General features: G+C 66.0%; 52 protein-coding genes and 1 pseudogene (2 of these 53 cut by a window edge). 40 read left to right on the top strand and 13 right to left on the bottom strand.

From position 1 onward, the window contains the following. The 16 genes and pseudogenes from flhB to D578_RS0108515 all read left to right on the top strand — a co-directional run. Nucleotides 1–922 carry the 3' portion of a flagellar biosynthesis protein FlhB gene (gene flhB / locus D578_RS0108590; protein ID WP_018949559.1) on the top strand. It extends 230 nt beyond the left edge of the window, so only the last 922 of its 1152 coding nucleotides appear in the window; the start codon falls outside the window, past its left edge; the stop codon is at nucleotides 920–922. Next, nucleotides 922–3024: a flagellar biosynthesis protein FlhA gene (gene flhA / locus D578_RS0108585; RefSeq protein WP_018949558.1), complete on the top strand. Its 2103-nt coding sequence runs from the start codon at nucleotides 922–924 to the stop codon at nucleotides 3022–3024. Before flhB ends, flhA begins: the two co-directional genes overlap by 1 nt. A 43-nt stretch (nucleotides 3025–3067) precedes the next feature. Further along, nucleotides 3068–4160 (top strand): annotated as a pseudogene (flhF, locus tag D578_RS0108580) (flagellar biosynthesis protein FlhF); the annotation flags it as partial. 168 nt (nucleotides 4161–4328) lie between these two features. Further along, entirely contained in the window at nucleotides 4329–5153 is an 825-nt protein-coding gene (locus D578_RS0108575; RefSeq protein ID WP_018949556.1) for a MinD/ParA family protein, read from the top strand. Further along, entirely contained in the window at nucleotides 5150–5917 is a 768-nt protein-coding gene (locus D578_RS0108570) for an RNA polymerase sigma factor FliA (protein ID WP_018949555.1), read from the top strand. Before D578_RS0108575 ends, D578_RS0108570 begins: the two co-directional genes overlap by 4 nt. A 41-nt stretch (nucleotides 5918–5958) precedes the next feature. Further along, nucleotides 5959–6339 carry a chemotaxis response regulator CheY gene (gene cheY, locus D578_RS0108565; RefSeq protein WP_018145741.1) on the top strand — a complete coding sequence of 127 codons (381 nt, stop codon included), beginning with the start codon at nucleotides 5959–5961 and terminating at the stop codon, nucleotides 6337–6339. Between the two features lie 95 nt (nucleotides 6340–6434). Further along, nucleotides 6435–7211 (top strand): protein phosphatase CheZ, encoded by a 777-nt coding sequence (locus D578_RS0108560; protein ID WP_018949554.1) that lies wholly within the window; start codon nucleotides 6435–6437, stop codon nucleotides 7209–7211. A 44-nt stretch (nucleotides 7212–7255) separates the two neighbouring features. Beyond that, nucleotides 7256–9295, top strand: coding sequence for a chemotaxis protein CheA (locus D578_RS0108555; protein ID WP_018949553.1), 2040 nt, complete (start codon nucleotides 7256–7258; stop codon nucleotides 9293–9295). Between the two features lie 2 nt (nucleotides 9296–9297). Beyond that, nucleotides 9298–10413, top strand: coding sequence for a chemotaxis response regulator protein-glutamate methylesterase (locus tag D578_RS0108550; protein WP_018949552.1), 1116 nt, complete (start codon nucleotides 9298–9300; stop codon nucleotides 10411–10413). A gap of 1 nt (nucleotide 10414) precedes the next feature. Next, a complete protein-coding gene (locus tag D578_RS0108545; RefSeq protein WP_018949551.1) occupies nucleotides 10415–11158 on the top strand; it encodes a flagellar motor protein in 744 nt (247 codons plus the stop codon). Nucleotides 11159–11165: 7 nt separating this feature from the next. Continuing rightward, nucleotides 11166–12068 carry a flagellar motor protein MotD gene (gene motD, locus D578_RS0108540; RefSeq protein WP_018949550.1) on the top strand — a complete coding sequence of 301 codons (903 nt, stop codon included), beginning with the start codon at nucleotides 11166–11168 and terminating at the stop codon, nucleotides 12066–12068. After that, nucleotides 12065–12865 carry a ParA family protein gene (locus tag D578_RS0108535; RefSeq protein ID WP_018145735.1) on the top strand — a complete coding sequence of 267 codons (801 nt, stop codon included), beginning with the start codon at nucleotides 12065–12067 and terminating at the stop codon, nucleotides 12863–12865. Before motD ends, D578_RS0108535 begins: the two co-directional genes overlap by 4 nt. Beyond that, entirely contained in the window at nucleotides 12862–13572 is a 711-nt protein-coding gene (locus D578_RS0108530; RefSeq protein ID WP_018949549.1) for a chemotaxis protein CheW, read from the top strand. The genes D578_RS0108535 and D578_RS0108530 overlap by 4 nt, the downstream gene beginning before the upstream one ends. Nucleotides 13573–13699: 127 nt before the next feature. Beyond that, nucleotides 13700–14158 (top strand): chemotaxis protein CheW, encoded by a 459-nt coding sequence (locus D578_RS0108525; protein ID WP_155996781.1) that lies wholly within the window; start codon nucleotides 13700–13702, stop codon nucleotides 14156–14158. A 63-nt stretch (nucleotides 14159–14221) separates the two neighbouring features. Continuing rightward, nucleotides 14222–14407: a hypothetical protein gene (locus tag D578_RS0108520; RefSeq protein ID WP_018145732.1), complete on the top strand. Its 186-nt coding sequence runs from the start codon at nucleotides 14222–14224 to the stop codon at nucleotides 14405–14407. Between the two features lie 142 nt (nucleotides 14408–14549). After that, nucleotides 14550–14975: a DUF2802 domain-containing protein gene (locus tag D578_RS0108515; RefSeq protein WP_018949547.1), complete on the top strand. Its 426-nt coding sequence runs from the start codon at nucleotides 14550–14552 to the stop codon at nucleotides 14973–14975. A gap of 51 nt (nucleotides 14976–15026) precedes the next feature. Here the strand turns inward: D578_RS0108515 and D578_RS0108510 are convergent, their stop codons facing one another. Together D578_RS0108510 and D578_RS0108505 are read right to left on the bottom strand one after the other, a co-directional pair. Further along, the gene (locus tag D578_RS0108510; RefSeq protein WP_018949546.1) at nucleotides 15027–15332 is read right to left on the bottom strand and encodes an EscU/YscU/HrcU family type III secretion system export apparatus switch protein; all 306 of its coding nucleotides are present in this window, start codon (nucleotides 15330–15332) and stop codon (nucleotides 15027–15029) included. A 4-nt stretch (nucleotides 15333–15336) separates the two neighbouring features. Beyond that, nucleotides 15337–16605, bottom strand: coding sequence for a flagellar hook-length control protein FliK (locus D578_RS0108505; protein WP_018949545.1), 1269 nt, complete (start codon nucleotides 16603–16605; stop codon nucleotides 15337–15339). A gap of 120 nt (nucleotides 16606–16725) precedes the next feature. Here D578_RS0108505 and D578_RS0108500 point away from each other — a divergent pair, with 120 nt between their 5' ends. Continuing rightward, complete coding sequence (locus tag D578_RS0108500; protein WP_026289261.1) at nucleotides 16726–17217, top strand: low molecular weight protein-tyrosine-phosphatase; 492 nt, start codon at nucleotides 16726–16728, stop codon at nucleotides 17215–17217. Nucleotides 17218–17424: 207 nt separating this feature from the next. On the opposite strand, the gene D578_RS0108495 is transcribed toward D578_RS0108500, so the two are convergent. Next, complete coding sequence (locus tag D578_RS0108495) at nucleotides 17425–20475, bottom strand: Rne/Rng family ribonuclease (RefSeq protein WP_018949543.1); 3051 nt, start codon at nucleotides 20473–20475, stop codon at nucleotides 17425–17427. Between the two features lie 435 nt (nucleotides 20476–20910). On the opposite strand from D578_RS0108495, the gene D578_RS0108490 reads away from it, so the two are divergent. The 3 genes from D578_RS0108490 to D578_RS0108480 are packed head-to-tail and all read left to right on the top strand — an operon-like array spanning nucleotide 20911 to nucleotide 23562. Then, nucleotides 20911–21891, top strand: coding sequence for an RluA family pseudouridine synthase (locus D578_RS0108490; RefSeq protein WP_018949542.1), 981 nt, complete (start codon nucleotides 20911–20913; stop codon nucleotides 21889–21891). Beyond that, entirely contained in the window at nucleotides 21888–22583 is a 696-nt protein-coding gene (locus D578_RS0108485; RefSeq protein WP_018949541.1) for an HAD family hydrolase, read from the top strand. The genes D578_RS0108490 and D578_RS0108485 overlap by 4 nt, the downstream gene beginning before the upstream one ends. 13 nt (nucleotides 22584–22596) lie before the next feature. Beyond that, nucleotides 22597–23562 (top strand): S49 family peptidase, encoded by a 966-nt coding sequence (locus D578_RS0108480; protein WP_018949540.1) that lies wholly within the window; start codon nucleotides 22597–22599, stop codon nucleotides 23560–23562. Between the two features lie 41 nt (nucleotides 23563–23603). Here the strand turns inward: D578_RS0108480 and D578_RS0108475 are convergent, their stop codons facing one another. From D578_RS0108475 to D578_RS0108455, 5 genes are all read right to left on the bottom strand, one after another. Beyond that, nucleotides 23604–24281 (bottom strand): CsiV family protein, encoded by a 678-nt coding sequence (locus D578_RS0108475; RefSeq protein ID WP_018949539.1) that lies wholly within the window; start codon nucleotides 24279–24281, stop codon nucleotides 23604–23606. Beyond that, on the bottom strand, nucleotides 24282–27752 hold the full coding sequence (gene mfd, locus D578_RS0108470; RefSeq protein ID WP_026289260.1) for a transcription-repair coupling factor: 3471 nt from the start codon (nucleotides 27750–27752) through the stop codon (nucleotides 24282–24284). Between the two features lie 295 nt (nucleotides 27753–28047). Then, nucleotides 28048–28944: a carbon-nitrogen hydrolase gene (locus D578_RS0108465; protein ID WP_018949537.1), complete on the bottom strand. Its 897-nt coding sequence runs from the start codon at nucleotides 28942–28944 to the stop codon at nucleotides 28048–28050. Between the two features lie 22 nt (nucleotides 28945–28966). Beyond that, nucleotides 28967–30040, bottom strand: a complete 1074-nt coding sequence (locus D578_RS0108460) for an agmatine/peptidylarginine deiminase (protein ID WP_018949536.1) — start codon at nucleotides 30038–30040, stop codon at nucleotides 28967–28969. Continuing rightward, the gene (locus D578_RS0108455; protein ID WP_018949535.1) at nucleotides 30037–30339 is read right to left on the bottom strand and encodes a hypothetical protein; all 303 of its coding nucleotides are present in this window, start codon (nucleotides 30337–30339) and stop codon (nucleotides 30037–30039) included. Before D578_RS0108455 ends, D578_RS0108460 begins: the two co-directional genes overlap by 4 nt. A gap of 175 nt (nucleotides 30340–30514) precedes the next feature. Here D578_RS0108455 and D578_RS0108450 point away from each other — a divergent pair, with 175 nt between their 5' ends. Together D578_RS0108450 and D578_RS0108445 are read left to right on the top strand one after the other, a co-directional pair. Then, a complete protein-coding gene (locus tag D578_RS0108450) occupies nucleotides 30515–31765 on the top strand; it encodes a lipoprotein-releasing ABC transporter permease subunit (RefSeq protein ID WP_018949534.1) in 1251 nt (416 codons plus the stop codon). Continuing rightward, nucleotides 31758–32459, top strand: a complete 702-nt coding sequence (locus D578_RS0108445; protein WP_018949533.1) for an ABC transporter ATP-binding protein — start codon at nucleotides 31758–31760, stop codon at nucleotides 32457–32459. The genes D578_RS0108450 and D578_RS0108445 overlap by 8 nt, the downstream gene beginning before the upstream one ends. 52 nt (nucleotides 32460–32511) lie before the next feature. Here the strand turns inward: D578_RS0108445 and D578_RS0108440 are convergent, their stop codons facing one another. Further along, nucleotides 32512–33111, bottom strand: a complete 600-nt coding sequence (locus D578_RS0108440) for a DUF2062 domain-containing protein (protein ID WP_018949532.1) — start codon at nucleotides 33109–33111, stop codon at nucleotides 32512–32514. A gap of 215 nt (nucleotides 33112–33326) precedes the next feature. Between D578_RS0108440 and D578_RS0108435 the strand changes: the two genes are divergently transcribed. From D578_RS0108435 to galU, 17 genes are all read left to right on the top strand, one after another. Next, a complete protein-coding gene (locus D578_RS0108435; RefSeq protein ID WP_018949531.1) occupies nucleotides 33327–35639 on the top strand; it encodes a DNA internalization-related competence protein ComEC/Rec2 in 2313 nt (770 codons plus the stop codon). A gap of 9 nt (nucleotides 35640–35648) precedes the next feature. Then, on the top strand, nucleotides 35649–36725 hold the full coding sequence (gene mtnA, locus D578_RS0108430; RefSeq protein ID WP_018949530.1) for an S-methyl-5-thioribose-1-phosphate isomerase: 1077 nt from the start codon (nucleotides 35649–35651) through the stop codon (nucleotides 36723–36725). Nucleotides 36726–36867: 142 nt separating this feature from the next. Next, nucleotides 36868–39501, top strand: a complete 2634-nt coding sequence (gene gyrA / locus D578_RS0108425) for a DNA gyrase subunit A (protein WP_018949529.1) — start codon at nucleotides 36868–36870, stop codon at nucleotides 39499–39501. Next, nucleotides 39498–40577: a 3-phosphoserine/phosphohydroxythreonine transaminase gene (serC, locus tag D578_RS0108420; RefSeq protein ID WP_018949528.1), complete on the top strand. Its 1080-nt coding sequence runs from the start codon at nucleotides 39498–39500 to the stop codon at nucleotides 40575–40577. Before gyrA ends, serC begins: the two co-directional genes overlap by 4 nt. Before the next feature lie 50 nt (nucleotides 40578–40627). Beyond that, entirely contained in the window at nucleotides 40628–41791 is a 1164-nt protein-coding gene (locus D578_RS0108415; protein WP_018949527.1) for a phosphoglycerate dehydrogenase, read from the top strand. A 3-nt stretch (nucleotides 41792–41794) separates the two neighbouring features. Further along, on the top strand, nucleotides 41795–42910 hold the full coding sequence (gene pheA / locus D578_RS0108410; protein ID WP_018949526.1) for a prephenate dehydratase: 1116 nt from the start codon (nucleotides 41795–41797) through the stop codon (nucleotides 42908–42910). 17 nt (nucleotides 42911–42927) lie between these two features. Further along, nucleotides 42928–44085 carry a histidinol-phosphate transaminase gene (hisC, locus tag D578_RS0108405; protein ID WP_018949525.1) on the top strand — a complete coding sequence of 386 codons (1158 nt, stop codon included), beginning with the start codon at nucleotides 42928–42930 and terminating at the stop codon, nucleotides 44083–44085. Beyond that, nucleotides 44082–44963 carry a prephenate dehydrogenase/arogenate dehydrogenase family protein gene (locus D578_RS0108400; protein WP_018949524.1) on the top strand — a complete coding sequence of 294 codons (882 nt, stop codon included), beginning with the start codon at nucleotides 44082–44084 and terminating at the stop codon, nucleotides 44961–44963. The genes hisC and D578_RS0108400 overlap by 4 nt, the downstream gene beginning before the upstream one ends. A 6-nt stretch (nucleotides 44964–44969) precedes the next feature. Continuing rightward, complete coding sequence (gene aroA, locus D578_RS0108395; protein ID WP_018949523.1) at nucleotides 44970–46274, top strand: 3-phosphoshikimate 1-carboxyvinyltransferase; 1305 nt, start codon at nucleotides 44970–44972, stop codon at nucleotides 46272–46274. Continuing rightward, nucleotides 46271–46978: a (d)CMP kinase gene (cmk, locus tag D578_RS0108390; protein WP_018949522.1), complete on the top strand. Its 708-nt coding sequence runs from the start codon at nucleotides 46271–46273 to the stop codon at nucleotides 46976–46978. The genes aroA and cmk overlap by 4 nt, the downstream gene beginning before the upstream one ends. Nucleotides 46979–47063: 85 nt before the next feature. Continuing rightward, nucleotides 47064–48734 (top strand): 30S ribosomal protein S1, encoded by a 1671-nt coding sequence (gene rpsA / locus D578_RS0108385; RefSeq protein ID WP_026289258.1) that lies wholly within the window; start codon nucleotides 47064–47066, stop codon nucleotides 48732–48734. A 93-nt stretch (nucleotides 48735–48827) separates the two neighbouring features. Continuing rightward, nucleotides 48828–49124, top strand: coding sequence for an integration host factor subunit beta (locus D578_RS0108380; RefSeq protein WP_018145704.1), 297 nt, complete (start codon nucleotides 48828–48830; stop codon nucleotides 49122–49124). A 9-nt stretch (nucleotides 49125–49133) separates the two neighbouring features. Then, nucleotides 49134–49451 carry a lipopolysaccharide assembly protein LapA domain-containing protein gene (locus D578_RS0108375; RefSeq protein ID WP_018949520.1) on the top strand — a complete coding sequence of 106 codons (318 nt, stop codon included), beginning with the start codon at nucleotides 49134–49136 and terminating at the stop codon, nucleotides 49449–49451. 69 nt (nucleotides 49452–49520) lie between these two features. Then, nucleotides 49521–50753: a tetratricopeptide repeat protein gene (locus D578_RS0108370; protein WP_018949519.1), complete on the top strand. Its 1233-nt coding sequence runs from the start codon at nucleotides 49521–49523 to the stop codon at nucleotides 50751–50753. Next, nucleotides 50750–51469: an orotidine-5'-phosphate decarboxylase gene (pyrF, locus tag D578_RS0108365; protein WP_018949518.1), complete on the top strand. Its 720-nt coding sequence runs from the start codon at nucleotides 50750–50752 to the stop codon at nucleotides 51467–51469. Before D578_RS0108370 ends, pyrF begins: the two co-directional genes overlap by 4 nt. Before the next feature lie 99 nt (nucleotides 51470–51568). Next, nucleotides 51569–51850, top strand: a complete 282-nt coding sequence (locus D578_RS0108360) for a ComEA family DNA-binding protein (protein WP_018949517.1) — start codon at nucleotides 51569–51571, stop codon at nucleotides 51848–51850. Nucleotides 51851–51963: 113 nt separating this feature from the next. Beyond that, on the top strand, nucleotides 51964–52851 hold the full coding sequence (galU, locus tag D578_RS0108355) for a UTP--glucose-1-phosphate uridylyltransferase GalU (protein ID WP_018949516.1): 888 nt from the start codon (nucleotides 51964–51966) through the stop codon (nucleotides 52849–52851). 16 nt (nucleotides 52852–52867) lie between these two features. On the opposite strand, the gene D578_RS0108350 is transcribed toward galU, so the two are convergent. Genes D578_RS0108350 through hspQ form a run of 3 tightly spaced genes read right to left on the bottom strand, consistent with a single transcriptional unit; the run spans nucleotide 52868 to nucleotide 55604 of the window. Continuing rightward, entirely contained in the window at nucleotides 52868–53554 is a 687-nt protein-coding gene (locus tag D578_RS0108350; RefSeq protein ID WP_018949515.1) for a rhomboid family intramembrane serine protease, read from the bottom strand. Between the two features lie 22 nt (nucleotides 53555–53576). Next, complete coding sequence (gene ilvD, locus D578_RS0108345) at nucleotides 53577–55262, bottom strand: dihydroxy-acid dehydratase (protein ID WP_018949514.1); 1686 nt, start codon at nucleotides 55260–55262, stop codon at nucleotides 53577–53579. 21 nt (nucleotides 55263–55283) lie between these two features. Next, nucleotides 55284–55604: a heat shock protein HspQ gene (gene hspQ, locus D578_RS0108340; protein WP_018949513.1), complete on the bottom strand. Its 321-nt coding sequence runs from the start codon at nucleotides 55602–55604 to the stop codon at nucleotides 55284–55286. 142 nt (nucleotides 55605–55746) lie between these two features. On the opposite strand from hspQ, the gene D578_RS0108335 reads away from it, so the two are divergent. Continuing rightward, a complete protein-coding gene (locus D578_RS0108335; RefSeq protein ID WP_018949512.1) occupies nucleotides 55747–56301 on the top strand; it encodes an NUDIX domain-containing protein in 555 nt (184 codons plus the stop codon). A gap of 22 nt (nucleotides 56302–56323) precedes the next feature. Here the strand turns inward: D578_RS0108335 and D578_RS0108330 are convergent, their stop codons facing one another. After that, nucleotides 56324–56401 carry the end of an L-fuculose-phosphate aldolase gene (locus D578_RS0108330; RefSeq protein ID WP_018949511.1) on the bottom strand. It continues 594 nt past the right edge of the window, so the window shows 78 of its 672 coding nt (coding positions 595–672); its start codon lies off the right edge, out of view — the gene reads right to left on this strand; it ends in the stop codon at nucleotides 56324–56326.

The following is a 56401-nucleotide window of genomic DNA, read 5'->3' as shown; positions in this document are numbered from 1 at the left end:
GCTGTTATTGCCTTATCTGGCCGATGAGATCTTCCGTACCCTGCGGACCCTGTTCCCGTTGTTCGGCGTACTGATCGTAGCCGCGGTACTCGCGCCGATCGTGATCGGCGGCGCCAATTTTTCCTGGAAGGCCGCCGCGCCCAAGGCCTCCAAGCTGAATCCCGGGAAGGGCCTCAAGCGAATCTTCTCCTGGCAGGGGCTGATGGAGTTCGGCAAGACCTTCGCCAAGTTCGTACTGATCAGCAGTGTCGCGGTCGCCGTGCTGGCCACCTTCTCCGACCGGCTGCTGATGCTCGGCTACGAGCCCATCCATCAGGGCATTAGCCATGCCGCCCAGCTGGTGCTGGGAACCTTCATCGCGGTGTCCGCGGCGCTGATCGTCGTGGCGGCCATCGATGCGCCGTTCCAGATGTGGAATCACCAGAAACAGCTGCGCATGACTCGGCAGGAAGTGAAGGATGAGTACAAGGAGACCGACGGGAAGCCGGAGGTCAAACAAAAGATCCGCCAGTTGCAGCAGGAGATGGCGCAGCGGCGAATGATGGAGGAGGTCCCCAAGGCCGACGTGATCATCACCAACCCGACCCACTATGCCGTGGCTATCGTCTACGAGGCCTCGCGCATGGCGGCACCGAAGGTGGTGGCCAAGGGCGTCGACGAGGTGGCCGCCTCGATCCGTGCAGTCGGGGACGAACACGCGATCATCCGCGTCGAGGCCCCGCGCGTGGCCCGCGCCATCTACTTCACCACCGATCTGAATCAGGAAGTTCCCAACGGTCTGTTCGTGGCCGTGGCCCGCATCCTGGCGTACGTCTACCAGCTCAAGCGGGCCGATGCCGAGGCGCAGATGCCGGATGACCTGCCGGTGCCCGAGGACTATCTGGATCCTGACAAGCAGCGCGGCAAGCGGAGGGATCACTAATGGCCTTCTTTGACCGTTTGGGTAACGTCGGCAAGTGGGGTCTGGGGGCGCCGATCCTGCTGATCGCGATGCTCTCGATGATGGTGCTGCCGCTGCCGCCGGTGGCGCTGGACGTGCTGTTCACCTTCAATATCGCGCTGTCGCTGGTCGTGATCATGGTTGCGGTGTACACCCCGCGGCCGCTGGAATTCGCAGTCTTCCCGACCGTGTTGCTGGTCGCCACGCTGCTGCGCCTGGCGCTGAACGTCGCCTCCACCCGCGTGATCCTGTTGGAAGGCCACACCGGCACCGATGCCGCCGGCAAGGTCATCCAGGCCTTCGGCGACTTCGTGGTCGGTGGCAACTACACCGTGGGGCTGGTGGTGTTCGCGATCCTGATCATCATCAACTTCGTGGTGGTGACCAAGGGGGCCGGGCGCGTGTCCGAGGTCAGCGCACGCTTCACCCTGGATTCCATGCCGGGCAAGCAGATGGCGATCGACGCCGACCTGAATGCCGGGATCCTCAGCCAGGAAGAGGCGCGTAAGCGCCGCGAGGAGATCGCCAGCGAGGCGGACTTCTACGGCTCCATGGACGGTGCCTCCAAGTTCGTTCGCGGTGATGCGATCGCGGGGATCCTGATCCTGTTCGTGAACATCATCGGCGGGCTGACTATCGGTGCGGTGCAGCACGGCATGTCGATCGGCGATGCCGCCACCAACTACGTGCTGCTGACCATTGGCGACGGCATCGTTGCCCAGATCCCTTCGCTGGTGCTGTCCTCCGCCACCGCGATCATCGTGACCCGCGTGACCAGCAGCCAGGACATGGGCCAGCAGGTCTACGGCCAGATGTTCTCCAACCCGCGGGTCCTGTACGTCGCCGGTGGCGTGATCGGCGCGCTGGGCCTCGTGCCGGGCATGCCGAATGCCGTGTTCCTGGGACTGGCGGCGCTGATCTTTGGCTGGGCCTACCTGCTCAAACGCCAGGGCCGCGAGGTCGAGGCGGAGGTGGAACGCATCCCTCAGGGAGACGAAGGCGGGACTCGTTCGGAGGATCGCGACCTGACCTGGGAAGATGTCCCGCCGGTGGACCTGGTCTCCCTCGAGGTCGGCTACCGCCTGATCCCCTTGGTGGACCGCACCCAGGACGGCCAGCTGATGGGCCGGATCAAGGGCGTGCGCCGCAAGCTGTCGCAGGAGCTCGGCTTCCTGCTGCAGCCGGTGCACATCCGCGACAACCTGGAGCTGAGCCCGAACGCCTACCGGATCAGCCTGCTGGGCGTCACTGTGGCCGAGGCCGAGGTGTTTCCCGATCGCGAACTGGCCATCAATCCGGGCGAGGTCTTCGGCACCGTCCCGGGTACCCCGACCAAGGACCCGACCTTCAACCTGGATGCCCTGTGGATCGATCCTTCGGATCGCGACCAGGCCCAGGGTGCCGGTTATACCGTGGTCGACTGTTCGACGGTGATTGCGACGCATCTGTCGCAGGTGTTCCGCGAGAACGCCCACCGCCTGATCGGACACGAGGAGGCGCAGCATCTGCTGGATCAGTTGGCGCGCCATTCGCCGAAGCTGGTGGAGAACCTCGTGCCCAAGACGCTGTCGTTGTCGATCGTGCTGAAGGTGTTGCAGAACCTGCTGGCGGAGCAGGTCTCGATCCGCGACCTGCGGACGATCGCCGAAACCCTGGCAGATGACGGGGTGAAGAGTCAGGATCCCGGCACTTTGACAGCTGCCGTGCGCGTCGCGTTGGCGCGTTCCATCGTCCAGGACCTTGTAGGACCGGAGGATGAGCTGCCACTGATCGCCCTGGACCCGTCGCTGGAACAGCTCTTGCATAAGTCCCTGCAGGGCAGCTCGGGCGGCACGGTTGGACTGGAGCCCGGGCTGGCGGAACGGCTGCAGCGTTCGGTTGCCGACGCGGCGCGCCGCCAGGAGACAGCCGGTCAACCGGCGATCCTGGTGGTGGCACCGGAGATCCGTTCCTGGATAGCCGGCTGGTTGCGCGGCGCGGTTCGCAGCCTGACCGTCCTGGCGTTTACCGAGATCCCCGACAACCGGCGGATTCGGGTAGTGGCCACGGTCGGTCAGGAAGAAACGCAGAAGCAGTCCGCATGAGACATAGGGGTTCCGCCGCGTGAGCGGCGCAGGAGATCAAAGCATGAATGTCAGACGATATCGGGCCCGGGACATGCGCGACGCTATGCGTCAGGTGCGCGAACAACAGGGAGAGGATGCCGTGATCCTCTCCAGTCGCCGGGTGGATGGCTGGCTGGAGGTGGTCGCCGCCCTGGAGGATGGCGAGTCCTCGGAGCCGGTTCGCGAGCAGGAGGTTGCAAACCCGGCCCGCGAGGCACGTACCGCCGACCGCGCCCCGAATTCGGCGGCGCCTTCCTGGCCGGCCGACCCCGAGCTCACGGCGATGCGCCAGGAGTTGCGCGACCTGCGCAGCCTGATGACGCGTCAGTATGCGGAGAGCGACGAGGCCCGCTGGGCGGCCCGCCATCCGCTGGCTGCGGAATGCAAGGCACGCCTGATCGATCGCGGCTTCAGTGAATCGCTGGCCCGCAGTCTGGCTGGTAGCATCCTCGATGACAGCTCCCCCGAGCAGGCTTGGGAACGTCTCCGCGCGCGCCTTTCGGGCGCGATTGCCACGCATCGCCCGTCGATCCTGGACGAGGGTGGGCTGCTGGCGATGGTGGGGCCGACCGGGGTCGGAAAGACCACCACGCTGGCACGGATCGCGCTGCGCCAGATCCGTCGGATGGGACCGGATTCGGTTACGCTGGTGACCCTGGATAGCCAGCGCATCGGTGCAACACGGCAGTTGCAAGCCTTCGCTCAGATGGCGGGGATCTCGGTGCGCGTGCTGCAGAATGCGCGCGAACTGCGCGAGTTGGCGCGGCGCGTGGACGATGGCCACCTGATCCTGGTGGATACCGCCGGGCAGGCGCCGCGTGCGGTGGAAGAAGAGTCGCTGTTCGCACACCTGCCGCCGGATATCCGCGGCGAGAGCTGGTTGGTCGTGTCGGCCACGACTCAGGGCAGTACGTTGCGGCGGGTACTGGAGGCATTTCGCAAGGCGGATCCTTCGGCGTTGGTGCTGACCAAGCTGGACGAGGCGGAACAGCTGGGCGAGGTCCTGTCGGTACTGCTGGATCAGCACCTGGGACTTGGGTTCGTGAGCGATGGCCAGCGCATCGCCGAGGATTTTCACCGGGTCGATACGGGGTATCTGACCCGCATGGCGCTGGACGACGACGCGGAGGGCGCGCGCGCGGCTGGCAATGCACGCGAGACCTGGGCCGCCGAGCGGCTTGCGGAAATGGAACCGCCGCGACGCTCGCGCTCGCCTCTGCGCCCGGCGCAAGGGGCCGAGCCGGCAACACTGGAACTGATTCAGCCGGTTGGAAAGGGGCGCTATGCCACGCACTAACAAGCCGTTAAAGGTCATTGCGGTCGCCTCGGGCAAGGGCGGGGTGGGCAAGACCAACGTCTCGGTCAATCTGGCGGTTGGCCTGGCCCGGTTGGGCCGCGAGGTGATGCTGTTCGATGCGGATCTGGGCCTGGCCAACGTGGACCTGTTGCTCGGGATGCGCCCGGAGCGCACCCTGCATGACCTGGTGACCGGCACGGTGGACAGCCTGGACGATGTCCTGGTCCAGGGGCCGGACGGGGTGAAGGTGGTCCCGTCGGCCTCGGGTATCGCGGCGATGGCGAACCTCACGCCGGCCGAGCACGCGGGCCTGATCCATGCCTTCAGTGCCTACCGCAAACCGCTGGATGTCCTGATCGTGGATACCGCTGCGGGCCTGCAGGAGTCGGTGACTTCGTTCTGCCGGGCGGTACAGGAGACCCTGGTCGTGGTCTGCGACGAGCCGGCTTCGATTACCGATGCCTATGCCCTGATCAAGGTGCTGCACCGCGATCATGGGCTGCGGCGTTTCCGCATGGTCACCAACATGGTCAGTGGCCGCGAGGGTGCGGAGCGGCTGATGCAGAAACTCAATACCGTCTGCGGCAATTACCTGCCGGAGGTGGTTCTGGACCTGGCCGGCTATATCCCCATGGACGAGCATCTGCGCAAGTCCGTGCAGAAAAGGGCGCCGGTGGTTCAGCAGTATCCCGGCAGTCCGGCCGGCAAGGCGTTTGCCGAACTGGCGCGGACGGTGGACCGCTGGCCAGTAGGTGGGGGTGACCACGGGGGCGTCGGGTTCTTCGTGGAACGAATGCTGCAGAGCGCATGATGACGACGCGTAATCGACTTTCCGGCTATCAGGCGACGTCCACCGCGACCGGTGGACACGAGAAGTTGATTGCCGATCACGTCGAACTGGTGCACCGCATTGCGCACCACCTGATGGCCCGCCTGCCGGCCTCGGTCCAGGTCGATGACCTGATCCAGGCCGGCATGATCGGTCTGCTGGAGGCGGCGCGGCAGTTCGAGGGTGGGCAGGGGGCGACCTTTGCCACCTACGCCGGAATCCGCATCCGCGGTGCGATGATCGACGAGCTGCGTCGCAGCGACTGGACGCCGCGCTCGGTGCATCGCAACAGCCGGCGCATTGCCGCCGCGATCCAGAGCGTCGAGGCCCGCGAGGGGCGTGCGGCGCGTGGGAGCGAGGTGGCGGCCGAGCTGGATGTGCCCATTGATGATTATTACGACATGCTCAAGGACCACGCCGGGGCCCATCTGTTTGCACTGGACGATCTCGGCGGCGGGGATGACGGGGCCGATCGCGTGATCGAGGGGCAGGAAGTCTCTCCGTCGCGTAGCCTTGAGGCTGGCGAGTTTCGCGAGGAGTTGGCCGAGGCCCTGGGGGACCTGCCTGAACGCGAACGCCTGGTGCTGTCGCTGTATTACACCGAAGAACTGAATCTGCGCGAGATCGGAGCTGTTCTGGGCGTGACCGAGTCACGCGTGAGCCAGATTCGCAGCCAGGCGGTCATTCGGCTGCGTGCGCGCATGGGGTCGTGGCTCGAAGACGGCTCGGCTTTGCAGTTATTCTAAAACTCACCTTACGAATCCCGGAGTGACGTGTGGACAAGGGAATGAAAATTCTCATCGTGGACGACTTTTCCACGATGCGGCGCATTATCAAGAACCTCTTGCGCGATCTTGGCTTCAATAATACGCAGGAAGCCGACGACGGCAGCACCGCGCTGCCGATGCTGCAGAATGGTGATTTCGACTTCCTGATTACCGACTGGAACATGCCCAACATGCCGGGCATCGACCTGCTGAAGGCCGTCCGGGCGGACGCCAACCTGAAGTCGATGCCGGTGCTGATGGTGACGGCCGAGGCCAAGCGCGACCAGATCGTGGAGGCTGCGGAGGCGGGTGTGAACGGTTATGTGGTCAAGCCGTTTACCGCCGAAACGCTGAAGGAAAAGATCGACAAGATCTTCGAACGTATTGAAGCCCAGGGCTAAGGATCGCCCGGTGGTGAATACGGACGACGTCCGTCTCGCTTGCGCGGGTGGACGGACTCCGGCTCCTTCAGCGCCGTACCAGCAAGAGGCTCCTCATGACTGAACAGGAACACCCCCCACGCGACGGCCAGCTCGAGCTGGCCCGGCAACTGGTGCAGACGCTCGAGGCGGGCGACGACGCGGCGGCGCGTGCGCTGGTGCAGGATCTTGCGCGCCCATACGACCGCGAGCTCTTCGATGAACTGGGCAAGCTGACGCGCGATCTGCACGAGGCCTTGCAAAGCTTCCGCGGGGACTCGCGTCTGGTGGAGCTGACGCAGGCGGAGATCCCGGATGCGAAGGAACGCCTGAACTACGTGGTCACCATGACCGAGCAGGCCGCGCACGCCACGATGGGCGCCATTGAGTCGAGCCTGCCGATCGCCGAGTCGTTCAGCCAGCAGGCGGCCGACTTGACCGCCAAATGGACGCGCTTTCGCAACCGGCAGCTCTCGGTGGACGAATTCCGCGATTTCGCGCGTGAGCTGGATAGCTTCTTCGGGCAGGCGGGGGAGGACGCCGAGGAGTTGCGGCGTCTGCTCTCCGAGGTGCTGATGGCACAAAGTTATCAGGACATTACCGGCCAGGTGATTCGCCGGGTGATCCAGTTGGTGACCGATCTCGAAGAGAACCTCGTCACCCTGATCCGGCTCTCTAGCGGGCGCATGGAGCAGGTGGAAGCGGCCGAGGCGTCCCTGGATCGTGGCGAAGAAGATCGCGAGGCGGACCGCAAGGGGCGCGGTCCCAGTGTGCCCAAGACTCAAGATTCCAGCGCGGATGTCGTTCAAGGACAGGACGAGGTGGACGATCTGCTATCAAGCCTGGGCTTCTAGCAGTGCACCTCATACGACTGGCGCCACGGGACCGGAGAGACTGAATGGCCATCGACCCCAATGACGAAATCCTTCAGGACTTCCTGATCGAGGCCGGGGAACTGCTGGAGGGGCTCAACGAGCAACTCATCGACCTGGAGCAGAACCCGGACGACCGGGATCTGTTGAATGCGGTATTTCGAAGCTTCCATACCATCAAGGGTGGCGCCGGGTTTTTGAGCCTGGATGCGCTGGTGACGGTGTGTCACCACGCCGAGGATGTTTTCAATTTGCTGCGCAACGGCGAACGCCGTGCCGACAGCCATCTGATGGACACCATGCTCCGCGTGCTGGACTCCCTGAACGTCATGTTCGGGGATCTACGCTCCGGAGTGGATCCGACCCCGGCCGAGGCCGACGTGGTCGAGGACCTGCGGCGCATGGCGAAGAACGAAGACGTCGCCGGGGATACCGCCGCGGCGCCGCCAGCGCCTGAACCGGCTCCCGAGCCGGTGGCCCCGGCCTCGGCCGCCGGTGACGCCATGGTGGGCGGTGGGGAGGAGATCACGGACGACGAGTTCGAGGCCCTGCTGGATACGCTGCATGGCGACGGTGCCCCGGCGCCTGTGGATGCGGCCGCGCCGGGCGGCTCCGGTGCCGGCGAAGGCCCGGGTGGCGGCCAGGATCCCGCGAGCGGCGACCTGATCAGCGACGACGAGTTCGAGAATTTGCTGGACGAGTTGCAGGCCAAGGGCGGAGGTCCGGCGACGCCCGAGCCTGCTGCGGGCGACCCTGCGGAACCGATGCCGGTCGAACCCGCCGCAACGGCGGCAGAGCCGGAAAAAGCGGTAACGCCGGAACCGGCGGCTGCCGGTGGGCGCTCGGCGCCGCAGGGCGAGACCTCCGTGCGCGTGGATACCGAGCGCCTGGACGAGATCATGAACCTGGTGGGCGAGCTGGTACTGGTGCGCAATCGCTTGAGCATGCTGCGTTCGCAGCATGTCGACGACGAACTGGGCAAGGCGATCAGCTCCCTGGCGCTGGTGACCTCCGACCTGCAGACCTCGGTGATGAAGACCCGGATGCAACCGGTGAAGAAGGTCTTCAACCGCTTCCCGCGCGTGATCCGGGATCTGTCGCGGAACCTCGGCAAGGAGATCGAACTGGAGATCTTCGGTGAGGAAACCGACCTCGACAAGAATCTGGTCGAGGCCCTGTCCGATCCGCTGGTGCATCTGGTGCGTAATGCTGTGGACCATGGCATCGAGACGCCCGATGTGCGCGAGGCGGCGGGTAAGCCGCGCAAGGGTACGGTAGTGCTCGGGGCGGCCCAGGAGGGCGATCACATTGCGCTGCTGATCAAGGACGACGGCGGTGGCATGGATCCACAGGCCCTGCGGCGCAAGGTGGTGGAGAAGGGGCTGATGGAGTCCGCGATGGCCGAACGCATGACCGATCGCGAGGCCTTCAACGTGATCTTCATGGCCGGATTCTCCACCAAGACCGAGATCTCGGACGTCTCCGGCCGCGGGGTCGGCATGGACGTGGTCAAGACCAAGATCTCGCAGCTCAACGGCACCATCGAGATCGATTCCGAGATCGGCGTGGGGACCACGCTGCGGGTGAAGCTGCCCCTGACCCTGGCGATCCTGCCCGCCCTGATGGTGATTCTGGATGGCCGCCGTTTTGCGATCCCGCTGGCCTCGGTCTCCGAGATCCTGGACCTGGATCTGACCAAGACGAATTACGTGGATGATCAGGAAGTCATCATGGTGCGCAAGCACGCCCTGCCCATCCATTACCTCAAGCGCTGGCTGAAGCCGGGGCACGAGCCCGAGCCGCGCAAGGATGCCCACGTGGTCGTGGTCCATACGGCCGACCGCAAGGTCGGGCTGGTGGTGGATGATCTCGTGGGGCAGGAAGAGGTGGTCATCAAGCCGCTGGGCCAGAATCTGCAAGGCGTAAAGGGCCTGGCGGGAGCGACGATCACCGGAGATGGCGGCATCGCCCTGATCCTCGACGTCTCCGACCTGGTGACCATCCTGATGCGGCAACTGCAAATGTCCGGTCGACCGCGCCGCGCGTCGCGCTCGAGCGAGGGCTGAGGATGCCGATCAAGGTTCTGGTTGTCGACGACTCGGGCTTCTTTCGTCGGCGTATCACCGAGATCCTGGACTCCGATTCCGGCATCGAGGTCGTGGGTTCGGCCGAAAATGGCGAGCAGGCGATCGCCAAGGTCCGGGAGCTCGATCCCGATGTCGTGACCATGGATATCGAGATGCCGGTGATGGACGGCATCACCGCGGTGCGCAAGATCATGGCCGAGCGCCCGCTTCCGATCCTGATGTTCTCCAGTCTCACGACCGAGGGAGCCCAGGCGACCCTGGATGCGCTGGAGGCGGGGGCGGTGGACTTTCTTCCCAAGCGCTTCAGCGACATGGCGGGGGACGAAGACAGCGCGCGCATGCTGCTTCGGCGTCGCGTGCGTTCACTGTCACGCAGCCGGGCGCGCTCCGTCAGTGCGCCGGGCACGACTACGCCCGCCCGGGAGGCGCGGCCGTCCGCGCGGCGCGAAGAGACGGACCGTCAGGCTGCGGCCGACGCGCGCAAGCCGGCTCCGCCGCTGGCCAGTACCCGGCCGCCGACGCCGCTGCGGCAGTTGCGCGCGGTTCTTATTGGCACCTCCACCGGCGGTCCAGTGGCACTGCAGGAGGTGCTGAAGCCACTGCCGGCGAATTTCCCGCTGCCGATCCTGCTGGTGCAGCACATGCCCGCCAGTTTTACCCCGGCCTTCGCCGAGCGCCTGAATGCCATGTGCAATATCGAGGTGCGTCAGGCGAAGGACGGTGACGTGTTGAAACCGGGCGTGGCGCTGCTGGCCCCGGGCGGGATGCAGACGACGCTGGAACGCGGCAGCCAGACGCATGTGCGGATCGCGGAGAGCCCTCTGGGGACCATCTACAAACCGAGCGTGGATGCGGCTTTCGGTTCCGCCGTGGATGCGCTGCGCGGACAGGTGCTCGCGGTGATCCTGACCGGTATGGGTGCCGATGGTCGCGAAGGCACGCGGGCGCTGAAAGGCGCGGGCGCCCAGGTGTGGTCGCAGGATGCGGCGACCTGCGTGGTGTACGGGATGCCGGCGGCAGTGGCCGAGGCCGGACTGACCGATCATGTGTACCCGCTGCCCGAAGTTGGGCCCGCACTGGTGAAGGGGTTCTGCTGACATGGATATCCTGAGCCTCATCGGGATAACCCTGGGGCTAGTGGCGGTGCTCGGCGGCAGTATTGCCAAGGGCAGTGGCCTGGGTGCGCTGTGGAATGCGGCGGCCTTCCTGATTGTGGTCCTGGGGACCCTGGGGGCCACCCTGGTGCAGGCACGGATGGCGGTCTTCATGCACGGTATGCGCATCCTGCCGTGGGCCTTCAAACCGCCGAAGGTCGACAATCGCGCGACGGTCGAGCAGATCGTCGAGTGGTCCCACGTGGCGCGCAAGGAAGGCCTGCTAGGCCTGGAGACGCTGGCCGACGAGGAGACCGACGGCTTCGCCCGCAAAGGGCTGCAATTGCTGGTGGACGGCAGCGAACCGCAGACCATCCGCCAGATCATGGAGGCCGACCTCGACAACCGGGAGCACTTCGACCTGCAGGGCGCGAAGATCTTCGAGAGCATGGGGATCTATGCCCCGACCCTGGGGATTGTCGGCGCAGTGATGGGACTGATGGCGGTGATGCAGAACCTCGCGGATCCGAGCAAGCTCGGGGCAGGCATCGCGGCGGCGTTTGTCGCCACGATCTACGGCATTGCCTCGGCCAACCTGCTGTTCCTGCCGGTGGCCAACAAGTTGAAGTCGATTATTCAGAACCGCTCGCAACACCAGCAAATGCTGATGGAAGGCCTGATCGCCATTGCAGAAGGGGAAAACCCGCGGAACATCGAAAGCAAGCTGAGTGGCTTCATCCACGAGTGAGGTCACCATGGCGCGACGCAAACGGGCGGAAGAACACCAGAATCACGAGGCGTGGGCCATCCCTTATGGAGATCTGGTCACGCTGCTGCTGGCGTTCTTCGTGGTGATGTACGCCATCTCCTCGGTGGACGACGGCAAGTACCGGGTACTGTCCGAGTCGCTCGTGGACGCCTTTCGCGCACCGATGCAGGCCGATCCGATTCAGGTCGGGGATCCCACCGTGGCCCAGGAACGCACACCGCAGGATCTGCGTGCCCTGGTGCCTATCGAGGTCCAGCCGGGTCTGGTGGAGGATGGTCCGCAGCCCATCGACATGGCCTTGAGTGGGATGCTTGACGACGGCCCGGATGACGCTGGGATGCAGGCGTTCCTGGACGAACTGGCGGATACCGCCCGCGAGATCGAACAGGCGATGGCGCAATGGATCGAGGATGGCGATCTGCGCGTGACGCGCGAGGCCTATTGGCTGGAGATCGAGATCACCAGCCGTCTGCTGTTTGCGTCCGGAGCGGCGACCCTGAACCCACAGGCGGAAGCTCTTCTGCAAGAGGTTGGCGGGATTCTTGCGCCACGTGTCTCCCGCGTTCACGTGGAGGGGCACACGGACAATGTGCCGATTCAGACCGCGGTCTATCCATCGAACTGGGAACTGTCGTCCGGACGGGCGGCCGCGGTGGTCAGCGTGTTCGAGGAGGTCGGGGTCGATCCGGAGAACCTGGTCGCCCTTGGCTATGGCGAGCACCGGCCGGCGGCCAGCAACGACACCGCGGAGGGGCGGGCCGAGAACCGGCGCGTGTCCATCGTGGTACTGCCCGGGGCGCGTCCGCGCGCCGAGGGCGCGCAGGAACCGGAGCGCCTGCGCGAGGATCTTCCGCCCGCACCGCTCCCGACGGATGGAGACACACCATGAAGGTCTGGGCGGTTGCAAACCAAAAGGGGGGCGTAGGCAAGACCACCACCACGGTGACGCTGGGCGGGCTCCTGTCGGGCCCGGAGCAGCGCGTGCTGCTGGTGGATGTGGACCCGCACGGATCGCTGACGGCGTATTTCGGTCATGATCCGGAGACCGCCACGCGCGGGGTGTACGAGCTTTTCAGCCAGTGCGCCGAAGGCGCGGACCCGGACCCGAACGGCCTGATCCGCGAGACCCGATTCCCGGGTCTGGATCTACTGACCGCCAGTACTGCGTTGGCGACGCTGGATCGCCAGTTGGGCACGCGCAGTGGCATGGGGCTGGTGCTGCGTCACGCTCTGGAGAAGATCTCGGAGCAGTACGACTACGTGCTGCTGGATTGCCCACCGATGCTTGGCGTGTTGATGGTCAATGCGCTGGCCGCCTGTGACGAATTGCTGGTGCCGGTGCAGACTGAATTCCTCGCCCTGAAGGGGCTTGAACGGATGATCAATACACTGAAAATGGTACAGAAGTCGCGCAAGTCGGAGCTGGCGTACCGAATTATTCCGACCCTGTTCGACCGTCGTACGCGCGCGGCGCACGAGGCCCTGTCGGAACTGCGCCGCTTGTACGGCGACGACGTCTGGCCAGGCGTAATCCCGGTGGACACGAAATTCCGCGATGCCTCCAGTGCCGGGCAGCCGCTGTGTTTCATGATCCCGGACGCCCGGGGTGTGCTCGCCTACTCGGATCTGCTGGAGGCCATCGGTGGCCGCCTGTCCGAACCCCATGAACGGAGGCGACGCGGATGAACCGTTCCATAGTCGACAACCTGGCCCTGAAGGCCGAGCCGGAGGCGCTGGACGACTACTTCGGCAGCCTGCTAGACGAGCCGGAGCCCGTTCGCCCGCTTCTGCGACCGGACATCCTGGAGCCACGGCCGCCGGTAGCAGAAGCCGCGCCCGCGGTGGAGTTGGAAGCCCCGGTCCGTGAACCGGATCCGGTGGAGGTTCCGGTGCCGGTAGCCGCCTCGACCCCGCCAGCCCCGCCGGCCGATCCGGCGGACCGCGAGTATGCGCGGCCGGAGCAGCCGTTTTCCGCCCTCGTGATCGAGGCCGGCAACCTGACCCTGCTGGCGCCGCTCCATGCGTTGGGAGGGGTTGCGCCGCTGGACAGTCTGGAGGTGCGGCCCACCCCGAATCACTCGGTCTGGTACCTTGGATTGGCGGATACCAAGCAGGGGCGGGTTCAGCTGATTGACCTGGCCGCAGTGGTGACGCCGGAAGATCGCGACTACGAGCCGGATACGGCCCGGCAGGTGGTGTTTCTCGCGGGTTCGCGGTTCGCGCTGGCCTGTCGGGCGATTCACGGTACCCGGGTGATCCAGCCGGAGTCGCTGCGCTGGCGCAACCACCGCAGGCGCCTGCCCTGGCTGGCCGGCGTGGAACGCGAGAAGATGGCGACGTTGCTGGACCTGGAGGCTCTGGATCGTACCCTCGACGAGGGTGGCTGGGACTGATCCTTGCCGGCGCCATTCAAGCATGGCGGTAATCGGCCGATAACCCGGTCAAGACGACACCACAGGGCGGCCCCCGCCGGCACGGAACATCGAGGATGAGATGAGCAGCGCACAAGACGTAGAAGCCATGACCAAGGCCGACACCGCTCCGTATGTGACTTTCAGTCTGGCGGAGGAAACCTATGCGATCGACGTTCTGCAGGTTCAGGAGGTGCTCAAGGTTACCGAGATCGCCCCGGTACCCGGCGTGCCGGACTACATCCTCGGGATCATCAACCTGCGTGGGAATGTCGTCACGGTGATCGACGCCCGGCGCCGTATGGGGCTGGATGATCGCGAGTCGGATGAGGCATCGCGCATCGTGATCATCGATGTGGACAACCAGAACGTGGGGATTTTGGTGGATTCCGTCTCGGAGGTCGTGCGGATCTCCCCGGATTCGGTCGAACCGGCGCCAGAGGTGGGTAACGACGACAGCAGCCGCTTTATCCAGGGCGTGACCAGCACCGAGGAGGGCCTGACCATCCTGGTGGATTTGAACAGGCTGCTGTCGGACGAGGAGTGGGCGCAGTTGCGCGAACTGTAGCCGCGCACCTCGGGTCTACAGTCAACAGACCAGGACCATGAGGCGCAAGCCGGGAGGTGAGCCATGGTCGACGAACTCCAGCCGGACCGGACCGTTCGTCCGGTCCATACCACCGTTCCCGGGCGCAATTTGAGCGACGACCATGACCGCGATCCGGTTTTTCGTCCTGCAGTGCGTCCCACCCAGCAGCGTCCGCCGCGCAAGGAAGAGCGTCGCCAGCGGCGAGGCCTGATCGACGACTACGCCTGAAGATCCCACCGGGGACTGGCGCGAACTCGGTGCGGGCGCCGTTCCGTGTCCGATTTTTCTCCATGGCTGGTCACGCCCTCACGAATCACGCGACAATCGGCAGGCCCCGGGTTTCAGGAGAGTGCAGGCAATGGGAGAGGGAATGCTGATCTGGCTCGCCGCGTTGATTGCGTTGCTGGCGACCATCGTCGCCGGATTTGCCGTGGGGCTCGTGATTCTGTTGCGTCGTCAGTTGGTGGCCTTGCGCCAGGATTATCAGCGCCAGGCCACCTCGGTGATGGCCCTGCAAGGGGCAATGAAGGCCCTGTCCGAGGGAGTCGCGACCCATGGGCAGGCGCAGGCCTCGGTACAGCGTGCCCTGGAACGCCTGCATGACCAGCACAGCGAGTTGCGCGCCCGCGAGGGCGACAGCGGCGCCTACGAGCAGGCGATTCTTCTGATCCAGCAGGGCCTGGGTCGTGAAGAGGTACGTCGGCGTTGCGGCCTCACTTCCACCGAACTCGATTTGTTGTTCAGCCTGCACGGCTCCGGGAATGCCGGCGGTACCGGGTTCGCCGGGCGATCATGAGCCCCGGTCCGGACCCTCGCGGTCCGGATTGGAGCGGCGCGAGGGATCCTGCTACCCGCTGGTCCGGTCGTCGGGTGTGATCCCTGCCAGCAGGAACACAAAGGCCAGGATCTCCGCGACCGCGACGTAGAGCTCTTCCGGGATCTCGCTGCCGACAGGGACCTGCGCAAGCGCCTCGCTCAGGGCCGGGTCCTGATGCAGCGGGATCCCGTGTTCTTCGGCAATGCGCAGGATGGCCTCGGCCGTCAGGCCCGAGCCGCTGGCGGTGATCCGCGGGGCCTGCCGCCGATCCCATTCCAGTGCGACCGCCTTTGCAGGTGACTGGCCCCGGTCGTCCCCATGATCCTTGCGTGCCATCGGTTCAGGCCTGTTCGTCCAGCATGCGATGCAAATTCGCGGGGCGCGGGTCAGTATCAACCTCGCCCTGACGCACCGACAGCCCCGTCACATTCAGGTCGCGCTCGCCCAGCCGATCGCGGAGATAGGCCATTTCGCTGCGCAGCCGCGTGACGGTCCCGGCTTCGAGGGCGGTGAAATGCACGCTGACACCCCCATTGCGCGATGCCAGGGCGATCCGCGTCGGGCCGAGGTCACCGATATCCAGTGTTAGCACGATGGACCAGGGCGGTTCGGCTTCGTCATCGCTTCCGCCTTCGCGGTGGATCTCGCCGTAGACGCCGTGGATGCCCTGCTCGCTGCGCAGCGGCAATTCGAAAAACCAACGACTGTTGCCGGGTTCGTCACTTGCGAAGGATTGCAGCGACTGCAGCTGCAGGGACGTGACACGTTTCAGGAGCCCCTCCAGCAGCCCGGACAGTGCGGCCATGGTAGGGGGAGCCGAGGCGGTGGCGGGGGGTGCGTGCGCCGCAGGGCGTGCGTCAGCCCCTTGGCGAACTTGGTCGGCGGCACGCAGCAGCTGGGCCTTGAGATCAGCCGCGAATGGATGTATCGGGCCCTGACTGCGTCCCGCTTGTCCCAGCATGGCCTCCATCCAGAGTCCCGATTGCTGGATGTGCTGGCGCAGGGTCTCGGGCTGTGCCAGTTGGCCCGGCGTGGGCAGGAGTTCCAGGATCCGTTGCAGTGCGGGCGGCGCCTGGGCCCCGGGGATGGCGTTGGTGGCTGGCGCCCCGGTGGCCGGTGTCAGCAGGCCGTGCAGAGCCGGCCCCAGCGGGCGTGCCCCGGGGAGCTGCTGGCGCAGTTCTTGTCCCAGCCATTGCTGGGCCGAGTTGGCCGATGAGCCGCCACTGGCGGGGCGGGGTGCGGCACGATCCATGGTCAGGGGTAGCAGGCGGACCTCCAGACGTGGCTCGGTGCGAGTGATCTCGGCCAGCATGGCCGTGCCGGAAGCGCCCGGACCGGGCCGGTTCAACAAGGCCGTGGGCAATGCGCCGGTCAGCTGGGCGGTTACCACCGGTGCGGGGGCGGAGGGGCGTGCTGCGGTCGGTGCGCCGCCGCGACCCGTGGAGGGTTCGAGACGCAACCGCACCCCGCGATCGGCCAGAACTTCCAGAACACGAACCTCGATGCGTGTTCCGGTCTGGAGGGATTGCCGCGCTCCGCTGCCCACCCCACTGGTCACATTGCCGGGGGACGTCCAGCCGGGGATGCGTGGACCGCCAAGGTCGACCATCAATGGATCTCGTGATGCAAAGCCTCAGCATGGCATACCGCAGGGCGAGGGACGAAACGGCACCGGTCGGGATGTCCGGTTTGTTATCCTGATGCCTTTCGCGATTCGGACTGTGGAGCCATGTCGAAGATACGTGTACTGATGGTTTGCCTGGGCAACATTTGTCGCTCGCCGATGGCCCATGGGGTATTCGAGGCGCGGGTGCGCGACCATGGACTGGACGAGGCCATCGAGGTCGATTCGGCCGGAACCGCCGGGTATCACGTGGGGGCGAAGGCGGATGGCCGGGCTCGCCAGGAGGCGCGCTCACGCGGCTACGACCTGGAGCATCTGCGGGCGCGCCGCCTGGAGCCGGAGGATTTCCTGGAGTTCGATTACATCCTGACCATGGACGACGCGAATTACCGCAATGCAGAGCGCATCCGGCCGGCGGATGCGCGGGCGGAGTTGCTGCGGTTTCTGGATTTTGCGCCACAGTTCGACGAACACGAAGTCCCGGATCCGTACTACGGCGGGGACGAGGGGTTCGTACACGTCATGGACCTGGTCGAGGCTGCTGCCGACGGGCTTCTGGAGCATATCCGCGCGCGCCACACGCTGAAGGCTTCCTGATGCCGCTGCCGATTGGTGGGCCGGACGGGGGTTGGAGGGGTTTCCGAAGTCGGTCGTCGTAGCGTCCGGTTCAAGCTGCGCCAAAGGCATTCGGATGACCTGGATCAGCGTTTCGCAAAGCGCTTCCTTCCGGAATCCCGAGGCCGCAACGACAAAGGGCCCGCCAATAGGCGGGCCCTTTGCGATTTGACGAGGGACCTTGTCCCGTCAGTCGTCGCCCTTGCGGTTCGGACTTTCGGGGGCCGGTTCCGCTGGCTCGGCAGTGGGCTTGGGCGCAGCAGGTTTGTCCTCTTTCGCCTCAGCGGGCTTGGGTTCCGCAGGCTTCTCCGCTTTCACCTCGTCGGGCTTTGAAGCAGCAGCCCCTTCATCAGTCGGGGCGGGCTCCGCCTTGGTCGCCTTCGGCCGCCGGGTTCTCGGCTTGGGCGCGGTGTCCGGCTGATCCGTCGGCGTCGCATCGGTCTTGTTCGCGGCGTCCCCGGAATCGGTTGCGGCCTTCTTGGCCCGCGCCGGGCGCTTGGCCGGGGCCTTGTCGCTTTGGCCTTCCGTGGGTGGGGCCTCCGCCGTGTCCGGCTTCGCAGCCGGCTCGGACTTCGGGGCCGGATCCTTGGAATCCGAAACAGCCGGCTTGCTTTCCGCCGGGGCGGTCGGCTCGCTGGTGGCCGGGGTCACTTCGCCGGGCGAGGTGTCAGCGGAGGCAGGGGCCGGCTTGCGTCCGCGTCCACCGCGGCTACGCCCCTTGGCGGGTGCGGCGTCCTTGGGGGCGCCATCGTCGGTGCTGGCCTTTTCCGGTGGCTGGGTGCTCTCGCCACCGTCCCTGGCTGGGGCCGAGGGCTTGGATTTTTGACCTTCGTTGGGACTCTCGGCGCGCGCCTTTCCGGTGTCGGGAGAGGGGGTTGAGTCCGGGGCTGGCGTATCGCTGCCGGATTCCGGTGCGGAACCATCGTTTGCAGCGTTCTGGGCGCTGTCGGTGCCGGTTTCGTCGGCGTTCTCGCCAGAACGTCCACGACCGCCACGACGCCGGCCACCGCGACGGGACCGGCGGGATCGCGTGCTGCGACCCTTGCTGCCGTCATCCTCGTCCGACTTCTCGGGTCCGTTACCCGCGGGAGTGTCACCCGCCTCGCTGGCGGCGGCATCGTCCTTGTCCCGTGCCGGCTTCTCGGCCGGTTTCGCGTCTGCGGACTTCTCGGGTCCCCGGGTGTCAGGTGTCCGGCTTTCGGCTGCTTGTTTCGGCGATTCGTTGCTCGTGCCCTTCGCGGTATCGCCATCCTTCTTGCCGCCACGACGGGAACGGGCCTTGGCGTTATCGGGCTTGGCGCCATCGGGCTTGGTGTTATTGCCCTTGGCGCTTTCCGTCTTGTCGGGCGCGGCCTTCTTTCCGTTGTCGGCGTCGTCACGCTTGTCGCTGGTATTGCGGCCGCCGTTGTCGGCCTTTTTCTGGTTGCCACCGCGGCCGCGACCGCCACCCTTGCCGCCGCGGTTGCCTTCGCCGCCGCGCGCGCGACCACCGCCCTTGCGGCTGTCTTCCTGTTCCTCGTCCGGTCCGGCAGCCGGACGCGCGTTGGGGAACAGCGAGGACCAGATACGGGTGAAGAATCCGGGCTGGGCCACCCGCTGTGACGTCTCGGGAGCGGAAGGGGCGCTGTCGCTGACCGGGGCCGGGCCAGTCATCTTCACACCCTGGACCAGCGGCTTCTCGACCTTGCTGCGGCGTTCCTGATGCGGATCGCTTTCGTCCTCGGTGGTCTCCACCAGTTCGTGCGAGCCGCGGTCGCTGATCGCCTCTTCGCGTTCGTCGCCGCGCACCCGGCGGACCTCGAAGCGCGGGGTAAGGTACTGCGGGTTGGGGATAATGCTGATGTCGACCTTGTGGCGATCCTCGATATCGTTGATCGATTCGCGCTTCTCGTTCAGCAGGAAGGTGCCCACGTCGACCGGGACCTGACCCATCACCAGGCCGGTGCGGTCCTTCATCGCCTCTTCCTCGATCAGGCGCAGGATCGACAGGGCGAGGGATTCCACGCTACGGATCTGGCCGTGGCCCTGGCAGCGCGGGCAGGTGTTCTGGCTGGATTCACCCAGCGACGAACGCAGGCGCTGGCGCGACATTTCCAGTAGGCCAAAGCGGCTGATGCGCCCGACCTGGACCCGGGCGCGATCCATCTCCAGCGCCTCGCGCAGGCGGTTTTCGACGTCGCGCTGATGCTTGTTGGCGTTCATGTCGATGAAATCGATCACGATCAGGCCGCCCAGGTCGCGAATGCGCAGCTGGCGCGCGACTTCTTCCGCCGCCTCCAGGTTGGTGTGGAAGGCGGTCTCCTCGATGTCGCCACCCTTGGTCGAGCGGGCGGAGTTGACGTCGATGGAGATCAGGGCCTCGGTGTGGTCGATGACCAGCGCGCCGCCAGAGGGCAGGGTGACGTCGCGGTCGAATGCGCTCTCGATCTGGCTCTCGATCTGGTAGCGATTGAACAGCGGGACCGGGTCGTCGTAGCGCTTGAGCTTGCGCAGGCTATTGGGCATGACCAGACGAACGAATTCTTCGGCCTGCTGGTAGACATCGTTGTCATCGATGATGACCTCGCCGACGTCGTTGCGCATGTGGTCGCGCAGGGCGCGGATGATGACGTTGCTTTCCTGGTGGATCAGCGCCGGGGTCTTGGCCTTGTCCGCAGCCTCGGTGACCGCCGCCCACAGGGCCGTCATGTAATCCAGATCCCACTGGAGCTCTTCGGTGCTGCGCCCGACGCCCGCGGTACGGGCGATTACGCCCATGCCGTCGGGCATCGTCAGTCCGGAGAGCGCGTCACGCAGGGAGGCGCGGTCTTCGCCCTCGATGCGGCGCGAGACCCCACCGGCCTTCGGATTGTTGGGCATCAGGACCAGATAACGGCCGGCCAGGCTGATATAGGTGGTCAGCGCGGCGCCCTTGTTGCCGCGCTCTTCCTTCTCGACCTGGACGAGGAGTTCCGTGCCTTCCTTCAGGAAGTCTCGGATCGGCTTGTCGCTGTCGGCAGGGGCGCCAACGGCGGAATGAGCGATCTCCTTGAACGGGAGGAAGCCGTGGCGATCAGCACCAAAGTTGACGAACGCGGCCTCCAGGCTCGGTTCGACGCGGGTGATCTTGGCTTTGTAGATGTTCGCCTTTTTGCGCTCGCGCGAAGGCAGTTCGATATCCAGGTCGTACAGCCGCTGGCCGTCGACCATGGCGACCCGCAACTCTTCCGGCTGCGTGGCATTGATCAGGATGCGTTTCATGCATTGGACTCGGTAGGGCGTCCTGGCGTCCGGCGGGTAAGATCGGGGTCCGGGGTGCGGCGATCGAGCGGCGGCACGGCAACGCTTGCGCACGCGTGCTCGCAGCGGCGGCGCGTAGCACAAGCCAACGCGCCAGCCAGGTGTTCACCAGCAACCACGGGATCAGTCGCCTGCGGGAGGCGGAGCCGGGGAGACAGGACTGGGTTAGAAGAAATAGCGTCACAGTGTCGCTTTGTGGCGATGGCCCTTCGACCGGAAGCTGCGTTCAGCCTGTGGGTCGAAGTGGCGGGTGATTCGAGGCGCGTTGCAGGCGTAGCACAGCAACGTACCGTGGGCCAATGTAGGGCATAACCCCCCGCCCGGGCAAGTTTTTCCGCCCGCAAGGGTGATGGGTGCAGTAGCCCGGTGAGCGCGGCTCCGGTAGCATCCCGCGCCATGAAAGCAACGCGCGAACCCTCCGGCCCACGTACCTTCCGGGTCACCGACCGTGGTGACGGTCAGCGGCTCGACAACTTCCTGCTGCGCGAACTAAAGGGCGTGCCCAAGGGCCTGATCTACCGCCTGGTGCGACAGGGCGCCGTGCGTGTGGACGGACGCCGGGCCAAGGCGCATAAGCGTCTGGCCGTCGGCAACGAGGTCCGGGTGCCGGATCTGGATCGACCGGAGGCGGCAAGCAGCGAGATCCCGCCGAAGGTACTGGACCGGTTGCGTCGGGCGATTATCCACGAGGATGACGATGTGCTGGTGCTGGACAAGCCGTCCGGCCTGGCCGTGCACGGCGGGAGCGGGCTGGCGTTCGGCATTATCGAGGCGATGCGCCAGTTACGGCCGGATATCGAGCTGGAACTGGGGCACCGTCTGGATCGCGAGACCAGTGGCTGCCTGCTGCTGGCCAAGCGCCGCTCGGCGCTGCAAGAGTTCCATGCCGCGCTGCGCGAAGGGCGGGTCGAGAAGCGCTACTTGGCGCTGCTGGTGGGGCGGTTCCCGGGCGAACAGGCAGTCGAATGCGATGCCCCGGTCGCCAGTGGCCGACAGGAAGACGGCCGCCGCCGGATGAGTGCGGGCGAGACCGACAGCGACGGGCCGCGGGCACGGGAAGCCCGGAGCGTCTTTGTGCCGCTGGAGGCGCACGGTGCCTTCCAGTTGGCGGAGGTCAAGATCGGGACCGGGCGCACGCACCAGATTCGCGTCCACGGTCAGTCGATCGGCCATCCGGTGGGGGGCGATCACGATTACGGCTTGCCGGATGCCAATCGGAGCCTGCGGCGCCATGGCCTGAAACGACTGTTCCTGCATGCACAGGCACTTGCATACCAGTCGGCGGACGGCGAGCGGCATATCTTTTCGGCCCCTTTGCCCGATGAGCTGACCGATGTGCTCGTGAGCCTGGATGCCGGGGCGGAGGACGGCGCATGACGACACCGTTGCTGCCACCGGAGGAGGGCGACCTGCGCCTGGTTGTGTTCGACTGGGATGGAACGCTGATGGACTCGCCTCGCCGGATCGTGCACTGCCTGCAGCGTGCGGCGAAGGATACCGATGTCCCGGTGCGGGACGAGGCGACGCTGCGCAATATTATCGGGCTCGGGGTTCAGGCGGCGGTCCGCGAGCTCTATCCGGACGCCGATGATGCCTTCGTGCAGCACTTTTCCGAGACCTATCGCGAGTGTTATCTGGAGGCCGACGATGCCCCGGAGACCCCGCTGTTCGCCGGCGTGTGCGACCTGCTCGACTGGCTGGATACGCGCGAGATCCTGCTGGCCGTGGCGACCAGCAAGTCGCGACGTGGGCTGGACCAGGCCCTGGAAGCGACCGGTCTGGGCAGGTATTTCGTGGCAACCGCCACGGGCGATGAATACCCGTCGAAGCCGAATCCGTCCATGCTCCAGTCCGTGATGGGGCGAGCGGGGGTGGAACCGGCCCGTACGCGCATGGTCGGTGATAGCGTTTATGATCTTGAAATGGCGCGGCATGCAGGAGTACCGGCCGTGGCCGTCACCCACGGGGTGCATTCGCCGGAACGCCTGAGCGACGAATCCCCGCTGGCCTTGCAGCCAGATCTGGAATCGCTGCTGAAGGCATTCCGGCGGGCTGAAGGTACAACTTAGAAAAGGAATGACGATGGGCTGGGCGAACGAAAACAAACCGGGCTGGGAACGCGAGGCCCTGGAGAACCTGGTCCAGGCGCAGGTGATCGAGCAACGCCGGTCCCGGCGCTGGGGCATCTTCTTCAAGCTGTTGTTTTTCTTTTACCTGGTGGCGCTTCTGATCCTGGTGCGAGGCGGCGATCTGGGCCTTTCGGGGATGTTCGAGAGCGAGCGCGAGCCCACCGAACACGTTGCAGTGGTCGAGGTCGAGGGACTGATTGCCTCCAGTGCGGCGGCCAATGCCGAGGACATCTCCAAGGTGCTGAAAGAGGCATTCGAGGCGGATGGCACCCAGGCGGTGATGCTGCGTATTAACAGTGGGGGCGGGAGCCCGGTGCAGGCGGCCAACGTGCACGACGAGATCCTGCGGCTAAAGGAGAAGCACGCGGATATCCCCGTGTATGCGGTCATTGGGGATGTGGGCGCCTCGGCGGCCTATTACATCGCGGTAGCGGCAGACGAGATCTACGCCAGCCAGGCCAGCATGGTGGGCTCGATCGGCGTGCGCATGGACAGCTTCGGGCTTGTGGATCTGATCGACAACATCGGCGTGGAACGACGCCTGTTCACCGCCGGTGAGAACAAGGGGTTCCTGGACCCTTTCCTGCCGTTGGACGATGACCATGTGAATCACCTCGACGGTGTGCTGCAGGGCGTGCACGAGCAGTTCGTGGACGTGGTGCGTGCCGGTCGTGGCGATCGCCTGGTCGAACGCGACGATCTGTTCAACGGCCTGATCTGGACGGGCGATCGGTCGCTGGAGCTTGGCCTGATCGATGGCATTGGCACGGACCGTAGCGTGGCGCGCGACGTGATCGGTGTGGAGAAGATGGTGGAGTTCAAGCCGCGGCGCAGTGCGCTGCAGTTACTGTTCGAAGATCTCGGCATGGCGGCCTTCCAGCAATGGATGACCTGGGAGTCCACGCCGCAGTGGCGCTGAGGCGGCGCTGAGGCGCGGGGCGCGGCCTTCCTTCAGACAGGTCAGCTGCGATCGATGCGGGTGACGCGGGCGATGATGCCGATCACCGGGTGGTCCAGGTAGAACAGCTCGTCGCCGGAGTTCATGCGCTGGCTGCCGCGTACCGTAATCGCGCGCGGTGGTTGGTCGCCCTGCGGTTCCTCGACGTGGTAGATCAGGTCGGTCTCCAGGTGCAGGAATCGCCCGACCCAGATACGCAGCCGGCCCTCCAGCTCGAAGCGTTCGTCCTGTTCCTCCATGAGCGGACGCGGCATCCGGTCGGCCTCGTCGCGCAGAAGATCACGCGTACCGATTCGCCGTCCCTGCTGCACTCGCAGCCAGGGGGCGGAGGCGTGGTCGCGTCCAGTCTGATCCCAGGCCAGGCTCGCCAGGATGCGCCCGGCGCCGGAGTCCTCCACCCGGCGCACGACGCGCTGCAGTTCGAAACCCTTGCGCGAGTTGCGATAGAGTCGCCCACCCAGTTCGGATTCCCCGAGAATGGCGTCGCGCGGCGCGGCGAGTTCCATCTGCAGGCGCCGACTCTCGTCGGTGCGATGCTCGAAGATCACCAGTTCGATGCGATATTCGCGCCCGGCTTGTGCGAGCACCGGGCCCGCGGCACCGGCCAGGGGCAGGGCGGCTAGCCCGCCCAGCAGGCGGCGCCGTAGGGGGTTGTGGGATTCGGATGGGTCGTTGCGCATTCAGGCGGCCTGTTGTTCGGGGCTGATGGTGTTCAAGAGGCGCAGGACGGCCTGCGCACGGGCCTCCAGTGTCTCCATCGGCGCGAAGAAGCGGAAGGCCTTCTGACCATCCAGTTTGTACATTTGCGGGTCGGTTTGCACCAGCTGGATCAGGGCCGCGATGTCCAGATTGGGACTCGGGCCAAAAACCAGGCGTCCGCCGGCGGGACCCAGTTCCAGCTTGCGAATCCCGAGCGGGGTCAGCTTCAGGCGCAGGCGGGCTGCTTCGAACAGGGCCTTGGCCGGGTCCGGAAGCAGGCCGAAACGGTCCACCAGTTCGACTTCAAGCTCGCGAAGGGCATCGGAGGATGGCGCGCTGCTGATGCGCTTGTAGAGGATCAGCCGGGTGTGCACGTCGGGTACGTAGTCGCCCGGGAGCAGGGCGGGCAGGCCCAGTTCCACCTCGGTGCCGGTGGCCGCGGGCCCTTCCAGTTCCGGCATATTTCCGGAGCGCAGGGCATTCACGGCGCGGTTGAGCAGGTCGTTGTACATCGAGAACCCGACCTCGTGGATCTGCCCGCTCTGCTCGTCGCCGAGCAGCTCGCCGGCCCCCCGGATCTCCAGATCGTGGCTGGCCAGGGTAAAGCCCACGCCCAGGTCTTCCAGCGACGCGATGGCCTCCAGCCGTTTCTTCGCATCAGCGGACATGGCCTTCTCCGGTGGCGTGATCAGGTAGGCGTAGGCGCGGTGGTGTGAACGCCCGACGCGGCCACGCAACTGGTGCATCTGTGCCAGGCCGAGCTTGTCCGCACGGTTCATCACGATGGTGTTTGCGGTGGGGACGTCGATGCCGGTCTCGATGATGGTGGTGCACACCAGGATGTTGTAGCGCCGGTGATAGAAGTCGAGCATCACCTGTTCCAGTTCGCGCTCGCGCATCTGCCCGTGGGCAATGCCGACCCGTGCCCCGGGCAACAGCTCCTGCAGGCCCTGGGCAGTTCGCTCGATGGTGTTGACCTCGTTGTGCACGAAGTACACCTGGCCCCCGCGCCGGATCTCGCGCAGGCAGGCCTCCTGGATGATGGCGTCGTTCCATTCGTTGACGAAGGTCTTGATCGCCAGGCGGTCGCGCGGCGGCGTGGTGATCACCGACAGGTCGCGCAGGCCGGCCAGGGCCATGTTCAGGGTGCGCGGGATCGGCGTGGCGGTCAGCGTGAGCATGTCGACCTCGGCGCGCATCTTCTTCAGCGCCTCCTTGTGGCGCACGCCGAAGCGCTGTTCCTCGTCGACGATGACCAGGCCAAGATTGGAGAAGTCCAGGTTGGCCTGCAGCAGCTTGTGGGTGCCGATCACGATGTCGACCTTGCCGTCCTTCAGACCCTCCAGTACGCCCGCCTGTTGCTTGGCGCTGCGAAAGCGTGACAGCGATTCGATGTGGACCGGCCAGTCGGCGAAGCGGTCGGTGAAGTTCTGGTGGTGCTGCTGGGCGAGCAGGGTGGTCGGGACCAGGACCACGACCTGCTTGTTGTTCTGCACCGCGACGAAGGCGGCGCGCATCGCGACCTCGGTCTTGCCGAAGCCCACGTCCCCGCAGATCACGCGATCCATGGGCCGGGTATCGGCCATGTCCGCGAGTACTGCGTCGATGGCCTGCTGCTGATCCAGGGTCTCCTCGAACGGGAAGCCGGCGGCGAAGGCGTGATACTCGGCGGTGTCGGTATCGAAGACCGTGCCTTGTTTCGCCGCGCGCCGGGCATGGATGTCGAGCAGTTCGACGGCCACGTCGCGCGCCTTTTCCGCCGCCTTCTTGCGCGCCTTGCCCCATTGCTCGCTGCCGAGCCGGTGCAGGGGGGCGTGCTCGGCGTCCGCGCCGGTATAGCGGCTGATGAGGTGGAGCGAAGACACCGGGACGTAGAGCTTGGCCTCGTCGGCGTATTCCAGCGTCAGGAACTCCGAAGGCTGGCCGTTGAAGTCCAGGGTCTGCAACCCAAGATAACGGCCCACGCCCTGTTCCTCGTGGACCACTGGCGCGCCGATGGTCAGGTCGCTGAGGTTCTGGATGACCGCGTCTGCGTCCCGCGTGGTGCGGTTGCGTCCGCGGGTCTGGCGCGCGCGCTCTCCGAGCAGGGCGGCCTCGGGGGCGACGGCTACGCCGTCGGGCAGTACGAAGCCCTCCCCGAGGGCGGCCACGGTGACGTGCAGGCCTGGCTCGGCGGCGAGGAAGGCGTCCCAGTCGTCCACCGCATCATGGGGTACGGCTTGATCCCGCAGCAGCGTCAGCAGGGCCTCGCGGCGACCGGCGGACTCCGCGGTCAGGAGCACGCGCTGTTGCCCTTCGACAAAGGCCTTCAGCTGCTGAGCCGGGTCGTCACGGCCCTGTTGCATGCCGACTTCCGGCAGCGCGTCGCAGGCAAATGCGATATCCGCGCCGCGTCCCGCCGGGAGCGGGGCGGCCGGGTCGCCCAGGGCGATGCCGGAGTGCTCGCGCAGGGCGGCGGCCAGGCCGTCGATGTCGAGGTAGAGCCGCTCCGGCGGCAACAGCGGTCGATCATGCTGATGGCTGAGCTGTTCGAAGCGGTCGCGGATCTCCTGCGCAAACTCCTCGGCCGCCCCGGCGATGTTGCCGATCTGCACGATCTGCGCCCCGGGGCAGTAGTCGAATACCGTGTCCATGCCCTCGAAGAACAGTGGCAGGTAGGCCTCGATGCCTGGCGGGACCAGCCCCTCGCTGATGTCGCGGTAGATCGGGTGCTTGGCGGGGTCGCCGGAGAAATGCGCCCGGTAGCGGGTGCGGAATTCGCTGATGGAGGTGTCGTTCAGCGGGAATTCGTGGCTGGGCAGGATCTCCAGGCGCTCGACCTTCTCCGTGGAGCGCTGCGACTCGGGGTCAAAGCGGCGCAGGGAATCGATCTCGTCATCCAGAAACTCGATACGCACGGGTTCGTTCGCGCCCATCGGGAACAGGTCGAGGATCTCCCCGCGGGCGGCGAATTCGCCATGGCTGATGACCTGCTGAACGGCGCTGTAACCGGCCTCGGTGAGGTTCTCGCGCAGGGTCATGCGGTCCAGGCGCTGGCCGGTTTGCAGCGAAAGGCCCTGGGTGGTCAGCCAGTCGCGCGGTGGCAGGCGCTGCATCAGGGTCGAGACCGGCATCAACACGATGCCGCGTTCCAGCCCCGGCAGGTGATACAGCGTGCGCAGGCGCTCGGAGATGATGTCCTCGTGCGGGGAGAAGACATCGAACGGCAGGGTCTCCCAGTCCGGCAGGCGTAGCAGCGGCAGGTCGCGGTCGCCGGCGAAGAATTCCCATTCTTCCTGCCAGCGGTCGGCGGCCTCGTTGGATTCCGTGATCACCAGCAGCGGCCGGGCGAACTCGCCGGCGTTCCGCGCAAGGGCGAGGGTGGCCGCCGAGGCATTGAGCCCCGACCACACCTCGAATCCGGAGCCGGGGAGCCGGCCTGGGTGGAGCGGGTTGCGCCTTTGTTCGGACATGGGCCTGTGCGGTCGGGGGGCGGAAAGGGCCGCGATTATACGGATTCCGCCTGAGGGGTGCGCGTGAACCCAAGGAGGACCTGACGAATCGGTATGTGTCGTGTGAAGGTCAAGGGCAATTTTGCTGCGGAGGTCACGGAGGACACGGAGGACACGGAGGACACGGAGGACACGGAGGACACGGAGGACACGGAGGACACGGAGGACACGGAGGACACGGAGGTCACGGAGGTCACGGAGGTCACGGAGGTCACGGATTGTCCGGGGCTGATCGCGCTAACTCACGTTCATCATCTCAGGTGGGATCGATGTAGCGTTGCAGGATCGGGCCGTAGGCATCGATACGGCGATCGCGGAGAAAGGGCCACTGCCGGCGCACGGCCTCGGTCCGGCCGCGATCCAGTTCGGCGGTGAGGGTTTCCGGCCGCTCCTCGCCGGCGCGGGCCAGGATCTCGCCCTGGGGCCCGGCGACGAAGCTGGCGCCCCAGAAGGTCGCGCCGGGCGAGTGCCCGGAGGGATCCGGTTCCTGCCCCGTGCGGTTGCAGGCGAGCACTGGCAGGTTGTTGGCAATCGCGTGGCCGCGCTGGACGGTCATCCAAGCATCCTGCTGGCGCGCCTGTTCTTCGGGGGTGTCCTGCGGGTCCCAGCCAATGGCCGTGGGGTAGATCAGCACTTCGGCGCCGGACAACGCCATGATCCGGGCGGCCTCCGGGTACCACTGGTCCCAGCAGACCAGGACGCCAAGGCGACCGACCGAGGTGTCGATGGGAACGAAGCCGGTGTCGCCAGGGGTGAAATAGTACTTCTCGTAATAACCGGGGTCGTCCGGAATATGCATCTTGCGGTAGGTCCCGACCTGGCGGCCATCGGTCTCGAAGACCACCGCGGTGTTGTGGTAGAGCCCAGCGGCGCGACGCTCGAACAGGGAGCCGACCAGGACCACCCCGTTGTCCCGCGCGATGGCGCTCAGGCGCTCGCAGCTCGGGCCGGGGATCGCCTCGGCGCGATCGAAGGTGGCGAGGTCCTCGGTCTGGCAGAAGTAGGGGCCGGTGTGCAGCTCCGCCAGTACCACCAGTCGGGCGCCGTTCGCGGCGGCCTCGGCGACCGCGGCAGCGGTGGCGTCGAGATTGGCCTCGACACTCCCGGCATCGCGGTGCTGGATCAGGGCGACGGACAACGTGTTGTTGGACATGGCGGGCGCTCGGTGCAGAAGGTTATTCCTGCGGGATGCCGAGGGCGGCCGCAGGGTATTGCATGGTCAGGCAGTGCAGGCTGCCCCCCTGGCGAATGATCGTCCGGCAGTCGATCTCCACGATCTCGCGTCCCGGAAAGGCCTCGGCGAGCCGGTCGCGGGCGACGGCATCGGCGGGGTCATCGTAGACCGGCAGGAGTACCGCACCGTTCAGAATCAGGAAGTTCGCATAGGTGGCGGCCAGCCGTCGGCCGTCCTCGACGATGGGTGCCGGCCATGGGAGCGGGATCAAGCGGTATGGTTCGCCGGAGGTCTGGCGCAGGGCCCGGAGTTCCTGCTCCATCGCCTGCAGTTCGGGGTAATGCGGATCCTGCGGATCGTCGCACTGAACGTAGGCGATCGTATCGCGGGAGCAGAAGCGGGCCAGCGTGTCGATATGGGCATCCGTGTCGTCGCCCTCCAGCTGCCCGTGTTCCAGCCAGAGGATGCGCTCGGCACCCAGCCATTCGCCGAGGCGCTGTTCCAGCCCGGTGCGATCCAGCTCGGGGTTGCGAGTGCTGGAGAGCAGGCAGTGCGCGGTAGTGAGCAGCGTGCCGTCGCCGTCGGATTCGATGGACCCGCCTTCGAGGATCAGCCCGGTGGGTTCCGGTACACAGCTGCCGAAGACGCCGTGGCTGGCCAGGGCCCGAGTGATCGCATCGTCCAGTTCGGCGGGGTATTTGCCGCCCCAGCCGTTGAAGGTAAAGTCCAGCAAGCGCGGCTGATTGCCGTCGAATACCGTGATGGCGCCATGGTCGCGCGCCCAGGTGTCGTTACTGGGAGCCTGGGCAAACCACAGTCGGTCGGGCCGGATGGCGGTCTCGGTCAGGAAGCCGGAGATCTCCTCGATGTGCTCGGGGTCGCGCGCGACGATGATGACCGGCTCGTACTGGCTGATGCTCGCGGCAATGATGGCAAACACCGGGTGCACCTGATCCAGGACGGGTGCCCAGTCCGTGGCGTCATGCGGCCAGGTTAGCTGGATCGCGCCCTGGGGTTCCCACTCGGCCGGGAGGCGCCGCTTTGGAGGTGCCGGGGCGGCGTCCCCGCCACTCATGGACGGTCGGCGCGGGATCCGTTGCGCACCGCGCTGTGCAGGACGTACTCGCCCTCGAAGAACACGGAGAAGTCGGCATAGTCCCAGCGCGTGATCGGCGGATCGCCCACGGTGGCGTGGCGTTGTTCCGGCTCGCCGTGCTGGCGGATGACCGCCGACTGGCTCTGGCCACGGGTTGGGGCCCCTTCACGTTCCTTCACGGTGAACCCCCCTTCGGGGCTGCGCAGGATGTCGGCCGAGGCAGTGGCCATGGCCCCGGCGAAAAGCGCCAGGACAAGGGCGCTGGCTGCGGTGCGCACGGTGCTGCTCCGGCACGCGCCGGACTTCAAGGTGGGGTTCGCTGCGTTGCATTTCCCTGGCATGGCCAACTCTCCGTTTGCTGGATGGCTACCATGGTAGCGTCAACCGTGACGCCATGCCTCCCCCGAGGCCTTCCCTATAGGCGCGACCCGGCTTCTCTGGCATGATTTCCCGATGTTTCGCCCCCTGACCCTTGCCATCGGCCTGCGCTACACGCGTGCCAAGAGGCGTAACCACTTCATCTCGTTCATCTCGGTGGTGTCAATCATCGGGCTGGTCCTTGGGGTGATGGCGCTGATCACCGTGTTGTCGGTGATGAACGGGTTCGAGCGCGAATTGCGCGAGCGCATCCTGGGGATGGCCTCGCATGCGACCATCGGTGAGGCCAACGGGGGGCTGCGTGACTGGGAGCGCCTGCAGCGCGAGGCGCCGGAGATCGATGACCGGGTGGTGGCCGCGGCCCCTTACGTTCAGGGCGAGGCGATGCTGAGTGCGCGCGGGAATATCTCCGGGGCGCTGATCCGGGGCGTGGAGCCGGAGGCGGAGGAACGGGTTGCGCGTATCGGTGAGCACATGATCCGCGGCGAGCTGGGGAGCCTGGAGGGCGGTCGCTACCGTGTCGTGCTCGGGCGCGAACTGGCGGCGGAACTGCGCGTACAGGTCGGCGACTCAATCATCCTGATGGCTCCCCAGGCCTCGGTCTCGCCGGCCGGGGTGATGCCGCGCATGCGGCGCTTCGAGGTGTCCGGCCTGTTCGAGGTCGGCATGTATGAATATGACCGGGGGACTGCCTTCATCCACCTGGAGGATGCCCAGGCGGTGTTCCAGATGGGCGATCAGGTCACCGGGCTGCGGCTGCGGCTGACCGACATGATGCAGGCCGGGGTGATTGCGCGCGACGTGGCAGCGCAGCTGGACGGGCTTTTCCGGGTGTCCGACTGGACCCGTCAGCACGCAAATCTGTTTCGTGCCATCCAGATGGAGAAGATGGTGATGTTCATCATCCTCTCGCTGATTGTGGCGGTGGCCGCCTTCAATATCGTCTCGACCCTGATCATGCTGGTGACCGACAAGCAGGGGGATATCGCGATCCTGCGAACGCTCGGGTTGTCGCCGGCGGGCGTGATGGTGATCTTCATGGTCCAGGGGGTGGTGATCGGGACGATCGGCATCCTTCTGGGTACCGCGGCCGGGGTCGCGCTGGCGTCCAATATCGATGTCGTCGTGCCCTTCATCGAGCGCCTGGTGGGCGTCGAATTTCTGTCCGCCGAGGTCTATTACATCAGCGACTTGCCGTCTGAACTTAAACTATCGGATGTTCTCCGGGTCGGCATCCTGGGCTTCCTGCTGACCGTCGTGGCCACACTGTTCCCGGCCTGGCGCGCGGCCCGTACCCAGCCGGCGGAGGCGCTGCGCTATGACTGATCGCGAGACCCCGGTCCTCGAGGCCTTGGGCGTGGAACGCCGTTTCCGCGACGGCAAGCTGGATGTGGCCGTGCTGGACGGGGTCGATTTCGCCCTGCAGCCGGGCGACCAGACCGCGATCATTGGCGCCTCGGGCAGCGGCAAGAGCACCCTGCTGCACCTGCTCGGTGGTCTGGACCGCCCGACCGCCGGCGAGGTGCGCTTGCTGGGCACGGACTGGACCCGCATGAGCGAGGCGCGGCGCGGGCATCTGCGCAACCGGCATCTGGGGTTCGTCTATCAGTTCCACCACCTGTTGCCGGAACTGACGGCCGCCGAGAACGTGGCTCTGCCACTGTTGATCCGGCGGATGTCCAACCGCAAGGCGCGGGAGGAGGCCCGACACTGGCTGCAGCAGGTGGATCTGGGCCACCGCCTGGAGCACAAGCCTTCGGAGCTCTCCGGCGGCGAGCGTCAGCGAGTCGCGATCGCCCGTGCGTTGGTCACCCGACCCTCGGCCATCCTGGCGGATGAGCCGACCGGGAACCTGGATCAGGAGCGGGCGGCGCAGGTGTTCGAGCTGCTGCGCGCGATGAATCGCTCCACCGGCACCGCGCTGGCCCTGGTCACCCACGACATTACCCTGGCGCGCGAGCTGGACCGCTCGGTACAGCTGGTCAAGGGACACCTCGAGCCGGAGGCTGTCGACGGCTAGGGGTCCGCGTGAGCGCTAGTCGGTGACGGCCGCGGGCGGGTTCAAGGTCAGGCTACTGTCGCGAGGGCGGTTCTTGGTTGTCGGTGGGATCTCCCTCGCTGCGCTCCGTTTTTTCCCGTTCCGCCATTTCCTTGCGCAGGCGCCGGAGATAACGGCGGCTGCGCACGCGCTGGACCACGTTGAGCCGCCACAGGAAGCGCACGAGCAGATACCCCGACAGGCTCGCGACCGAGCCCAGCAGGACGCTGCCCAGTACCAGGGGTTGCCAGATGGTCAGCAGCTCGGTGGTGAACCACTCCCAGCTCCAGTCCAGGTGGATGTCGCGACGGGGTTCGTCGAGCAGCTTGCGCCCGATCGTATAGGCCGTATACAACATGGGTGGCATGGTGATCGGGTTGGAGATCCAGACCAGGATCACCGAAATCGGCAGATTGACGCGGACAAGCAGGGCAATTGCGGCCGCGATCAGCATCTGCATGGGCAGTGGCTGGAAGGTCACGAAGAGCCCGACGGCAAACGCACCAGCCACGGAGCGGCGGTTCAGATGCCACAGATCCGGCGACCCCAGGCGTGGCCCCAGCGGGGCGAGCGCCTTGTGCCCGCGCATGCGTTCCATGCCGGGAAACATCTTCTTGATGATGTGTCTTGCCATGTTCCGGGTTGCCGATGGTGCGCCTGGCGCGGGTTCGCGACCGCGCATGTTGGTTCCATTCTCGCTGATTTTGGCCGGCGAATGCCTGTGTCGGCGGTCACGTGGGTCTTGGGCCGCGCAGTAGGCCGATCGTTCAGAGACCCAACGTGACCGCTTTCACCCTCGGGCTGCTGGTCACGGCTTGGTGGCTGCACCGGCTGCCGGAGCCGCTTCCGATGGCCCCGGGTCTGGTGCTCGCCCTGCTGGTGGTGACCGCCGGTGCCAGCGCCGGCCTGCGACGATTCGGCTACCGGGCTACCGTGCCGTGGGCGATGGCCCTTGGCGTGGTGGTCGCCTGGGGGATCGTCTCCGTGACCACGAACTCCTGGCTCGAGGAGACCTTGGCGCCTTCGCTTGCGGGAGAAGAGGTCACGGTACTCGCCACGGTCACCAGTTTGCCGGAACACACGGGGCATCGCAGCCGTTTCCGGGTCACGGTGGAGGCGGTAATCGCAGGGCCGGAGGCATTCCGTGCCCGCGAGCTCCTGGTGGCGGCGTATCCAGCGCGGCCAGAGGTCGAGGCTGGCACACGCGGCCACATGGCCCTGCGGCTGCGCCCGGCCGAGGGGCCCGCGAATCCCGGCGGTTTCGATCGCGCGGGGTGGTTTTACCGCGAGGGCCTGCATGGCTCCGCGACGCTGCTTGATCTGGAGCTGCTCGGGAAGGGCGGGAAGGGAGTGCCGGCCGAACCGGCACGGCCTTGGCGGGCCGATCTGCACCGCGTCCGCGGCTGGCTGCGCGAGCGGCTGGAAGTCGCGGCCCCGGAGCTCCGCCATCCGGGGTTGGTACAGGCCCTGGTGATCGGCGACCGTCAGGGCATGACGGCGCCGGAATGGCAGGCCTTTCTGCGCACCGGGACCAACCACCTGATGGCGATCTCCGGCCTGCATGTAGGCCTGGTCGCCGGTTTTGTCGGGCTGCTGTCGGGGTTCATCTGGAGCGGGTTGTTGCCGCTGCAACGGGTATTGCGGAAGGCGGCCTTCATGGCGCTGGCCGGTCTGGCGGGGGCTGCGGTGTATGCCGCGTTGGCCGGATTCAGTATCCCGACCCAGCGCGCGCTGATCATGCTCGCGGCCTTCATGGCGGCCCTGTTGTGGCGCCGCGAGGCGTTTGCCTGGAGGGGGCTGATGCTGGCCGCGATCGCAGTCGTGCTGTGGCAGCCGACGAGTGTCCTGGCCCCGGGTTTCTGGTTCTCGTTTGGCGCGGTCGCGGTCATTCTCCTGTTGTTGCAGGGGCGTTCGGGGCGTCCGGGCTGGCGTGAGGCGGGCAGTATCCAGGTGATGCTGGCGCTGGCGATGCTTCCGCTGAGTCTGGCCTGGTTCCAGTTGGGTTCGTGGGTGGCGCCGGTGGCCAATCTGGTGGCAGTGCCCGTGATCAGCCTGCTGGTGCTCCCGGTGTTGCTGGTGGGGGCGGGGCTGGCCGCCTTGTGGGCACCCTTGGGCCAGCCGTTCCTGCACGCGGGCGATGGCGTGCTGGCTCTGCTGGTCGGGCTGCTGGATCTCCTGTCCGGATTGCCTGTGCTGGTGGACGAGCGGCGGGTCCCGCTGGTTGCGAGCCTGCTGGGTGGGGTCGCGGTACTGGTGGCCTTGCAGCCACGGCTGCGTCTGGGTGCCGTTTGGGTCGTGCTCGCAGGCATGGCCCTGGCCTTGCCCATGCGACCGGATATCGAGCCGGGTGCCGTGCGCGTGCTCCTGCTGGATGTCGGGAACGGGCAGTCGGCGTTGCTGCAAACGCGTAACCACACCCTGCTGTTCGATGCCGGTCCCGGACGTTCGGGTGGCTACAGTGCGGGTGAGCAGATTGTGGTGCCGACCCTCCGCGCCGAGGGGGTACAGCGGCTGGATCGTATGATCCTCAGCCACGAACATGCCGCGCACGCCGGAGGCAGTGCCGGGGTCCGGGGCTCCATACCCGTGGTCGAGACCCTCCGGAGGGTCCCGGCAGAGGCCGATGAACGGGCCTGCGAGGTCGGAGAGGGCTGGGACTGGGACGGGGTGCGATTCGAAGTGCTGCACCCGCCGCCCGGATGGGATGGCAGCGCCTCGGCCTCCTGCGTGCTGGCGGTGGAGACGGCCGGTGGCGTGCGCCTGTTGCTGACGGGCGGTCTTGGCGGACTGGGCGAGGCGGTGCTGATGCGTGGCGTGCCGGACGGGCGTGCCAGTGATCTCCTGCTGCTGCCGCGCGGTGCCGGGGCCGACAGCCTGAGCCGGGGCTGGCTGGACGATGCCGCGCCGCGTTTGGCGTGGGCGAGTACGGATGCGCGGGGGCGGGGTCTGGCGGCCGATGTGCGTGAGCGGCTGGAGACGGCTTGCGTGCCACTGCAGGAGACCGGGCTGCATGGCGCCTTGCGGCTGGAGGCGAACTCGGAGCTGGAGGTGGGGCCCGGTCATCGGGCCCGCCACCGGAGGCTCTGGCAGCCTGCGCCCTTGCCGCCCTCGCGCGAGCAGGAGGGTTGCAACCCCGCGCCGACGGACGAGACGCGCTGGTAGAATGATTGGATGAATCGCGAACATTCCGACACCATCCGTCCCATCCGCTTCCGCGAGGGCGCGCTCCAGTTGCTGGACCAGCGCCGCCTCCCGCATGAGAGCGTCTGGCAAACCTATCAGGACGCGCCCGCCGTCGCCGTGGCGATCCGCGACATGGTCGTGCGCGGGGCCCCGGCGATCGGCATCACGGCGGCATTCGGTGTGGTGCTGGCTTGCCAGCGCGCGACAGGTCAGGACGACTGGCGTGCGCGGGTAGCCGCCGATATCGAGACCCTGCGCGGTTCCCGTCCCACCGCGGTGAACCTGTTCTGGGCGCTGGATCGCATGCATGCGGTCGTGGCCGCCAGCGAGTCGGTAGATGCGGCCGTGAGCGAGACCCGGGCAGTAGCCGAGCAGATGCTGGAGGCGGACATCGCGGGCAATCGCCATCTGGGCGCCCTGGGCGCGCAATTGATCGAGCCGGGCCGCGGCGTGCTGACCCACTGCAACACGGGTTCGCTGGCAACCGGGGGATATGGCACTGCCCTCGGGGTCATCCGTGCCGCCTGGGACGCAGGGCGCATCAAGGAGGTGTTTGCCGACGAGACCCGACCCTGGCTGCAGGGCAGCCGGCTGACCGCCTGGGAGCTGGTGCACGACGGAATCCCGGTGCAGGTGCTGTGCGAGGGGGCGGCGGCGAGCCTGTTGCGCTCCGGCCGGGTGGGTTGGGTGATTGTCGGGGCGGACCGGATTGCGGCGAATGGCGACACCGCCAACAAGATCGGCACCTACGGCCTGGCGCTGCTGGCGCGTGCCCACGGCGTGCGGTTCATGGTGGCGGCACCGGTGGCGACGATCGACTTCGAGATGGCGGACGGAGCGGGCATCCCCATCGAGCAGCGCGGCGAGGACGAGGTGCTGGCGCTGGCCGGCCAGCGGGTGGCGGCCGAGGGGGCACGCGGATACAACCCGGCCTTTGACGTGACGCCGGCGGACCTGATCGACGCCATCGTCACCGAACGCGGTGTGGTCGAGGACCCGACGCGGGAGCGCTTGGCCACCCTGCGCGCGTCGGCTGACGCGGAATCGGCCACGACCGGGGCCTGACACCCGGGAAAATGGGGCCGGCACAGGCCGCCTTCGGGCCTGAGAGCCTCGGAGAACCGTTTTGAGGCGCGAAAAGCCGAGCCCCACTGGTTACCCCTGTGGTATCATCGCGAGCTTGTTCAGACGGACGGCGTAACCCTCGATGGCTGAATTTGCCAAGGAAGTTTTTCCGGTCAATCTCGAAGACGAGATGCAGCAGTCTTACCTCGATTATGCGATGAGCGTAATCGTGGGCCGGGCCCTCCCCGATGTCCGTGACGGCCTCAAGCCGGTCCATCGCCGCGTGCTCTACGCGATGCGCGAGTTGGGCAACGACTACAACAAGCCGTACAAGAAGTCGGCGCGTGTGGTCGGTGACGTTATCGGTAAATACCACCCACATGGCGACTCCGCCGTCTACGACGCCATCGTGCGTATGGCGCAGCCGTTCTCGATGCGCTACATGCTCGCGGACGGGCAGGGCAACTTCGGTTCCATCGACGGTGACTCGCCGGCGGCCATGCGCTACACCGAGGTGCGCATGGCGCGCATCGCGGCCGAGCTGCTGGCCGATATCGACAAGGAAACCGTCGATTTCATCGACAACTACGATGGTTCGGAGAGCGAGCCAACCGTCCTGCCGAGCAAGTTTCCGAATCTTCTGGTCAATGGCTCCGCCGGGATCGCGGTGGGGATGGCGACCAACATCCCGCCGCATAACCTCCGCGAGGTCATCAACGCCTGTGTGGCGCTGATCGACGACCCCGACATCTCCATCGAGGGCCTGATGGAACACGTGCCGGCGCCGGATTTCCCCACCGCCGGCATCATCAACGGCATCGATGGCGTGCGCGAGGCCTATCGGACCGGTCGCGGCCGGGTCCTGATCCGGGCGCGCTCGCACGTGGAGCCGCTGGAAGGCGGCCAGCGCGAGGCGATTGTCGTCACCGAGCTGCCCTACCAGGTGAACAAGGCGCGTCTGACCGAGAAGATCGCCGAGCTGGTGAAGGAAAAGCGCATGGAGGGCATCTCCGAGCTGCGCGACGAGTCGGACAAGGACGGCATGCGCCTGGTCATCGAGCTCAAGCGCGGCGAGATGGCCGAGGTGGTCCTGAACCACCTCTACATGCACACCCAGATGCAGAATGTCTTCGGCATCAATATGGTCGCGCTGGTGGATGGCCAGCCGAAGGTGCTGGATCTGCGCCAGGTGTTGCGGGCCTTCCTGCGTCATCGCCGCGAGGTGGTGACCCGGCGCACGATCTTTGATCTGCGCAAGGCGCGCGAGCGCGCCCACATCCTGGAAGGCCTGGCGATTGCCCTGGCCAACATCGACCCGGTGATCGAACTGATCCGGGCCGCGCCGAACCCGGCCGAGGCCAAGGCCGGGCTGCTGGCGCGCGCCTGGCCGCTGGGCGTGGTCAGCGACATGCTGGATCGCGCCGGGGCCAGTGCCTCGCGTCCCGAGGACCTGGCGCCGGAATACGGCGTGAGCGATGACGGCTATCGCCTGTCCGAGGGCCAGGCCCAGGCAATCCTGGATCTGCGTCTGCACCGCCTGACCGGGCTGGAGCAGGACAAGATCCTCGATGAATACCGCGACTTGCTGGAGTTGATCGAAGACCTGCTGGATATCCTCGGTTCGGGTGATCGCCTGCAGCAGGAAATCCGCAACGAACTGCTGGGCGTGGCCGAGCAGTTCGGCGACGAACGCCGCAGCGAGATCCGCGAGCGTCAGGCCAACCTGACGCTGGAGGATCTGATCGGCGAGGAGGACGTGGTCGTCACGCTGTCGCACGCCGGCTACGTGAAGTACCAGCCCGTGGCCGACTACCGCGCCCAGCGCCGGGGCGGTCGCGGCAAGGCGGCGACCAGCTTCAAGGAAGAGGACTTCATCGACCGGCTGGTGGTGGCCAATACCCACGACACGATCCTGTGCTTCTCCAGTCGCGGCCGGGTGTACTGGCTGAAGGTCTATGAGCTGCCGCAGGGCTCGCGGGCCGCGCGCGGCAAGCCGATCGTCAATCTGCTTCCGCTGGAAGCGGATGAACGCATCAGCACGATCCTTCCGGTGCGCGAGTACGATCCGGATCACTACGTATTCATGGTGACCGCGCAGGGGACGGTGAAGAAGACCCCGCTGACGGATTTCTCGCGCCGACGCGCCTCCGGCATCATCGCGGTGGATCTGCGCGAGGGGGATCATCTGGTGGATGTCTCCCTGACCGACGGCACCCTCGACGTGATGCTGGTGACAACGGCCGGCAAGGCCGTGCGTTTCCACGAGAGCGACGTGCGGGGTATGGGGCGAACGGCCTGCGGCGTGCGCGGCGTGCGCATGGAGGATGACCAGCGGGTGATCGCGCTGCTGAATGTCGACGAGGGATCGGCGCTGCTGGCGACCGAACACGGCTACGGCAAGCGCACCCGTTTCGACGAGTTCCCGGTGCATCGCCGTGGTGGCCAGGGCGTGATCGCGATCCAGACCGAGGGCCGTAACGGCCTGCTGGTAGGGGCGGCGAGGGTCCTGGAAGACGACGAGGTCATGCTGATCACCAACGGCGGGACGCTGGTGCGCACGCCGATCGACCAGATTCCATTGATTGGTCGCAACACGCAGGGCGTGCGTCTGATCCGTCTGGATGAAGATGAAAATCTGGTCGAGCTCGCCCGTGTAGCCCAGTTGCAGGGCGAAGAAGGGGTCGAAGACGATGAAGAGCCCGGTCAACCGGAAATCGGGCCGGACCCGGACCCGGAGACGGGTCCCGAATCCAGTGACGATGGAGAACAGGCATGACGCGAGTGATGAACTTCAGCGCGGGGCCGGCGGCCCTGCCTCAGGCGGTGCTCGAACGGGCCCGTGACGAGCTGCTGGACTTCCGTGGTTCCGGGATGTCGGTTATGGAGATGAGCCATCGCGGCAAGCCTTTCATGGCGGTGGCCGAGAAGGCCGAGCAGGACCTGCGCAAGCTGATGAACATCCCCGAGAACTACTCGGTCCTGTTCCTGCAGGGCGGGGCGACCGGGCAGTTCGCGGCCATCCCGATGAATCTGGCCAACGGCCAGGGCATGGACTATATCGATACCGGGGCCTGGTCCGGCAAGGCGATCAAGGAAGCCCAGAAATACGGGCCGGTGAATATCGTGGCCAGCTCGCAGGCGAGCGGGTACGACTCGATCCCGGATCGCGCCTCGTGGAACCTGGACCCGAACGCCGCCTACGTGCACTACACCCCGAACGAAACCATCGGTGGGGTGGAGTTCCCGGATATCCCGGATGTCGGCGACGTGCCGCTGGTGGCGGACATGTCGTCCACCATCCTGTCGCGTCCGATCGACGTCTCGAAGTTCGGCGTGATCTATGCCGGGGCGCAGAAGAACATCGGCCCGGCCGGCCTGACCGTGGTGATCGTACGCAACGACCTGCTGGAGCGCGACAAGGGCAGCGTGCCGGCGGTGCTGGACTGGGCGCTGCAGGCCAAGAACGATTCGATGTACAACACCCCGCCGACCTTTGGCTGGTACCTGGCCGGGCTAGTGTTCGAATGGCTGCTGGAGCAGGGCGGTCTGGAGGGCATGGGCAAGACCAACCAGCGCAAGGCCGCCAAGCTGTACCAGTACATCGACAATTCCGCCTTCTATCGCAACCCGGTCGAGCCGTCGGCCCGGTCGTGGATGAACGTGCCGTTTATCCTGGCGGACGATTCCCTCGACGGGACGTTCCTCAACGAGGCGGATGCGGCCGGACTGTCCTCGTTGAAGGGACATCGCTCGGTGGGCGGGATGCGCGCAAGTATCTATAACGCCGTGCCGGAAAGCTCGGTGGATGCCCTGATCGATTTCATGGCGGACTTCGAGAACCGCCACGCCTGATCCTGTCGAATCGTGGTCACCGGACGTAGCTACCGGGCCAGGAGGTCGTGATGTACCGAATTCAGACCTATAACAACATCGCCGTGCGTGGGCTGGACCGCTTCCCGCGCGACCACTACGAGGTCGCGTCGGACATCAACCAGCCAGACGCATTGATGCTGCGGTCGTTCGACCTGCATTCGGTCGATATCCCGGATTCCGTCCTGGCTGTCGGACGTGCCGGCAGCGGGGTGAACAACATCCCGGTGGAGGCGCTGTCCGAGCGCGGGGTGGCGGTGTTCAATGCCCCGGGCGCCAATGCCAACGCCGTTAAGGAATTGGTGATTGCCGGTCTGTTGTTGGCAGCGCGCAATCTGTTGCCGGCGGCAGGCTACGTGCAGGGGCTGGACCCCACCAAGGAGGACTTCATGTCCTCGGTGGAGCACGGCAAGAAGAAGTTCACCGGCTTCGAACTGCCCGGGCGGCGCCTGGCCGTGCTCGGCCTTGGTGCGATCGGTGTGGGTGTGGCCAATGCCGCGCGGGCACTCGGCATGGAGGTGGTTGGCTTCGACCCCAAGGTCACGGTGGAGAACGCATGGCGTCTGGACTCCGGCATCGAGCGCGCGCGCTCGGTGGAGGCCGCGATGGAGGGGGCCGATGCGGTCACCGTGCATGTGCCACTGACCGAGAACACCGCGAGCCTGGTCAATGCGAAGAACCTGGGCGGGATGAATGCCGGGGCGATGGTGCTGAACCTGGCGCGCGAGGGCATCGTGGACGACGCCGCTGTGCACGAGGGGCTGGACGCCGAACGCCTGCACGCCTACATCACCGATTTCCCGGTGCAGGCCATGATGGGGCACCCGCGGGTGATCACCCTGCCGCATCTGGGGGCCTCGACGACCGAGTCCGAGGAGAATTGTGCGGTGATGATCGCGGATCAGCTGCGTGACTATCTGGAAAACGGCAACGTGGTCAATTCAGTGAATCTCCCGACCCTGGTGCTGGATCGCAAGGGGGATACCCGGATCGCCGTCGTCAATCGCAACCTGCCGGACCGGGTCGGGCGCATCTCGCATACCCTTGGCGAGTCCAACATCAACATCCTGCACCTGATGAACGACTCCCGCGGTGACATTGCGTACACCCTGCTGGACGTGGACGGTAAGCCGGATCAGGCGACCCTGGACGCACTGCATGAGATCGATGGCGTGCTGCGGGCACGGGTGCTGTAGGTCGTGGCCGGGGACCCGCATTCGTCGCAGCCCGCCGGCGGCCAGGAGAATCTGGCTGCCCTGCGGGCGCGCATCGACGCGCTGGATGCCGAGCTGCTCGAGCGGCTGAGCGAGCGCGCCCGTTGTGCCGAGGCCGTGGCACGGGTGAAGCGCAGCCAGGAGAGCAATCCGGTGTTCTATCGTCCGGAGCGCGAAGCCGAGATCCTGCGCCGGGTACGTGAGCAGAACCCCGGCCCGCTGTCCGGCGAGGCGATTACCCGGCTGTTCCGCGAGATCATGTCCGAATGTCTGGCGCTGGAGCATCCGCTCCATGTGGCCTATCTGGGACCGGTGGGCACGTTCACCCATCTGGCGGCGCGCAAGCATTTCGGCCATGCGGTCGAGACCCAGCCGCTGGCCTCCATTGATGCCGTGTTCGACGCCGTGGAGACCGGGCGTGCGCAGTTCGGCGTAGTGCCGATCGAGAACAGCTCCGAGGGGGTGGTGACCCATACGGCGGACTGCTTCATGGATTCCTCGCTGCAGATCTGCGGTGAGGTCGTGACCCCGATTCACCACCATCTCCTGACGCAGGCCGAGGATCTTGGCCAGGTCCGGCGGGTGCTGGCCCATGCCCAGGCGCTGGCGCAGTGTCGCCAGTGGCTGGACGCCGAGCTGCCGCACGCTGAGCGCGAGGCGGTCTCCAGCAATGCCCGTGCGGCCGAGATTGCGGCGCAGGACCCGACCGTGGCGGCTCTCGCCAGCCAGGCCGCGGCCGACCATTACCAGATCCCGGTGCGGGCGCCGCACGTGGAAGATCGCGCCGACAACACCACGCGTTTCCTGATTATCGGCTCCGGCACCACGGAGCCCAGCGGCGCGGATCGCACCTCGGTGATGCTGACGACCGCCAATCGCCCGGGATCGCTGTATTTGCTGCTCAAGCCGATTGCGGAGTCGGGTATCAGTCTGACCCGCATCGAGTCGCGCCCGTCGCGCTGCACGCCGTGGAACTACGTGTTCTTTCTCGACCTGGTCGGCCACCAGCACGATCCGCTGATCCGCGAATGTCTGGAACAGCTGCGCGCGAGCGCCGATACCGTCAAGGTGCTGGGGAGCTATCCCCAGGCCGCCACCTGAATCCCCGAGGTTTCCGCATGGCATCGAATCCTTCCGTATCCGCTACGGCCGGCCCGGCGTTTGACCCGGTGACTCTGGCGGTTGCCGGCGTCCAGGGACTGAGCCCCTACCAGCCGGGCAAGCCGGTGGCCACGCTGGAACGCGAGTTGGGGATTACCCAGGCGGTCAAGCTGGCCTCCAACGAGAATCCGCTGGGTCCGTCGCCACTTGCGGTGGAGGCCGGGCGCGCGGCGTTGGCCGATGCGCATGTCTATCCCGACGGCAATGGCTTCGAGCTGAAGGCGCGTCTGGCCGAACGTCATGGCGTGACCCCGGAGCAGATCACCCTCGGCAATGGCTCCAACGAGGTGCTGGAGTTGATCGCACGCACCTGGCTGGCGCCGGGGCGTGCCGCTGTGTTTTCCGCCCATGCGTTTGCGGTCTATCCCCTGGTGACCCAGGCGGTGGATGCCGAGGCACGGGTCGCCCCGGCGCTGCCTGCCGACCATCCGGAACAGCCCTTCGGACACGATCTTGACGCGATACAGGCGCGGGTGGATGGCGATGTGCGGGTCGTGTTCGTGGCCAACCCGAACAACCCGACCGGCACCTGGCTGGATGCCGCGGCGCTGGAGGCCTTCGTGGCCGCGATGCCGGCGACCACCGTGGTGGTGATCGACGAGGCCTATTTCGAGTATGTCGAGGAGGCCGAGTATCCGGACACCACGCAATGGCTGGATCGCTATCCGAATTTGATCGTCACCCGGACCTTCTCCAAGATCCAGGGCCTGGCCGGACTGCGCCTCGGCTATGCGGTCAGCTCGCCGGCCATCGCGGACCTGCTGAACCGCGTGCGCCAGCCATTCAACGTCAACGCGATCGCCCAGGCCGCCGGCCTGGCCGCGCTGGACGATGACGAGCATGTGGAAAAGTCGGTGGCCATCAATCGGGAAGGGGTTCGCCAGGTGAGCGCCGCCCTGCGCGAGCTGGGCTTGCGCGTGATCCCGTCGGTGGGCAATTTCGTGACCTTCGATACCGGCCGTGACCCGGGCCCGGTATATGACGCCATGCTGCGCGATGGTGTGATTACGCGCCCGGTCGAGAATTACGGTCTCCCCGGGCATCTCCGCGTGACCGTGTCGACCCGCGAAGACAATGACCGCTTTCTCGCGTCCCTGAAAAAGGCCCTGGCGTGATCGAACGGCTGGTCATCTTCGGCGTCGGGCTGATCGGCGGTTCGCTGGCCCTGGCCCTGCGCGAGGCGGGGGCGGTGCGCGAGATCGTGGGGTGTTCGCGCAATGCAGATAACCTGCGCGAGGCGCAGCGCCTCGGCGTGATCGATCGCTGGACCACCGATGTCGCCGAGGCCGCCGAGGGCGCGGACTTGGGGGTGCTCGCCGTCCCGCTGGGCGCGATGGAGCCACTGGCGCGCGACCTGGCTGCGGCGTGGCCCGAAGACAGCCCGCTGACCGACGTGGGCAGCAGCAAGCAGGCCGTGATCGATGCGGTGGGTGCCGGCTTCGGCAAGGTCCCCCGCGCGTTCGTCCCCGGCCATCCGATTGCGGGGACCGAGAAGAGCGGGGTGGGGGCGGCGTTTGCCAGCCTGTTCCGCGAGCGCCTGGTAATCCTGACACCGGTCGACGCCACGAATGCGCTGGCGACCGACCGAGTGGCCGAGATGTGGCAGGCCGCCGGGGCGCGGGTCGAGTACATGACCCCGGCGCACCACGACCGGGTGCTGGCCGCGACCAGTCATCTGCCCCATGTGCTGGCCTTCACGCTGGTGTCGTCGCTTGCGAACATGAGCGAGCGCGACGAGATCTTTCATTACGCCGCCGGGGGCTTTCGCGACTTCACGCGCATTGCCTCCAGCGATCCGGTGGTCTGGCGAGACATCTGCCTCGCCAATCGAAACGCTATCCTCGAGGTGATCGGGCAGTACCAGACCGATTTGGAGGCTTTGCGCAGCGCCATCGAGCACGGCGATGCCGCGACCATCGAACAGAGCTTTGAACACGCCAAGGAAACCCGCGATCGCCTTTGCGACCCCGCGGACGCACAACTGGATACCTGAAAATCGATGAATACCTTTACCGTACAGCCCGGAGGGCAGCTTTCGGGCCGCGCCCGCGTGCCGGGCGACAAGTCGATCTCCCACCGGGCGATCATGCTGGGTGCGCTGGCCGAAGGCGAGACGCGCGTGACCGGATTCCTCGAGGGGGCCGATTGCATTGCCACGCTGGAGGCGTTTCGCGCGATGGGCGTGGCGATCGAACGTACTGGGCCAGGCGATGTGCGCATCCAGGGTGCCGGCGTGCGCGGGCTCAAGGCCCCGGCGGCGGCGCTGGACATGGGCAACTCGGGGACCGCGATGCGGCTGCTGTGCGGCGTACTGGCCGGCCAGGCGTTTGACAGCGAGCTGGTCGGTGATCGCTCCCTGAGCGGGCGGCCGATGCGTCGCGTCACCGATCCGCTCGCGCACATGGGCGCGCACATCGATACCAGCGAGGCCGGGACACCACCGCTGCGGGTACACGGCGGGGCGCCGTTGCGGGGTACGGAACATGTATTGAAAGTCGCCAGTGCCCAGGTGAAGTCGGCCCTGTTGTTGGCAGGTCTTTGGGCGGAGGGCAAGACCTGCGTGACCGAGCCGGCGCCCACCCGCGATCACACCGAGCGGATGCTGGCCGGCTTCGGCTACCGCGTGGAGCGCGATGGCCCCCGTGCCTGTGTGGAGGGCGGCGGTCGCCTGGTCGCAAGCCCGGTGGATGTGCCGGCGGATATCTCCTCGGCGGCGTTCTTCCTGGTCGGGGCCTCGATTGCCACCGGCTCGCGCATGCGCCTGGAACATGTGGGGATCAACCCGACGCGCACCGGCGTGATCGACATCCTGCGCCTGATGGGTGCCGAGATCCGCGTCCTCGATGAGCGCGAGGCAGGTGGCGAGCCGGTGGCCGATCTCGAGGTCGAGGCGGCCACTCTGAAGGGGATCCAGATCCCCGAACATCTGGTGCCGCTGGCGATCGATGAATTCCCCGCGATCTTCGTTGCGGCCGCCTGTGCCGAGGGCGAGACGGTCCTGACCGGAGCGGAGGAGCTTCGGGTCAAGGAAAGTGACCGCATCCAGGTGATGGCGGACGGCCTGGCCGCGCTGGGCGTGGACTGCGCGGTCCAGCCGGATGGCATCCGCATCCAGGGCGGTGACGGTTTCACTGGGGGCGAGGTAGACAGCCACGGCGATCACCGCATCGCCATGTCGTTCGCGATGGCCGGACTGCGCGCCCGCGCGCCGATCCGCATCCGCGATTGCGAAAACGTGGGGACATCTTTCCCCGGCTTCGTGGCGCTGGCGCGCGAGGCCGGACTGCAACTGGAGGTGGCATGAGCACGGCAATTCCGGTACTGACCATCGATGGCCCCGGCGGGGCCGGAAAGGGCACGGTCTGCATGCGCGTGGCGGCGGCGATGGGCTGGCATCTTCTGGATAGCGGGGCCCTCTATCGGCTGTTGGGTCTGGCCGCGCGGCAGCACGGCGTCGAACTGACCGACGAGGTCGCACTGGCACGGCTGGCCGCGGGTCTGGACGTGGATTTCGAGATCAACCAGGACGCCACCGCAGTAACCACCCTGCTGGAAGGCGCACCGGTGGATCAGTTGCTGCGCACGGAGCAGACTGGCAGTGATGCCTCGCAGGTGGCTGCGATTCCGGCCGTGCGCGAGGCGCTGCTGGAGCGTCAGCGCGGTTTCGCCAAGGCCCCGGGGCTGGTCGCCGACGGGCGCGACATGGGCACGGTCGTGTTCCCTGAGGCGGACCTGAAGATCTTCCTGACGGCCTCGGCCGAGGAGCGGGCCAGGCGGCGTTACATGCAGTTGAAGGAACAAGGACTTAGTGCTAGTCTCTCCGCCCTTCAGGACGAGATGGAGGCCCGCGACCGGCGTGATCGCGAACGCACCGTGGCCCCCCTCAAGCCCGCCGACGATGCCTGGGAAGTGGATACCACGGACCTCGACATCGTCGGTGTGGTGGAGATGATCCTGGAACGCCTCCGGGACGTACTCCCGGAACAAAGCCCCCGCCCCGCGGAATAAGCCGTCGGAAGCGGGATCATAAACGTCTAGAACTGGTTGCAGGAAGTTTCTGCAAGCATTTGTTAAACCACAGGTTCACAAATCCATGAGTGAAAGTTTCGCGCAACTGCTCGAAGAGAGCATGGCCTACACCCAGATGCAGCCGGGTGCCATCCTCAGTGCCACCGTCATTGAGGTCACCCCGGAAGTCGTCGTGGTGAACGCCGGCCTGAAGTCCGAGGGGGTCATTCCCACCGAGCAGTTCATGAACGAAGAGGGTGAGCTCGAGGTCAAGGTCGGCGATGTCGTCGAAGTGGCCCTCGAAACCCCGGAAGACGGTTTCGGCGAGACGCGCATGTCGCGCGAGAAGGCCAAGCGGGCCAAGGCCTGGGACCGCCTCGAAGGTGCGATGGAAGAAGAGCTGTACGTCACCGGCAAGATCTCCGGCAAGGTCAAGGGTGGCTACACCGTCGAGCTGGGCGATATCCGGGCGTTCCTGCCGGGTTCACTCGTGGATGTCCGTCCGGTACGCGATACCGCGTATCTGGAAGGCAAGGAGTTGGAATTCAAGCTCATCAAGCTGGATCGCCGCCGCAACAACGTGGTTGTGTCGCGTCGCGCCGTGGTCGAGCAGGAATACAGCGCCGAGCGCGAAGAGCTGCTGAAGAACCTGCAGGAAGGCGCGCAGGTCAAGGGTATCGTCAAGAACCTGACCGACTATGGTGCGTTCCTGGATCTGGGCGGCATCGACGGCCTGCTGCACATCACCGACATGGCCTGGAAGCGCGTCAAGCATCCGTCCGACGTCGTCGAGATTGGCGAGGAAGTCGAGGTCAAGGTCCTGAAGTTCGACCGTGAGCGCATGCGCGTGTCGCTGGGCCTGAAGCAGCTGGGCGAGGACCCGTGGGAGAACATCACCCGCCGTTACCCGACTGGCACCCGCATCTTCGGCAAGGTCACCAACATCACCGATTACGGCTGCTTCGTGGAAATCGAAGACGGCGTGGAAGGCCTGGTGCACGTGTCCGAGATGGATTGGACCAACAAGAACGTCAACCCCGGCAAGATGGTCGCCATCGGCGACGAGGTCGAGGTGATGATCCTGGACCTGGACGAAGAGCGCCGCCGCATCTCGCTGGGCATGAAGCAGTGCCAGTCCAACCCGTGGGACGACTTTGCCGCCAACCACAACCGTGGCGAGAAGGTCAGTGGCCAGATCAAGTCGATCACCGATTTCGGCGTGTTTGTCGGCCTGGAAGGCGGCATCGATGGCCTGATTCACCTGTCCGACCTGTCCTGGCATGAGGCCGGTGAAGAGGCGATCCGCAACTTCAAGAAGGGTGACGAGGTCGAGGCCGTGGTCCTGTCCGTGGATCCCGAGCGCGAGCGCATCTCCCTCGGTCTGAAGCAGCTGGATCGTGATCCGTTCGCGAACTTCGTGGCTGAGCACAGCAAGGGCAGCATCGTGTCCGGCACCGTGAAGGAAGTGGACGCCAAGGCCGCGGTGATCGAACTGGCCGACGGCATCGACGGCATTCTGCGTGCTGCCGACATCTCCCAGGATCGTGTGGAAGATGCCAGCACCGTGCTGAAGGTCGGCGAGACCGTCGAGGCCCGATTCATGGGTGTCGACAAGAAGACCCGCGCCATCAGCCTGTCGATCAAGGCCAAGGATCGTGCCTACGAACCCGAGATGGCCTCCGACTCCGGCAGCACTGCCGGTACCGGTACCACCCTGGGCGATCTGCTCAAGGAGCAGATGGACAAGAACGACTAAGTCCGTTCTGCTGCGGCCCACGGTGCCGGAAGGTGCCGTGGGCCATTTTGTTCCGGGAAACCGGGTTTCCTTCCTGTCTGTGACGAGTGTCAGATGACCAAATCGGAATTGATCGAGAACCTCGCCCGGAAATCGCCTCACCTGCCCGCCAGGGATGTCGAGATGTCGGTCAAGGCATTGCTCGAGCGGATGAGTCATGCGCTAGCCAACGGCCAACGGGTCGAGATTCGTGGCTTCGGCAGTTTTTCCCTCCATTTCCGGCCCCCAAGGCTGGGACGTAACCCCAAGACCGGTGAAGGTGTCGCCTTGCCCGGCAAGCATGTCCCCCATTTCAAGCCCGGCAAGGAATTGCGCGAACGGGTGAACGGCTCCATCGACGGGAACGACTAGGTACCGTCCGTGGATGACCGGCGTCGACAGCAGATTCGCAACGCCGTGGCCTTTGCCGCGCTGATCGTGATTTCTTCCGCTGTTGGCATCCTTGTTGTATTGAACGAAGACCTGGTGACCCTTGCGTTGCCTGGTATACAGATCGAGGCGCCTCTGGTGGTGTTCCTCGGCATTTCGGCCCTGTTCGGGGTCGTACTGGCGTCGCTTGTTCTATGGCTTCGACTGCGCAGATTGCGTCAGAAGATTGCCGACCTGCGCGAACAGAACCATGCACTCAAGGTCGAGGTCGAGCAGTTGCGTACCGCACCCATGCGGGATTTCTACTAGTCACGTGGCGCGCATGCGGCCACTGACGTCCCTCACGTTTCTTTCCTCACCCGGGAACCGTTCTCGCTCATGATCGATGACTGGTTCTGGTTGCTGCTCCCGATTGCGGCTGCAAGTGGTTGGTGGCTCGCGCGTTACGGCGTGCCGGAAGACCAAGAGGAACGCGAGCCGTCACTGGATCGCTACCTGGAGGGTGTTCGGCACCTCCTCGACGACCGCACGGATGATGCCCTTCAGGCCTTCATCGAAATGGTGGAGGTTGATCACGAAACCTTCGAGACCCATGTAATCCTGGGCCGGCTGTTCCGGCGTCGGGGCGAGGTCGATCGCGCGATCCGTATCCATCAAAACCTCGTCGCGCGGCCCACACTGCCGGCGGCGCAGCGGGCGCAGGCCCTGTGTGAACTGGGTGAGGATTTTCTCCTGGCCGGCGTGCTGGATCGGGCGGAAGCGGTGTTTCGTGAACTGGCGGATTCGCCGCATCAGGCGATAGCAGCGCTGGAAGGCCTGCGTCAGGTCTACGAGACCCAGCGGGAATGGCAGCGTGCGATTGAGGTGGGCGACCGCCTGAAAGAGCACGGCGTCGTGCATGAGCATCAGCGGATCGCGCATTACCATTGCGAACTGGCCCAGATCGCGCTGGACAAGGGTGATTGGGAAAGCGCCAGAACCCGCGCGGAACAGGCCGAGGGCCTGGTGCCGGGGCTTTCTCGGGCGCGGCTGATCCAGTCGGAGATCGCGGCACGCAGGGGCGAGATCCGCGAGGCGATTGGCTTCGGACGCGATGCGGTGGCTCGTACTCCGCAGCTAGCGCCCTTGCTGGTACCGCGTATCGAGCGGCTGCATCAGGAGTTGCCTGGGGAGAATCGTCTTGGTCAGTTGGAGGAGCTACTGGACGATCTGGCCCGCAACCGTGGTATCACGATGGCACGCATCGCCCTGATGCGTCTTTACCGGCGTACCGGCCGACTGGATGCCGCGCTGATGGAGCTGGGTTCGATCCTGGCACAGCGCCCGGTGCCGACCTCTGGATTGCTGGAGGCGGTGCGCTGGATGAAGATTCTCCCGGCGGTCCAGCAATACAGCACCGAGTTCGCGGCATTCGAGAAGGCCCTGGCGGACCAGTTGGGGAGTCAGCATCTGTACCAGTGCGTGAACTGTGGCTATCAGGGGCGCGCGCATGTGTGGCAGTGCCCAAGTTGCCGCCGCTGGGATACGCTGCGCGGTCTCGATTTCGACATTGACCAGAAGACGGAGGCCGCCGAGGAGGCGCTCATCCGCGAAGGGAGTCCCCATTCATGAATCCGATCCCGGAACCTGCAACGCGCCTGATTGTGGCGCTCGATTTTTCCGAGGCCGAAGCCGCACTGGCGTTCGCGCGAAAGCTCGATCCGGCCCAGTGCGCGCTGAAGGTCGGGTTCGAGCTGTTCGTGGTCGCCGGGCCCGAACTGTTGCACCGTCTGCACGACCTGGGCTTTCGGGTCTTTCTGGACCTGAAGTTCCACGACATCCCGAATACGGTGGCGGCGGCTTGTCGGGCCGCTGCGCGGACCGGTGTCTGGTTGATTAACGTGCATGCCAGCGGCGGGCTCGAGATGATGCGCGCGGCGCACGCGGCGGTGCGCGAGACGAATGACACAACGGCACTTCTGGCCGTAACGGTGCTGACCTCCAGTGACGCCGGCACCCTGCGTGAGATCGGCGTGAATCGCGAACCGGCCGAGCAGGTGGGGCTGCTTGGCGAACTGGCGGTACGCAAGGCCGGTCTGGAAGGGCTGGTCTGTTCGGCGCAGGAAGCGGGCATGCTGCGCCGCCTGCTCGGCGAGGAACCGTTGCTGGTAACGCCCGGAATTCGGCTGGAGGACGCGGGCGGGGACGATCAGAAGCGGGTGATGACCCCCGAGCGTGCGATTGCGGCCGGGGCCAGCGCCATCGTGGTCGGCCGGCCCATCACGCGCGCCGCGGACCCGGGCATGGCCATGGAGGCCTTCGTCACACGATTGGGGAAGAGAGAATGACGGCGTGGATTGGAGGGGTTTTCGAAGGGCATTAATCCCGCTAGGATGCCGTTGGTGCATGGATGCACCGATCGTTCAATGAAGATAAGGAGAGTTTTCATGAAGAAGCTTTTTCAATGTGCGAAGTGCTGGGCCCTGGCGGGCCTCTGCGTCCTGCCGTTGGTGATGGTGACGGCCTCGGGTGGGCAGCCGCTCAACCTGAATGGCGCATCCGCCGAAGAGCTGGCCGCGCTGGACAACGTCGGTCCGGTAAAGGCTCAGGCGATCGTGGAGCACCGCGAGGCACACGGTGAGTTCGCTTCGGTCCAGGCACTGACGGAGGTCTCCGGGATTGGTGAACGCACCGTGGAGATGAATCTCGACCGCATCGTCGTCGAGTAACGGTGTAGCGTTATGGATGGCGGCGCGTGCCGCCATTCGGTTCCAGCCCCTGGTCGATGGGTCCGGCAGGACGCACGGGCCAGGGGTTCGTTATTGAACGTCCAGGAGATGGAATGAGCCAGAATCACGCCCCGATCCGTACCGCTGTGTTTCCGGTTGCCGGCATGGGTACGCGCTTTCTGCCGGCCACCAAGGCGAATCCGAAGGAGATGCTGCCGATCGTGGACAAGCCGCTGATCCAGTACGCAGCGGAGGAGGCGGTGGAAGCGGGGATCGAGACCCTGGTGTTCGTGACCGGGCGCAACAAGCGATCCATTCCGGACCACTTCGACAAGGCTTACGAGCTGGAGCATGAGCTGGAGCAGCGCGGCAAGACAGAGCTCCTGGAGCAGGTACGCAATATCGTTCCGCCGAATGTGACCTGTGTCTATGTGCGTCAGTCCGATGCACTGGGTCTCGGCCATGCGGTGGCCTGTGCCCATCCGATTGTGCGCAACGAACCCTTTGCCGTGATCCTGGCGGACGACCTGATCGAGTCGGCCAATGGCGGGGCGACGCGGCAGATGGTCGAGCAATACGCCGAGCACGGTTGCAGCGTGCTCGGGGTGGAAGAAGTGCCGGGTGACCGTACGCATCAATACGGGATCATCGATCCGGTGAAAACCGGCCCGCGCAGCTGGGATGTGAAGGGGATCGTCGAAAAGCCCGCCCCCGACCAGGCACCGTCGAATGTGGCCGTGGTGGGGCGCTACATCCTGACCCCGAAGATCTTCGAGATGCTGGCCACGCAAAAGCCGGGGGCCGGCGGTGAGATCCAGTTGACCGACGCCATCGCGCGGCTGCTGGAGTTGGAGCGGGTGACGGCTTTCAACTTCGAGGGGCGCCGCTTCGATTGTGGTTCCAAGCTGGGATATCTGGAGGCGACCGTGGAGCTCGCGCTGAACCACCCGGAGCTGAAGGACGACTTCGCCGAGTATCTCCGCAACCGCTCGAGCGTCTGATCCCCGACGAGCCCTGTCACCACCAGAAGCGGCGCTGGCGCGGCCGGATCGGCAGGCGCCCGCGCCAGTACTGGATCAGCAGGAATCCGAAGGCCATCCCGCCCAGGTGAGCGAAGTGGGCGATGCCGGCAAGCGTCCCGGAGATCCCCAGATACAGCTCCAGCACGCCATAGCCGATCACGAAGTACTTGGCCTTGATCGGGATCGGCAGGAAGATCAGGAACAGGCGCTGGTTGGGGAACATCATCCCGAACGCGAGCAGCACGCCGAATACCCCGCCCGAGGCGCCGATGGTCGGGTAGATCATGTCACCGTTGCCGTGGGCAGTGATGACCAGCTGTACCAGCCCCGCGCCGATCACGCACACCAGAAAGTAGATCCCGAAGGTGCGTGAACCCCATGCATTCTCGATCTGCACGCCCAGCATCCACACGGCGAACAGGTTCACGAACAAATGGACCGGACCGCCATGCAGAAAGCCATAACTGACTAACTGCCAGAGCTGGAAGTCGGGTACCCGAACCCAACTGCCGTCCTGGTGGATCGTGGCCGGCGTGCCGATGGGCCAGAGCCCGAAATGGGTGATCAACCAGTCGCCCAGCCACGGCATCGCCAGGAACAGGGCCACATTGGTGATCAGCAGGAAGCCGATCACCGGCGGCATCATGCTGAAGTCGGGGTGCCGGGGGTCCGGGTGCGTCATCGGACTGGTTTACTCCCCGCCGTCAGGTGAAATCGTCGGTTACGGCACCGCGACTGGCCGAGCCCACGATACGCGAGTATTTCGCCAGGACCCCGCGATCGAAGCGCGGTACCGGCGGCTCCCAGGCCGTGCGGCGGTGTTCCAGCTCGTTCTCGTCGACCTGCAGCGCGAGCCGGTTTTCGCCGGCGTCGATCTCGATCGTATCCCCGTCCCGGACCAGCGCAATGGTGCCGCCAGCCGCCGCCTCGGGGGAGACATGTCCTACCACCATTCCGTACGTCCCGCCGGAGAAGCGCCCGTCGGTAATCAGACCAACGGAATCGCCCAGGCCCGCGCCTATGATAGCGGCGGTCGGCGCGAGCATCTCGCGCATGCCGGGACCCCCGCGCGGCCCCTCGTAGCGGATGACGAGGATATCGCCGGCCTGGATCTGGCCATCGAGGATGGCATCCAGGCAGGCCTCCTCGGAGTCGAAGCAGCGCGCGGGGCCGGCGATGGCTGTCCGCTTGAGTCCGGTGATCTTGGCCACCGCGCCCTCGGTCGCGAGATTGCCCTTGAGGATGGCCAGGTGCCCGTGCGGGTACAGCGGCCGCTCCAGCGGGCGGATGATCTCCTGATCCGGGGAGGGCGTATCGGGGATCTCCGCCAGGGTCTCGGCCAGGGTCGCCCCGGTAATGGTCAGGCACTCACCGTGCATCAGCCCGGCATTCAGGAGCATCTTCATCACCTGTGGCGTGCCGCCTACCGCATGGAACTGTGTGGTCACGTAGCGCCCGGAAGGCTTCAGGTCGCACAGCACGGGGACCTTGCGGCGGATGCGCTCGACATCGTCGATGTCCAGGGGGACATCGGCGGCATGCGCAATCGCCAACAGGTGGAGCACTGCGTTGGTGGAGCCTCCGATGGCCATCACCACTGCGAGGGCGTTTTCAAAGGCCTCGCGGGTCAGGATGTCGCGCGGGCGGCGGTTCGCGTGGATCGCCTCCAGCAGCACCTCGGCGGATCGTGCGGCAGAGTCGCCCTTTTCCGGATCCTCGGCGGCCTGGGTGGACGAGCCGGGGAGGCTCATGCCCATGGCCTCGAAGGCACTGGACATGGTGTTGGCGGTGAACATGCCGCCACAGGACCCGGCGCCGGGGCAGGCGTTGCGTTCCACGCCCTGCAGGTCCTCGTCGGAAAGATTGCCGGCGCCATGCTGGCCCACGGCCTCGAAGGCGCTAACGATGGTCAGGTCCTGGCCCTTGTAGTGGCCGGGCTTGATGGTGCCGCCATAGACGAAGATGCCGGGCACGTTGAGGCGGGCCAGGGCAATCATCGCCCCGGGCATGTTCTTGTCGCAGCCGCCAGTGGCGAGGATTCCGTCCAGGCTTTGACCGTTGACCACGGTCTCGATGGCGTCGGCGATGACCTCGCGCGAGACCAGCGAGTACTTCATCCCCGGCGTCCCCATGGAGATGCCGTCGGAGATGGTGATAGTGCCGAAGGTCTGTGGCATACCCCCGGCCTGGCGCACGGCCTGTTCGGCGCGGGCGGCGAGGGCACCAATGCCCATGTTGCAGGGCGTGATGGTGCTGTGGGCGTTGGCAATGCCCACGATCGGGCGCTGAAAGTCGTCGTCGCCGAAGCCGACTGCGCGCAACATGGCGCGGTTGGGCGTGCGGCGGGGGCCTTCGGTGACGACGCGGCTGCGGCGGTTGTCCTGTGCCATGGTCTTCCCTGCGGTTGTGGGTTAGTGAGCGCCGGGATCGCCGTGGCGCGAGTAGCGGCCGTTCATGAAGCGATCGAAGAACTGCCCGAGGGCGGGGTGTTCGATCTGATCGCCGCGGGTATCCGGCTCTAGGTGGCGTTCGGCCACATAGGTGCTGTGCGCATAGCCGTCCACCAGCACGTGATACCACGGCTGGTCTTTGGGTGGGCGGCTCTTGGCCACGGTTTCGTACCATTCGTCCGACCCGGCGTACACCGGATCCACATCGACGATCACACCCCGGTAATCGAACTTGGTATGGTGAATGAGCTCACCGACGGTAAAGCGTGTGCGTGTGGTCATGATCCCCTCTGTACTGCCTCGGTGCGCGAACCTCTATTGTGGACCGCGGCCACCGGCGCGTGTTCGAGCCCGACCATGCGGCGTGCCGCGTAACGCCGTAGGACTTTGTATTTAATACTTTAACGCCCCTAACGGTACCGCCATGAGTCGCAATCAGCCCAGTCTGACCCCCAGCTTCCACCACCACATCCCGGACGGCGATGATCGTGACCGGCGAGTCTGCGACCATTGTGGCTTCGTTGACTACGAAAACCCGCGAATCATCGTCGGCAGCGTGGCCATCTGGGAAGACCGCGTATTGCTTTGCCGCCGGGCCATTCAGCCGCGCAAGGGTTTCTGGACCCTGCCGGCAGGGTTCATGGAAAAGGGGGAAAGCCCGGCCGAGGGTGCCCGCCGCGAGGCCTGGGAGGAGGCACGGGCCGATCTGGAAATCGATCAATTGCTGGGCGTCTACAGTGTCCCGCACATCGGGCATGTGCAGATGATCTATCGGGCGCGCTTGCTGAGCGATGCGATTGCCGCGGGGCCTGAATCGGAAGAGGTCGGCCTGTTCCGTTTCGACGAGCTGCCGGAAGAGCGGGCCTTCCCGTCGGTGACCTGGGCCCTGCAGCACTATCTGGAAACCCGCGACCGGGTCGATTTCGCGCCGCTCTCGGCGCCGCTGGCCAATGGGGAAGGTGTCACCCCCGGTCTTTGAGCGTGGCGCTGTCTGCGCGTGCCTAATCCCTGTCGCGCTGCGGCCCGTAGTGGCGAAATTTCTCCAGGACGCGATCCATCTCCGCGTCGTCCAGCAGTTG

The sequence above is a fragment of the Thioalkalivibrio sp. ALMg11 genome, assembly GCF_000377905.1.
Classification (GTDB): Bacteria; Pseudomonadota; Gammaproteobacteria; order Ectothiorhodospirales; family Ectothiorhodospiraceae; genus Thioalkalivibrio.
The sequence above is the reverse complement of the archived record's forward strand: the minus strand, read 5'-3'. Positions and strand labels throughout refer to the sequence as shown.

Excerpts from the sequence above, each read along its gene's own strand:
- motD (WP_018949550.1), top strand. The coding sequence starts at position 11,166 with ATGGCGCGACGCAAACGGGCGGAAGAACACCAGAATCACGAGGCGTGG.
- D578_RS0108490 (WP_018949542.1), top strand. The coding sequence starts at position 20,911 with ATGAAAGCAACGCGCGAACCCTCCGGCCCACGTACCTTCCGGGTCACC.
- hisC (WP_018949525.1), top strand. The coding sequence starts at position 42,928 with ATGGCATCGAATCCTTCCGTATCCGCTACGGCCGGCCCGGCGTTTGAC.
- D578_RS0108445 (WP_018949533.1), top strand. The coding sequence starts at position 31,758 with ATGACTGATCGCGAGACCCCGGTCCTCGAGGCCTTGGGCGTGGAACGC.
- D578_RS0108460 (WP_018949536.1), bottom strand. The coding sequence starts at position 30,040 with ATGAGTGGCGGGGACGCCGCCCCGGCACCTCCAAAGCGGCGCCTCCCG.
- D578_RS0108370 (WP_018949519.1), top strand. The coding sequence starts at position 49,521 with ATGATCGATGACTGGTTCTGGTTGCTGCTCCCGATTGCGGCTGCAAGT.
- D578_RS0108380 (WP_018145704.1), top strand. The coding sequence starts at position 48,828 with ATGACCAAATCGGAATTGATCGAGAACCTCGCCCGGAAATCGCCTCAC.
- gyrA (WP_018949529.1), top strand. The coding sequence starts at position 36,868 with ATGGCTGAATTTGCCAAGGAAGTTTTTCCGGTCAATCTCGAAGACGAG.
- D578_RS0108555 (WP_018949553.1), top strand. The coding sequence starts at position 7,256 with ATGGCCATCGACCCCAATGACGAAATCCTTCAGGACTTCCTGATCGAG.
- D578_RS0108550 (WP_018949552.1), top strand. The coding sequence starts at position 9,298 with ATGCCGATCAAGGTTCTGGTTGTCGACGACTCGGGCTTCTTTCGTCGG.
- D578_RS0108435 (WP_018949531.1), top strand. The coding sequence starts at position 33,327 with ATGGCCCCGGGTCTGGTGCTCGCCCTGCTGGTGGTGACCGCCGGTGCC.
- D578_RS0108415 (WP_018949527.1), top strand. The coding sequence starts at position 40,628 with ATGTACCGAATTCAGACCTATAACAACATCGCCGTGCGTGGGCTGGAC.
- D578_RS0108575 (WP_018949556.1), top strand. The coding sequence starts at position 4,329 with ATGCCACGCACTAACAAGCCGTTAAAGGTCATTGCGGTCGCCTCGGGC.
- rpsA (WP_026289258.1), top strand. The coding sequence starts at position 47,064 with ATGAGTGAAAGTTTCGCGCAACTGCTCGAAGAGAGCATGGCCTACACC.
- D578_RS0108535 (WP_018145735.1), top strand. The coding sequence starts at position 12,065 with ATGAAGGTCTGGGCGGTTGCAAACCAAAAGGGGGGCGTAGGCAAGACC.
- galU (WP_018949516.1), top strand. The coding sequence starts at position 51,964 with ATGAGCCAGAATCACGCCCCGATCCGTACCGCTGTGTTTCCGGTTGCC.
- D578_RS0108515 (WP_018949547.1), top strand. The coding sequence starts at position 14,550 with ATGCTGATCTGGCTCGCCGCGTTGATTGCGTTGCTGGCGACCATCGTC.
- D578_RS0108495 (WP_018949543.1), bottom strand. The coding sequence starts at position 20,475 with ATGAAACGCATCCTGATCAATGCCACGCAGCCGGAAGAGTTGCGGGTC.
- pyrF (WP_018949518.1), top strand. The coding sequence starts at position 50,750 with ATGAATCCGATCCCGGAACCTGCAACGCGCCTGATTGTGGCGCTCGAT.
- mtnA (WP_018949530.1), top strand. The coding sequence starts at position 35,649 with ATGAATCGCGAACATTCCGACACCATCCGTCCCATCCGCTTCCGCGAG.
- D578_RS0108520 (WP_018145732.1), top strand. The coding sequence starts at position 14,222 with ATGGTCGACGAACTCCAGCCGGACCGGACCGTTCGTCCGGTCCATACC.
- aroA (WP_018949523.1), top strand. The coding sequence starts at position 44,970 with ATGAATACCTTTACCGTACAGCCCGGAGGGCAGCTTTCGGGCCGCGCC.
- cmk (WP_018949522.1), top strand. The coding sequence starts at position 46,271 with ATGAGCACGGCAATTCCGGTACTGACCATCGATGGCCCCGGCGGGGCC.
- mfd (WP_026289260.1), bottom strand. The coding sequence starts at position 27,752 with ATGTCCGAACAAAGGCGCAACCCGCTCCACCCAGGCCGGCTCCCCGGC.
- D578_RS0108450 (WP_018949534.1), top strand. The coding sequence starts at position 30,515 with ATGTTTCGCCCCCTGACCCTTGCCATCGGCCTGCGCTACACGCGTGCC.
- ilvD (WP_018949514.1), bottom strand. The coding sequence starts at position 55,262 with ATGGCACAGGACAACCGCCGCAGCCGCGTCGTCACCGAAGGCCCCCGC.
- D578_RS0108510 (WP_018949546.1), bottom strand. The coding sequence starts at position 15,332 with ATGGCACGCAAGGATCATGGGGACGACCGGGGCCAGTCACCTGCAAAG.
- D578_RS0108545 (WP_018949551.1), top strand. The coding sequence starts at position 10,415 with ATGGATATCCTGAGCCTCATCGGGATAACCCTGGGGCTAGTGGCGGTG.
- D578_RS0108525 (WP_155996781.1), top strand. The coding sequence starts at position 13,700 with ATGACCAAGGCCGACACCGCTCCGTATGTGACTTTCAGTCTGGCGGAG.
- D578_RS0108530 (WP_018949549.1), top strand. The coding sequence starts at position 12,862 with ATGAACCGTTCCATAGTCGACAACCTGGCCCTGAAGGCCGAGCCGGAG.
- D578_RS0108485 (WP_018949541.1), top strand. The coding sequence starts at position 21,888 with ATGACGACACCGTTGCTGCCACCGGAGGAGGGCGACCTGCGCCTGGTT.
- flhA (WP_018949558.1), top strand. The coding sequence starts at position 922 with ATGGCCTTCTTTGACCGTTTGGGTAACGTCGGCAAGTGGGGTCTGGGG.
- D578_RS0108360 (WP_018949517.1), top strand. The coding sequence starts at position 51,569 with ATGAAGAAGCTTTTTCAATGTGCGAAGTGCTGGGCCCTGGCGGGCCTC.
- D578_RS0108350 (WP_018949515.1), bottom strand. The coding sequence starts at position 53,554 with ATGACGCACCCGGACCCCCGGCACCCCGACTTCAGCATGATGCCGCCG.
- serC (WP_018949528.1), top strand. The coding sequence starts at position 39,498 with ATGACGCGAGTGATGAACTTCAGCGCGGGGCCGGCGGCCCTGCCTCAG.
- D578_RS0108570 (WP_018949555.1), top strand. The coding sequence starts at position 5,150 with ATGATGACGACGCGTAATCGACTTTCCGGCTATCAGGCGACGTCCACC.
- D578_RS0108465 (WP_018949537.1), bottom strand. The coding sequence starts at position 28,944 with ATGTCCAACAACACGTTGTCCGTCGCCCTGATCCAGCACCGCGATGCC.
- D578_RS0108480 (WP_018949540.1), top strand. The coding sequence starts at position 22,597 with ATGGGCTGGGCGAACGAAAACAAACCGGGCTGGGAACGCGAGGCCCTG.
- D578_RS0108475 (WP_018949539.1), bottom strand. The coding sequence starts at position 24,281 with ATGCGCAACGACCCATCCGAATCCCACAACCCCCTACGGCGCCGCCTG.
- cheY (WP_018145741.1), top strand. The coding sequence starts at position 5,959 with ATGAAAATTCTCATCGTGGACGACTTTTCCACGATGCGGCGCATTATC.
- D578_RS0108505 (WP_018949545.1), bottom strand. The coding sequence starts at position 16,605 with ATGGTCGACCTTGGCGGTCCACGCATCCCCGGCTGGACGTCCCCCGGC.
- D578_RS0108500 (WP_026289261.1), top strand. The coding sequence starts at position 16,726 with ATGTCGAAGATACGTGTACTGATGGTTTGCCTGGGCAACATTTGTCGC.
- D578_RS0108560 (WP_018949554.1), top strand. The coding sequence starts at position 6,435 with ATGACTGAACAGGAACACCCCCCACGCGACGGCCAGCTCGAGCTGGCC.
- D578_RS0108440 (WP_018949532.1), bottom strand. The coding sequence starts at position 33,111 with ATGGCAAGACACATCATCAAGAAGATGTTTCCCGGCATGGAACGCATG.
- D578_RS0108335 (WP_018949512.1), top strand. The coding sequence starts at position 55,747 with ATGAGTCGCAATCAGCCCAGTCTGACCCCCAGCTTCCACCACCACATC.
- hspQ (WP_018949513.1), bottom strand. The coding sequence starts at position 55,604 with ATGACCACACGCACACGCTTTACCGTCGGTGAGCTCATTCACCATACC.